This window comes from Serinicoccus sediminis, assembly GCF_004153545.1.
GTDB classification, from domain to species: domain Bacteria; phylum Actinomycetota; class Actinomycetes; order Actinomycetales; family Dermatophilaceae; genus Ornithinicoccus; species Ornithinicoccus sediminis_A.
In genome coordinates this window covers 56,128-112,005 of record NZ_SDVA01000009.1, presented here as the reverse complement: position 1 = coordinate 112,005, position 55,878 = coordinate 56,128, and the positions used below count along the sequence as shown (strand labels likewise).

Sequence of the window (55,878 nt, the reverse complement as noted above, 5' to 3'; positions counted from 1 at the left end):
TCCCGACGGGGCCGGGTGACCCGACGCTCGACCTGGGCCCGGGTCTGCTCCAGGATGCGGTCGTAGCGCACGCCGGAGGGGCAGCTCGTCACGCAGGCCATGCAACCCAGGCAGGCGTCCAGGTGCCCGACCGTCGCGGCGGTCAGGGGGGCGCCCGCGGCGGCGGACCGGATCTGGTCGATCCGGCCCCGCGGGCTGTCCATCTCCTCGCCCCACAGCTGGTAGGTCGGGCAGGTGGTGAGGCAGAAGCCGCAGTGCACGCAGTCGTCGAGCAGGTCCGGGTCGGGCGGGCGGAGGGCGTCGAAGGCCGGGTCGGCGAGGACGGGAGACCGCTCGCCGCGGACCCGGGGCATCCCGAGCAGCGTGCGGCGCGGTGTCGGTCCCGGCTGCGTGCTCATCACAGTCCTCCCACGAAGCGGCCCGGCGCGAGGGTCCGCCCGGGGTCGAACTGCGCCTTGACCCGGCGCATGAGCTCCAGCCCGGGCACCGGCCCCCAGGTGCCCTCCGCGTCGAGCGACGCCTTGACGGCGGGCGGGGCGTCGAGGGCCACGGTGGACCCGCCCAGCCGCGTCGTCGCCGCCCGCACGGCCATCACGGCACCGAGCACCGTCTCGACCTGCGCCTCCTCGGGGAGCGTGGCGCGCAGCACTCCGACCCCGGCGGAACCCGTGATCGTCAGCCCGTGGTCGTTCGCGACCTGCACCAGCTCGGCGGTGCCGCTCAGCCGCGTCGTGACCCGGAGCAGGGTCGGCCGCCTGGCCACCTCCTCCGCGGTGGACCAGGGCTCGGCGGCGCTCGGGACGACGTGGGTGATCTCCTCCACGGTGACGCGCTCCGGGTCGACGGCGACGACGGCCTCGGCAGAGCCCACCAGACCGGGCGAGGAGAGCTCGGCGGCGAGCCGCGCGGCCCGGCGTCGCGTGCTCCCGGGGCTCCCGCCCAGGCCGACCGACACCTGGGCGTCCGCCCCCGGAACGGCGTGCACGTCGAGGACGTGCGGTGCGGTCTGGGTCCTGACGAGGTGCGCCAGCACGGGTGCCAGGCGCTCACGGGGCACGAGGGCGTGCACCTGCCGGACCTCCTGCGGCTCGGGGTGCAGCCGCACGGTGACCTCGGTGACGACGGCCAGGGTGCCGAAGGAGCCGGTCATGAGCTTGCCCAGGTCGTAGCCGGCGACGTTCTTGACGACCTTGCCACCGGCCCGGGCGACCGTCCCGTCGGCGAGCACGAGGCGCACCCCGAGGACGAGGTCGCGCAGGGGGCCGGCCCGCAGCCGCCGGGGACCGGACAGGTTGGTCGCCACGGCACCACCCAGGGTGGACCCGGCCGCGTCCGCCCCACGACCGACCGCGAGGTCGTCGACCACCAGCTCGTGCCCCGCGTCGGCCAGCAGGTGGCGCAACCGGGTGAGCGGCATACCGGCTCCGGCCGTCGCGACCAGGTCGCCGCGCGCGTGCTCGACCAGCCCGGCCATGCCGCCCGTCTCGAGGACCACGTCGACGCGTTCCGGCGGGCGACCCCACTCCAGCTTGCTGCCGTGGCCGCGCACCACCACCGCGAGACCGTGGGCCGAGCAGGCGCGCATCAGCTCCGAGGTCTCCTGCGCGGACGCCGGTCGCGCCACCACGCCGGCGGGGACGCCGTCGACCTCGTCCTCCTCACCGGCCGGCCGCACCGCGCACGTCGCCCCCAGGACCTCCTCGAGCGACATCAGAAGACCTCGGCCCCGTCGACGGACGGCTCGTCCGCCGCATGCACCACCCGCGGGCGCTCGCCGCACATCCGCGGTGTCGGGTAGATCTTGCCCGGGTTGGCCAGCCCCGCGGGGTCGAAGGCGCAGCGCAGCAGCTGCATGGTGTCGAGGTCGGCGGGCTCGAACATCCGCGGCATGTAGCGCGCCTTGTCCGCGCCCACGCCGTGCTCCCCGGTGATGGACCCGCCGTGGGCGACGCACAGGTCGAGGATCATGCCCGACACCTCCTCGGCGCGCTCGGTCGCGCCCTCCTGGGCGGCGTCGAAGAGCACGAGCGGGTGCAGGTTGCCGTCACCGGCGTGGAAGACGTTGGCGACCCGGACCCCGCGCTCGGCGCTGATCCGACCCATCTCCCGCAGCACCTCCGGGAGGGAGGTCCGGGGCACCACGCCGTCCTGGACGATGTAGTCCGGCGAGATCCGCCCGACCGCGGCGAAGGCCGACTTGCGCCCCTTCCAGATCTCCGCGCGCTCCGCGGCGTCCGCCGCGGTCCGGAACTCGACCGCGCCGTGCTCCGCGCAGAGCCGCCGCACCCGGTCCAGCTCCTGCTCCACCTCGACGGCGGGGCCGTCCAGCTCCACGACGAGGACCGCTCCCGCACCCTCGGGATAGCCGCAGGAGACCGCCGCCTCGGCGGCCTCGACGGCCAGGGCGTCCATGATCTCGATCGCCGCGGGCACGATCCCGGCGGCGATGATCGCGCTGGTCACCGCGCCGGCCTCGTCGGTGCTGCCGAAGCCGGCGAGGCAGGTGCGGACGTCCTCGGGCAGCCGGGTGAGCCGGAGGGTGGCCCGGGTCGCGACGCCCAGGGTCCCCTCGCTGCCCACGAAGGCGCCGAGCAGGTCGTACCCCGGGGCGTCCGGGGCCTCGGTGCCGAGGGTGACCTGCGCGCCGTCGGGGGTGACGACCTCGAGGGACAGCACGTGCCCGGCGGTGAAGCCGTACTTCAGGCAGTGCGCGCCGCCGGAGTTCTCGGCGACGTTGCCGCCGACGGAGCAGATCTGCTGGCTGCTGGGGTCCGGGGCGAAGTAGTAGCCACCGGGCTCGGCCGCCCTGCTCACCGCGAGGTTGACCACGCCGGGGTCGACGACCGCGCGCTGGTCCTCCGGGCGCACCTCGTGCAGCGTGCGCAGCCGGCTGGTGACGACGAGGACCCCGTCGGCGTGGGGGAGCGCACCCCCGGACAGCCCAGTGCCCGAGCCGCGGGCGACGAAGGGCACGTCGTGGCGTGAGCAGGCCCGGACGACCTCGGCGACCTGGTCCGCGCTCTCGACGAGGACGACGAGTGCCGGCCGGACGCGGTATGCCGCGAGCCCGTCGCAGGCATACGTCTCGCGCTGCGCGGGATCGGTGACGAGCCCGTGCTCGGGCAGCCGCTCACGCAGGTCGCGCAGGACCGCGCCGACCCCCGCCCGTGGGTCCGTCTGCGTCATCGTCCGCCTCCTCGGTCCAGCCGCCGCCCACCCTGGTCGTGGTGGGGACCTGCTCAGGGCATCGTCTCGTAGGCGGGCACGGTGAGGAAGTCCACGAACTCCTCGCCGACCGCCACCTGCAGGAACAGCGCGGTGGCCGCGCGGTGGTCGGACTCCTCGCCCGGCAGCTCCCGCAGCACCTCGTCGGTCAGCCGGTGCACGAGCTCGCGGGTCACCTGCTCGCCGGTGTCGGCGAGGGTCACGCCCTGGTGCAGCCACTGCCACACCTGGCTGCGGCTGATCTCGGCGGTCGCGGCGTCCTCCATGAGGTGGTGGATGCCGACCGCCCCGCGGCCGGTGAGCCAGACCGAGAGGTAGGTGATGCCCACCTCGATGTTGGCGCGCAGCCCCCGCTCGGTGACCTCGCCCGGGGTGGCGGCGACGTCGAGCAGGTCGGCCGCCCGGACCTGCACGTCGTCGCGCAGGCGGCCCAGCTGGTGCGGGCGGTCGCCCAGGACCGCGTCGAAGACCTCCCGGCAGGTGGGGACCATGCCGGGGTGCGCCACCCACGAGCCGTCGAACCCGTCGTCGGCCTCCCGCTGCTTGTCGGCGGTGACCTTCTCGTAGGCCGCGGCGTTGACCGCCTCGTCCTTGGAGGGGATGAAGGCCGCCATCCCGCCGATGGCGTGCGCGCCGCGCCGGTGGCAGGTGCTCACCAGCAGCTCGGTGTAGGCCCGCATGAACGGCGCGGTCATCGTGACCGCCGCCCGGTCGGGGAGCACGTAGTCCGCACCGCGGGTGCGGTAGGTCTTGATGACGCTGAACAGGTAGTCCCAGCGCCCCGCGTTGAGCCCGGAGGAGTGCTCACGCAGCTCGTAGAGGATCTCCTCCATCTGGAAGGCCGCCGGGAAGGTCTCGATGAGGCAGGTGGCGCGGATCGTCCCTCGGGGGATGCCGAGCCGGTCCTGGGCCAGCACGAAGGCGTCGTTCCACAGCCGCGCCTCGAGGTGGTGCTCCATCTTGGGCAGGTAGAAGTAGGGGCCCTTGCCGGCGTCGAGCTGGGCGCGGGCGCTCGCGCAGAGGTAGAGCGCGACGTCGACCAGGCCCCCGGCGACCCGCTCCCCGTCCACGGTGACGTGCTTCTCGTCCAGGTGCCATCCGCGGGGCCGCATGACGATGGTCGGCAGCGCGGCCTGGTCGGTGGTCTCCAGGGAGTACTCCTTGCCCTCGGCCGAGGTGAAGGAGATGGTCCCGAGGACCGCGTCGCGCAGGTTGATCTGGCCCTCCACGACGTTCTCCCACAGCGGGGTGTTGGCGTCCTCCTGGTCGGCCAGCCAGACGCGGGCGCCCGAGTTCATCGCGTTGATGGTCATCTTGCGGTCGGTCGGCCCGGTCATCTCGACCCGCCGGTCCTCCAGGCCGGGCGCGGGCCGGGCCACCCTCCACGAGGGGTCGGAGCGCACCCCTTCGGTCTCCGGCAGGAAGTCGAGGTCCTGGCCTGCGGCGACCCGCGCGACGACCTCGGCGCGGGCGGCCAGCCGCTCCTGCCGCCGCGGCTCGAGCTCCCGGTGCAGCGCGGCGACGAGCTCCAGGGCGGGCCGGCTCAGGATCTGCTCGTACCCCGGGTGCACGGGACCGGTGACCTCGACGCCGTCCGGCAGGTCCAGTGCGGGGGTGGGTGGACTCGTCATGACGCCTCCGAGGTATTCCGCTGTGCGGAACGATGAGTTCGCTGGATGGAATGAGCCTAGCGTCACCGCGGGTGGCCGTCCACCCTCCCAGGGTCGATCCGCCCGGCGACGCGCGCGTCCTGACGGCACCGATGGCGGGGGGCGGACCGGCTGGCTAGGCTGTGGCCCGTGGGTGGCCACGAGATCCTCATCAGCGCTGATGACCGCCCCGGCCGCGAGGAGCTGCTCGGGCTCTACGACGCCGTCGGGTGGTCGTCCTACACGACCGACCCCGACACCCTCGAGGCCGCCGTGGCCGGGTCCACCCGGGTGGTCACCGCACGCTACGGCGACGACCTGCTCGGCCTCGCCAGGGTCATCTCGGACGGGGCCACGATCGCCTACCTCCAGGACGTCCTCGTCCGCCCCGAGCTGCAGCGCGAGGGCGTCGGCCGCGCCCTCGTGGTGGCGGCGCTCGAGCCCTTCGCCCGGTGCCGTCAGAAGGTGCTCCTCACCGAGGACGAGCCCGGCCAGCGGGCCTTCTACGAGTCGCTCGGGTGGACCGAGATCCGCGACCACGAGGACGGCCGGCTGCGGGCCTTCGTCCAGCTGCGATGAGCCGGGTGTGACCTAGGTCACACCATCCGTACCCGGGGTGGGCGCCGAATCCTGGGCATGACGACGACATCTCCTTCACGGGGCCAGCGGGTGGCCGGAGCCTTCTCCGGCCTGCTCGCCGGCGGTGCCGGGGTGCTCGCCGGAGAGGGTCTTGCGCAGCTCCTGGACGTCACCGGCCCGGTCGTGGCCGTCGGCAACCGAGCGGTCGACCTCACCCCCCGCCCGGTCAAGGAGTGGGCCATCGAGACCTTCGGACAGGCCGACAAGGCAGTCCTGCTGGGTGGCGTCGTGCTCACGCTCGTGGTCCTGCTCCTGGCGCTCGGCTGGGTCGGGGCCCGCCACCGTGCCGTCGCGCTGGGCGGTATCACCCTCCTGGTCGCGATCGCGGCCCTGGCCATGGTCCTCGACCCCGCCCAGGGCGGGGGAGCCCCGGCCGTCGCGGCATCCGTTGCGGGGATGCTGGTCGTCGGGATCGGCGGGCTGGCATGGCTCCTCTCGTCACTCCTCGTGCGCACGGGCGAGGGGGCGGGGCTGGACCGTCGCCGGTTCCTGCTCGCCACCTCCAGCGTGGCGGCGCTGGGCGCGGCGGGAGGGGCCACGCGCACCCTCGGGGGCTCGACGCCCGGGGACGGGCTGGACCTGCCCGCTCCCGCGATGCCGGCCGAGCCGGTGCCCGACGGGGTGAGCTTCGACGTCGACGGGCTGACCGCACACGTCACTCCCACCCAGGACTTCTACCGGGTCGACACCGCGCTGCAGGTGCCCGCGGTGGCCGCCGGCTCGCACGTGCTGCGGATCACCGGGATGGTCGACGAGCCGCTCGAGCTGACCATGGGCGACCTGCTGTCCCGCGAGCTGGTCGAGCGCCGCATCACCCTCACCTGCGTGAGCAACCAGGTCGGGGGGGACCTGCTGGGCACCGCGACCTGGATCGGCATCCCGGTCCGCGAGCTGCTCGCCGAGGCCGGGGTGCAGCCCGGCGCCGACGCCGTGCGCTCGGTGAGCACCGACGGCTACACCGCCGGGACCCCCCTGGACGTGCTCACCGACGACCGCGAGGCACTCCTCGCCGTCGGCATGAACGGCGGGCCCCTCCCGGCCGAGCACGGGTACCCCCTGCGCATGGTCACCCCCGGCCTCTACGGCTACGTGTCGGCGACGAAGTGGCTGACCGAGCTGGAGGTCACCCGGTTCGCCGACTTCACCGCCTACTGGACCGACCGCGGGTATGCCGCGAAGGCCCCCATCAAGCTGTCCTCCCGGATCGACGTACCCGGCTCGTTCGCCCAGCTGGAGGCCGGCGAGGTCACCGTCGCCGGTGTCGCCTGGGCGCAGACCGTGGGCATCGAGCGCGTGCAGGTGCGCGCCGACGAGGGGGAGTGGCAGGACGCCGAGCTCGGCGTCGAGGACTCCGACCAGACCTGGCGCGCCTGGCGCTGGACCTGGTCGGCGGAGCCCGGTTCGCACCGGCTCGAGGTCCGCGCGACCGACCGCGCGGGCCAGACCCAGACCTCCCGGCGGGAGCCCATCGCTCCTGACGGGTCCACCGGGTGGCACAGCGTGACGGTCACCGTCTCCTGAGCCGTCCGACCCCATCAGAAAGGAATGCATGATGCGTATCTCCAAGGGAATCCTGGCCGTCTCGATGGCCTCCGCGCTGGCGCTGTCCGCGTGCGGCGGCGAGGGCGACGACATGGCCGCCGAGGGCGGCTCCACCGAGCAGTCCAGCGAGGACATGGCCTCCGAGGACATGGAGTCCGAGGACGACATGGCCGACGACGACATGGAGTCCGAGGACGACATGGCCGACGACGACATGCAGACCGAGGAGGACATGGCCGGCGGCCAGATGGACCCCGCCGCCAACCTCGTCGGCCCGGGCTGCGCCGACTACGCGGAGCAGGTGCCGGACGGCGACGGCTCGGTCGAGGGCATGGCCCAGGACCCGGTCGCGGTGGCCGCCGGTAACAACCCGCTGCTCACCCAGCTGACCGCCGCCGTCTCCGGCGAGGTCAACCCGGACGTCGACCTGGTCGACACCCTGAACGGCGACGAGTTCACCGTCTTCGCGCCGGTCGACGAGGCCTTCGAGGCCATCGACCAGGAGACAATGGCCACGCTGCAGGAGGACGCCGACCTGCTGCAGTCGATCCTGACCTACCACGTCGTGCCCGGGCAGATGACCCCGGACGAGGTGATGGGCGAGCAGACCACCGTGCAGGGCGAGACCCTCGAGGTCACCGGCTCCGGTGACGAGCTCATGGTCAACGACGCCTCGGTGATCTGCGGCGGTGTGCAGACCGCCAACGCCACCGTCTACCTCATCGACGGCGTGCTGATGCCGCAGGGCTGACCCTGCGGACCGCCGCCGGGCCCGAGACACCGGGCGGCGGATCGACGGACCTGTCCGCACCCCACCTTCCGGGGGTGCGGGCAGGTCCGTGCCGGTGGTCGCCGTGCCGCCCGCGGCCGGGGGACGTGGGACACTGGCCGGAAGACCACCGTCCACCCCTGCCCGTCTCTGCGAGGTGCCCGCCCTGTCTCCGCTCGCCCGACCCGACTCGGTGCCCCAGCCGGCCTCGACCCCACCCGAGGTCATCCGCAACTTCTGCATCATCGCCCACATCGACCACGGCAAGTCGACCCTGGCCGACCGCATGCTGCAGGTCACCGGTGTGGTCGACCAACGCCAGATGCGGGCGCAGTACCTCGACCGCATGGACATCGAGCGCGAGCGTGGCATCACCATCAAGAGCCAGGCCGTGCGGATGCCGTGGGCGGTGGACACGACCTACATCCTCAACATGATCGACACCCCGGGGCACGTCGACTTCACCTACGAGGTGAGCCGCAGCCTCGCCGCCTGCGAGGGCGCGGTCCTGCTCGTGGACGCCGCGCAGGGGATCGAGGCGCAGACGCTGGCCAACCTCTACCTGGCGATGGAGAACGACCTCACGATCATCCCGGTGCTCAACAAGATCGACCTGCCCTCGGCCCAGCCGCAGAAGTACGCCGAGGAGATCGCCGGCCTCATCGGCTGCGACCCGACCGACGTGCTCCGGGTGTCCGGCAAGACGGGGGAGGGCGTGCCCGAGCTGCTGGACCGCATCGTGGCCGAGCTGCCTCCTCCCGTGGGTGACGCGGACGCCCCGGCCCGGGCGATGATCTTCGACTCGGTCTACGACACCTACCGCGGGGTGATCACCTACGTGCGGGTCGTCGACGGCAGCCTGTCGCCGCGCGAGCGCATCGCGATGATGTCCACGAAGGCCACCCACGAGCTGCTGGAGATCGGGGCGATCAGCCCGGAGCCCGCGCCCACGCAGGGCCTCGGGGTCGGCGAGGTGGGCTACCTCATCACCGGGGTCAAGGACGTGCGCCAGTCGAAGGTCGGCGACACCGTGACGGGGGAGCGCAGGCAGGCAGCCGAGCCCCTGGGGGGCTACCACGACCCGCGCCCCATGGTCTTCTCCGGGCTCTACCCCATCGACGGCTCGGACTACCCGATCCTGCGCGACGCGCTGGACAAGCTCAAGCTCAACGACGCGGCGCTGGTCTACGAGCCGGAGACGTCGGGTGCCCTGGGGTTCGGTTTCCGGGTCGGTTTCCTGGGGATGCTGCACCTGGAGATCGTCCGGGAGCGGCTGGAGCGCGAGTTCAACCTCGACCTCATCTCGACGCTGCCCAACGTCTCCTACGACGTGCGTCTCGACGACGGCTCGGAGTTCGAGGTGACCAACCCCAGCGAGTTCCCGGCCGGCAAGATCGCCTCCATCACCGAGCCGGTGGTGCGCGGCACCATCCTGGCCCCGAGCGAGTTCATCGGCGCCATCATGGAGCTGTGCCAGAACCGCCGCGGCACCCTGCTGGGCATGGACTACCTGTCCCCGGAGCGGGTCGAGCTGCGCTACACCCTGCCGCTCGCCGAGATCGTCTTCGACTTCTTCGACGCGCTGAAGTCCCGCACCCGCGGGTACGCCTCGCTGGACTACGAACCCTCCGGGGACCAGGAGGCCGACCTCGTCAAGGTCGACATCCTCCTGCAGGGCGACACCGTCGACGCGTTCAGCGCCATCGTGCACCGGGACAAGGCCTACGCCTACGGCGTCCAGATGGCGGGCAAGCTCAAGGAGCTCATCCCCCGGCAGCAGTTCGAGGTGCCGGTGCAGGCCGCCATCGGCTCCCGGGTCATCGCCCGGGAGACCATCCGCGCCATCCGCAAGGACGTGCTCGCCAAGTGCTACGGCGGTGACATCAGCCGCAAGCGCAAGCTGCTGGAGAAGCAGAAGGAGGGCAAGAAGCGGATGAAGATGGTCGGCTCGGTCGAGGTCCCCCAGGAGGCCTTCATCGCCGCCCTGTCCCAGGACGGGAGCGGCGCCGAGACCGCGAAGTCCAAGAAGTGAGCGACGCCACCGACGAGCGGCCGCCCGCCCGCACGCGCTCCTTCACCCGGCGGGGCGGCCGGATGCTCAAGCAGTCCCACCAGGACGCCTGGGACCGGTATGCCGACGTGCTGGTCCTCGACGTCCCGCGCCCTCCGGGCGGGTCGACCTCGGTGGACCCGGCATACCGCGTCGACCCGGCGCAGGTCTTCGGCCGGAGCGCACCGATGGTGGTCGAGATCGGCTGCGGCTCCGGCGACGCCCTCGTGCACGCGGCCACGCAGCGGCCGGACTGGGACTTCCTGGCGCTGGAGGTGTGGCGTCCGGGCATCGGCCACGCGATGGCCAAGATGGGTGAGGCGCTGCCCAACGTGCGCTTCGTGGAGGCGGACGCCGCGCTCGCCCTGCAGACCCTGCTGCCGCCGGCCAGCGCCCACGAGGTGTGGACCTTCTTCCCCGACCCCTGGCCCAAGAACAAGCACCACAAGCGGCGTCTGGTCTCCCCGGAGTTCGCCACGACCGTCGCCGACCTGGTGCCCCCCGGCGGGCTGTGGCGGCTCGCCACCGACTGGGGCGACTACGCGCGCGCCATGCGCCGGGTGCTGGACGCGCACCCCTCCTGGGAGCTGGACTCGCGGGAGCGGGCGCCGCTGCGGCCGCAGACCCGCTTTGAGCGTCGCGGCCGGGAGGCGGACCGGGAGATCGTCGACCTCGCCTACCGCCGCACCTGAGCGGCGTCAGTCGCCGGCGCTGTCCTTGGCCCGCTTCACCAGCCGTGGGTCCGGACGCAGCACCACGTCGTGGTCCTTGCCCTCGTACTCGAACTGCGAGAGGAAGTGGCGCATGGCGTTGATGCGGGCCCGCTTCTTGTCGTTGCTCTTGATCGTCACCCACGGCGCCCAGTCCGAGTCGGTCCGCCGGAACATCTCCTCCTTGGCGGCCGTGTAGTCCTCCCAGCGGTCCAGGCTCTCCAGGTCCATGGGGGACAGCTTCCACTGCCGCACCGGGTCCAGCTGGCGGATGGCGAAGCGGGTGCGCTGCTCGGTCTGGGTCACCGAGAACCAGAACTTGGTGATGGAGGTCCCCGCGTCGACGAGCATCTGCTCGAACTGCGGCGCCTGCAGCATGAACCGGTCGTACTCCGCCTCCGAGCAGAACCCCATGACCCGCTCCACGCCGGCCCGGTTGTACCACGAGCGGTCGAAGAGGACGAGCTCCCCGGAGCTCGGCAGGTGCTGGATGTAGCGCTGGAAGTACCACTGCCCGGCCTCGACCTCGGTCGGCTTGTTGAGCGCGACGACGCGGGCTCCACGCGGGTTGAGGTGCTCGGTGAAGCGCTTGATCGAGCCCCCCTTGCCGGCGGCGTCGCGCCCCTCGAAGACGAGGACGTGCCGGCTGCCGTTGTCCTTGGCCCAGTACTGGAACTTCAGCAGCTCGACCTGGAGCAGCCACTTCTCGACCTCGTAGTAGTCCCGGGTCATCCGCTCGCTGTAGGGGTAGTCCTCGCGCCAGGTGTCGACGGCGCTGCCGTCGGGCGTGATGAGGTCAGGGTCGGAGCCCTGGTCGTCCCGGACGGTGTAGCCCTGCTCCCGCAGGCTGTCGATGTACTCACGAAGCCGCTGCTGCACGCCACCGACCCTAGCGCGCCGACCCCGGTCGGGCAGGCCTGGCCGACGGTACGGCGCGGGGCGTCGCGGGTGGGACACTGGAGGGTATGCCGTCCAGCTTCCCCCCGGGTGACCCCGCCCCCGCGGACGGCTCCCTCCCCGCGTCCGCGCTGACCGGTATGCCGCAGCGCCCCTTCTCGGTCTACCTGCACGTCCCCTTCTGCCGGGTCCGGTGCGGCTACTGCGACTTCAACACCTACACGCTGCCCGAGCTGGCGGACGACGCCGCCCCGCAGGGATACCTGCGGTCCGCCCTCGCCGAGGTCGAGATGGCCGGCGGCGTGCTCGAGGGGGCCGGGACGCCGTCCGTCTCGACCGTCTTCGTGGGGGGCGGCACCCCGACCATGCTGCCGGCCACGTCCCTCGGGGCCCTCGTGGCGGCGGTGGGCGAGCGCTGGGGCCTGGCGCCGGGGGCAGAGGTCACCACCGAGGCCAACCCGGACACCATCACCCCGGCCGTCGCGGAGCAGCTGGCGGGGGCGGGCTTCACCCGGGTGAGCATCGGGATGCAGTCCGCGGTCCCGCACGTGCTGCGGACCCTGGACCGCACCCACGACCCGGCCCGCGTCGCCACCGCCGTGGACGCCGTCCGGGCCGCCGGCCTGCAGGTGAGCCTGGACCTCATCTACGGCACCCCCGGGGAGTCGCTGGAGGACTGGCGGGCGAGCCTGGACGCCGTGGTGGCCCTGGAGCCGGACCACGTGTCGGCCTACGCGCTGGTCGTCGAGCCGGGGACCCGGCTGCACGGGCAGGTGCGCCGCGGCGAGGTCCCCGCCCCCGAGGACGACGACGAGGCGGACAAGTACGAGCTGGCCGACGCGGTCCTGGGCGCGGCGGGGTACGGGTGGTACGAGATCTCCAACTGGGCCCGCAGCCCGGAGCGCCGGTGCCGCCACAACCTGGCCTACTGGCAGGGTGCGGACTGGTGGGGCGTCGGGCCAGGGGCGCACAGCCACGTCGGCGGGGTGCGGTGGTGGAACGTCAAGCACCCCCGCGCCTACGGCGACCGGCTGGCGCAGGGGCTCAGCCCGGCGCACGCGCGCGAGGTGCTCGACGACGAGGAGCGCCACGACGAGCGGGTGCTGCTCGGCGTCCGGCTCGCGGACGGGCTCCCGGTCGAGCACCTGCGCCCCACGGGCCGACAGGCGGTCGCGGGTCTGGTCGCCGACGGGCTGCTCGAGGGCCGCGCCGCGGTGCGGGGCAGGGCCGTGCTGACGCTGCGCGGCCGCCTCCTGGCGGACACGGTCGTGCACCGGCTGCTGCTCTGACCCGGGCCCCAGGTGGCGGTCGCTCCCGGTTCACCGACACGCCATACCGGGTCCGCCGGTCCGTCGTCCCGGCGAGCCACACTGACGGCAGACCCTGCGGGGTATGAGCCTGCAGGGCCGGACACCGGGGGGACGAGATGTGGCCCGGTCGGCGAAGTATGAGTTCGCCAACCGGGCCACGACCCGGGGCGATGTCACCGGGCGGTGCGCAAGGTGCCAGAGGCTCAGCTGCGCATCACCGCAGCTCCGTCCCTGCGGACGGTGTGAATCCTCGGCCAGTCTCGCGACCCGCGCTCCCCGAGGGGAGTGCGTGAGGTCATGTCTACGCCCGCTGTTCACCGGGCGCAAGGGGCTGGCGCCGCACGACGACGCCGGCCCCGGCGTGTCGCGAGGGACACGCCGGGGCCGGTGACGGGGGTGACGGGCGGGGTCAGCTGAGCAGGCGCAGCTGGAACGGGTAGTCGTAGACCCGACCGTCGGCCGCCCGCATCGCGCCCTTGATGTGGCACCACAGCTGGATGACGAACAGGGCGATCCAGGCCGGGATCGCCCACAGGAAACCGATGCCCAGGGTGAGGATCACCGAGATCCAGAGCCCGATGCTGATGATGGACAGCGTGAGGTTGAAGTTGAACGCGCCGGCCGACGCGGTGCGGACCGCCGCCGACCGGTCCTTGTAGAACAGCCAGATGAGCAGCGGGCCGAGGAAGGGGACCCAGCCGACGCTGAGCAGCATCGCCAGGGGCGCGGAGAGGTGGGCGAGCAACATCATGGTGCGCTCGTCGCCCTGCGGCGCCCCCGAGGGCGCGCCGGGACCGGGCGGTGGCGACGAGGGCTGGCCGTAGGCCTGAGGCCCCGAGGCAGGCTGGGAGCCGGAAGGCCCGCCGGCTCGCTGCGGGTCCTGCCAGGGCTGGTCGCTGGGGGACTGCGGTGTCTGGGTCATGCTGCTCACTCCTCGTGAGGTGGTGGAACGGTGACGAAGTCGATCAGCTCTTCGACGCTGGCGAGCAGCGTAGGTTCCAGGTCGCTGTAGGACCGCACGGTCGAGAGTATCCGTTTCCAGCCCAAGGCCACGTCGGTCTGCGTCCGGTGCGGCCAGCCGAGCTCGGCCAGCACCCCGTGCTTCCAGGACCGTCCGCGCTCGATGACCGGCCAGGCCTCCCGGCCGAGGCGGGCCGGCTTGACCGACTGCCAGACGTCCACGTAGGGGTGCCCGAGGATGCGGACCCAGGGGCTCACCCGTTCCGCCGCCTGCACGATCCTGGTCTCCTTCGTGCCCGGCACGAGGTGGTCCACCAGGACGCCGAGCCGCCGCTCGCGGGTCGGCGCGAACTGCCGGATGAGGGAGGCCAGGTCGTCGACGCCGTCCAGCATCTCCACCACGACGCCCTCGACCCGGAGGTCGTCGCCCCACACCTTCTCCACCAGCTCCGCGTCGTGGCGCCCCTCGACCCAGATGCGCGAGCCGCTGGCCACGCGGGCCGGCGCGTCGCCCACCCGCACCGAGCCGCTGGCGGTCCGGGAGGCCGCCTGACGGGCCTGGGCCAGCCGCTCGTCCGAGGCGCGGTCGCGGGGCCGGGTGAGGACCACCGGCCTGCCGTCGACGAGGAAGCCGGGGCCGAGCGGGAAGCCCTTGCGCCGCCCACGCCGGTCCTCCAGGTGCACGACCTGCATCCCGCCGGCCCGCTCCACCCCGACCACGGCGCCGCACCAGCCGGTGTCGACGTCCTCCACCACCAGACCGGGCTCGGCGGGCACCTCCTGCGCGCGTCCCCGACGGGGGGCGCGCCAGTCGGAGGCGAGGACGTCGGTGCCGTAGCCGTAGCGGTCGTTCACAACCGACGACGGTAACGCCTGTGGCTCATGTGACGGTCGAGGCGCGCCACCCATCCCACCGAGCGTCGCCAATGGTTGCTCTCGCACCCCACCGAGCGTCGCCAATGGTTGCTCTCGCATCCCACCGAGCGTCGTCAATGGTTGCTCTCGCCGGATCAGCCAACCATTCGCGGCGCTCGGTGGAAGGAGGGTCAGGCCTGGCGGGGGTGGGTCATGTCCAGCGGGACCACCCAGGCGTCGAACTCCTCGGCGGTGAGGTGGCCGCTCTCCAGGGCCGCCTCGCGCAGCGTCTGCCCGGACCGGTGCGCCGCCTTGGCGATGGCGGCGGCCTTGTCGTAGCCGATGTGCGGGTTCAGCGCGGTCACCTGCATGAGGTTGCTGGCGAGGTTGGCCTCGATCCGCTCGGTGTTCGGCTCGATGCCCCGCGCGCACCCCACGTCGAAGGCGAGGCAGGCGTCGCTGATGAGCCGGATGCTCTCCAGCACGGCGTGGACCATGACCGGCTTGAAGACGTTGAGCTGGAAGTTGCCCTGGCTGCCGGCGAACCCGACGGTCGCGTCGTTGCCGAAGACCCGGGTGGCGACCATGGTCATCGCCTCGGACTGGGTCGGGTTGACCTTGCCCGGCATGATCGAGCTGCCCGGCTCGTTCTCCGGGATGACCAGCTCGCCGATCCCGTTGCGCGGCCCCGAGGCCAGCCAGCGCACGTCGTTGGCCATCTTCATCAGGGCGCCGGCCAGGGTCCGCAGCGCGGCGGAGGTCTGCACCAGCGCGTCGTGCGCGGACAGCGCGGCGAACTTGTTGTCCGCGCTGCGCAGCTCCAGCCCCGCCTCCTCGCCCATCCGGCGCGCGGCCAGCGCCCCGAAGTCCGGGTGGGCGTTCAGCCCGGTGCCGACGGCGGTGCCGCCGATCGCGAGCTCCCGCAGGCCCTCACCGGCATGACGCACCTCGCCCAGGGCGTAGTCGAGCTGGGCCACCCAACCGCCGATCTCCTGCCCGAGGGTGATGGGGGTGGCGTCCTGCAGGTGGGTCCGACCGACCTTGACGACGTCGGCGTACTCGGCCGACTTCGCGGCGAGGGTGTCGCGCAGCTGGCCGACGGCGCCGTCCAGCCGGTCACGCAGCTCCAGCAGCACCGCGATGTGCATGGCGGTCGGGAAGGTGTCGTTGCTGCTCTGCCCGCGGTTGACGTGGTCGTTGGGGTGCACCGGGGTCTTGCTGCCGAGCTCGCCGCCGGCCAGCTCGATGGCGCGGTTGGAGATGACCTCGTTCGAGTTCATGTTGCTCTGCGTGCCGGACCCGGTCTGGAAGACCACGAGCGGGAAGTGGTCGTCGAGCTCGCCGGCGATGACCTCGTCGGCCGCCCGGACGATGAGGTCGGCGACGTCCTGCGGGAGCTCGCCCAGCTCGGCGTTGGCCTGGGCCGCACCCTTCTTGAGGATCCCGAGCGCGGTGATGACCGGCCGGCCCCACACGAAGGTGTCCTGGCCGATGGGGAAGTTGTGGATGCTGCGCTGCGTCTGCGCCCCCCAGTAGCGGTCGGCGGGGACCTCGACCTGGCCCATGCTGTCGGTCTCGATGCGCGGCTGGCTCATGGCGCACATGGTATGACGTGCCTCCGGCTCGCGTAGACTGGCACTCCGCCCCCGTGAGTGCCAGTGACAGGAAGGAGGCAGCCGACGTGAGCGAGGACCGTCGCCTGGAGGTCCTGCGCGCGATCGTGCAGGACTACGTCCGGACCTCCGAGCCGGTCGGCTCCAAGGCCCTGCTGGAGCGTCACCAGCTCGGGGTCTCCGCCGCGACCGTGCGCAACGACATGGCCGCGCTCGAGGACGAGGGCCTCATCACCGCCCCGCACACGAGCGCCGGGCGGATCCCCACCGACGCCGGCTACCGGCTGTTCGTCGACCGGCTGCAGCAGATCAAGCCCATGAGCCGCGCCGAGCGCGCCGCCATCGCCCGGTTCCTCGACGGGGCGCTGGACCTCGACGACGTGGTCTCCCGCACCACCCGGCTGCTGTCCAGCCTGACCCAGCAGGTCGCGGTCATGCAGTACCCCAGCCTGTCCCGGTCCACGCTGCGTCACGTGGAGCTGGTGCCGGTCGGCGGCACCCGCCTCATGATCGTCCTCATCACGAGCACCGGCCGGGTCGAGCAGCGCGTGGTCGACGTCGGCCGCGACCTCACCCTCGAGCCCGACGTGGTCGCCACCCTGCGCACGCTGGTCAACGAGCTGGCCGTCGGGGAGCTCCTCGTCCGCATCCCCGCCCGCCTCGCCGAGGTGGAGGAGCGGGTCACCCCCACCGACCGCCCCCTGGCGCAGGTCGTCGTGGACACCCTCGCCGAGGCGGCGCAGGAGCGCACCGAGGAGCGGATCGCCATGGCCGGCACCGCCAACCTGGCCCGGGTCGGCAGCGACTTCCCGACCTCGCTGTCCCAGGTGCTGGAGGCGCTCGAGGAGCACGTCGTGCTGCTGCGCCTCATGGGGAGCATGGCCTCGCTCGACGACGGCGAGACCGTGGCCGTCGCGATCGGCACGGAGAACCCCTACGAACCGCTGCGGACCACCTCTGTCGTCGCCACCACCTACGGCACCGCCGGTGGCCTGGGCGTCGTGGGGCCGACCCGTATGGACTACCCGCAGGCGATGGCCACGGTCCGGGCCGTCGCGCACTACGTCGCCGACATCCTGGACGGGTGAGCCACCTCACGGCATACCCGCGCCCGTCCGACCGTTGCACCATCCGGACCCGCACCAGACCGCACACGACACGACCGCAAGGACGTCCCACGCTGTGAACGACTACTACGCCGACCTCGGCGTCGCCCGCGAGGCCACCCCCGAGGACATCAAGAAGGCCTACCGCAAGAAGGCCCGCCAGCTGCACCCCGACGTCAACCCGGGGGCGGAGGCCGAGGCCGAGTTCAAGAGGGTCAGCCAGGCCTACGACGTGCTCGGCGACGCCGCCAAGCGCGCGTCCTACGACCGTGGCCAGGACCCCTACGGCGGCGCCACCGGCGGCTTCGGCCAGGGCTTCACCTTCAGCGACATCATGGACGCCTTCTTCGGTGGCACGGCCGCCGGCGCCCGCGGCCCGCGCTCGCGCACCCAGCGCGGTCACGACGCGCTCATCCGGCTCGACATCGACCTGCCCACCGCGGCCTTCGGCGGTGAGCAGACGCTGCAGATCGACACCGCGGTGGTCTGCAGCACCTGCTCGGGCGCCGGGGCGCAGCCGGGCAGCGGCACCCGCACCTGCGACGTGTGCAGCGGCCGCGGCGAGGTGCAGCAGGTGCAGCGCTCCTTCCTCGGCCAGGTGATGACCTCGCGTCCGTGCCAGGCGTGCCGCGGCTTCGGCGACGTCATCGAGCACCCGTGCTTCGATTGCTCCGGCGAGGGCCGGGTCCGCACCCGCCGCGACCTCACCCTCAAGGTGCCGGGCGGTGTCGACACCGGCACCCGGATCGCGCTCGCGGGCGAGGGCGAGGTGGGTCCCTACGGTGGTGAGCCGGGCGACCTCTACGTCGAGATCCAGGTGGAGCCGCACGACGTCTTCACCCGGAGGGGCGACGACCTCCACTGCACCCTCGAGGTGCCGATGACCGCTGCTGCGCTGGGGGCGACCCTGCCGGTCGAGACCCTGGACGGCCCGGTCGAGGTGGACCTGCGCCCCGGCACCCAGCCCGGGCAGACGCTGCCGCTGGCCGGCAAGGGCATCACCCACCTGCGCGGCGAGGGCCGCGGGGATCTCGTGGTGCACCTGGACGTCAAGGTGCCGACCCGGCTCAACGACAGCCAGCGCGAGCTGCTGGCGCAGCTCGCCGAGAGCCGGGGCGAGTCCAGCCCGACCGGGCGCATGGGCTCCCCGAGCGGCCACGCCCGTCGGCACAGCCTGTGGGACGCGCTGCGTGGCAGGTAGGCCGTGAGCGACCCGCTCTTCCTGCTGCCCCCCGGCGCGCTCTCCGGCGAGGAGGTCGTGCTGGACGGCCCCGAGGGACGCCACGCGGCGACCGTGCAGCGCATCGGAGCGGGGGAGAGCGTCATCGTCTCCGACGGGGTCGGGGACGGTGCCCGGTGCCTCGTGCTGGACGCCGCCGACGGGGCGCTGCGCCTGCGGGTGACCGAGCGACTGACCGACCCGCCGCCTGCGCTGCGGCTGGTCCTCGTCCAGGCGCTCGCGAAGGCGGACCGGGACCTGCAGGCCGTCGAGACGGCGACCGAGCTGGACGTCGACGAGGTCGTGCCCTGGCAGGCCGACCGCAGCATCGTGCGGTGGCGCGGTGAGCGGGCGACCAAGGCGCTGCGCAAGTGGGACCAGACCATCGTCGCGGCGACCAAGCAGTCCCGACGGCTGCGCCGCCCGCTCCTCGCGGACCCGGTGGCCCGGCGCGGCCTGCTCGACCGGGCGGCCCGGGCCGACCTGGTCCTCGTGCTGCACGAGGAGGCGCAGGAGCCGCTGAGCACGGTGCAGCTGCCCGACGCCGGCGAGGTCCTGCTCGTCGTCGGCCCCGAGGGCGGCATCTCGCCCGAGGAGCTGCGCGAGCTGGTCGACGTCGGTGGCCGGGCCGTGCGCCTCGGCCGCAGCGTGCTGCGCACCTCCACCGCCGGGCCGGCCGCGCTGGCGGTCCTCGGCGCCGCGTCCTCGCGGTCGTGGCGATGACCATCCGCGCGCGGGCGGACGGCCTGCGCGAGGAGCAGCTCACCGTCTTCTCGCCCGGGATCCGCAGCGCCTCGGTCGGCGCGACCGTCCTCATCGCCATCTTCGCGCTGGAGTACATCGCGGTCGGTGCGGCCATGCCCACCGTCGCGGCCGCCCTCGACGGCTACCACCTCTACAACATGGCCTTCGGCGCCACCGTCGCCGCGAGCGTGGTCGGCATGATCGTGGGCGGGTGGTGGTCCGACCGTTCCGGCCCGCGGCCGGTGGTGCTGGCCGGGGGAGGAGCCTTCGTCGCCGGCCTGCTCGTCGCCGGCCTCGCCACCTCGATGGAGATCTTCGTCGTCGGCCGCGGTCTGCAGGGCCTCGGCAGCGGGCTGGCCAGCGTGGCGCTCTACGTCGTCATCGCCCAACGGGTCCCGGACGTGCTACGGCCGCCCGTCTTCTCGTTGCTCGCCGCGGCGTGGGTGCTGCCGGGCCTGGCCGGCCCGCTGCTCACCGGCCTCGTGGTGGAGCACCTGTCGTGGCGCTGGGTGTTCCTCGGGGTCGCCCCGGGCATCGTGCTCGCGGCGCTCGTGCTGCGGCCGGCGCTGCGGTCCACCCGTCCCAGCAGCGACGCCGGGCACCTGCGGCCGGGCATCATCGGCTGGGCCGTCCTCGCCGCGGTGGGCGTGGGTCTGCTCAACCTCGCCGGCGAGCGGATCGAGGCCTACGAGTACGTCCTGGGGGCCGTCCTGCTGGTCCTGCTGGGGCTCTCCGCGCGGCACCTGCTGCCCCGCGGCGCTCTCGTCCTCGCCCGCGGTTTGCCCTCGGTCGTCGGCGTCCGGGCCGTCCTGGGGGCGTCCTTCGTGGCCGCCGAGGCCTACCTCCCGCTCATGCTGCGCGACGAGCACGGCTACAGCCCGGCACAGGCCGGCGGGGTCCTGGCCGCCGCGTCGGTCACCTGGGCCCTCGGCTCCTGGTGCCAGGGCCGGGCCGCCCCCGACCGCGACCGCTACCTGCTCATGCTCGCCGGCGTCTGCGGGTATGCCGCGGTCATGGCGGTCCTCGGGGTGGCCGTGTGGGCGTCCTGGCCGGGCTGGGCCGTCATCGCCCTCTACGGCCTCGCGACCTTCGGGGTAGGCATCGCCTACCCGAACACCTCGGTGCTGACCCTGCGGCTGTCCAGCGACCGCGAGGTGGGCCGCAACTCGTCTGCCCTGCAGGTGGGTGAGGCACTGGCCAGCGCCCTCGCCCTGGCCGTCACCGGGGTCGTCTTCGGCCTCACCTACGGCACGGCGCCGCATACCGCGTTCGTCGGGACCCTGGTCGTCGCGATCGTCGTCGGGGCGCTGTCCGTGCTCACCGCGGTGCGGGCGAGGCCTGCACGCACGGCGTCCGTCGGCGCCGGCGTCTAGAGTGGAGGCCCTGATGACGCAGACCGACACCAGCCCACGACCCCAGGCCACCCACACCGTCGTCATCCCCGACGAGGTGCCCATGGTCACCCTCCTCGGTCCGCGCGACGAGCTGCTGCGCACCGTCGAGCGCGCCTTCCCGAAGGTGGACGTCCACGTCCGCGGCAACGAGTTCCGGCTGACCGGCGACTCCGCGGAGCTGGCGCTGGTCGAGCGCCTCGTCGACGAGCTGCTCGCCATCGTCGGCCGAGGCCAGCCGCTCAACCGGGACGCCGTCGAGCGCAGCATCGGCATGCTGCGGACCGCGACCTCCGACCGGCCGGCCGACGTGCTGACGATGAACATCGTGTCCAGCCGGGGCAGGACGATCCGGCCCAAGACGCTGAACCAGAAGCACTACGTCGACGCGATCGACGAGCACACCATCGTCTTCGGGCTCGGGCCCGCCGGCACCGGCAAGACCTACCTGGCGATGGCCAAGGCGGTCGCCGCGCTGCAGGCCAAGCAGGTGAACCGGATCATCCTCACCCGTCCGGCGGTCGAGGCGGGGGAGCGGCTGGGCTTCCTGCCGGGCACCCTCACCGACAAGATCGACCCCTACCTGCGTCCGCTCTACGACGCGCTGCACGACATGGTCGACAGCGAGTCGATGTCCAAGCTCATGGCCGCGGGCACCATCGAGGTGGCGCCCCTGGCTTACATGCGCGGCCGCAGCCTCAACGACGCCTTCATCATCCTCGACGAGGCCCAGAACACCTCGCCCGAGCAGATGAAGATGTTCCTCACCCGGCTCGGGTTCGGCTCCAAGATGGTCGTCACCGGCGACACCACCCAGGTCGACCTGCCCGGCGGCACCCAGTCCGGCCTGCGGGTCGTGCAGGACATCCTCGCCGACGTCGAGGACATCCACTTCTCCCACCTGACCAGCCAGGACGTCGTGCGGCACCGGTTGGTGAGCGACATCGTCGACGCCTACGGCCGGTTCGACGAGCGTCGTCAGGGGCGCGGTCCGCGGCGGTCGGCACCGGGCGCGGCCGGCGGGGGGCCGGCCCCGCAGGAGGGCAGCTGATGATCGAGGTGCTCAACGAGTCGGGGGAGGTGCCGGCGCCCGTCCCCGAGCAGGAGCTGGCCGACCTCGGCCGGCACGTCCTCGACCAGCTGCAGGTCAACCCGCGGGCGGAGCTGACCATCACCCTCGTCGACGAGGAGACGATGGCCAACCTGCACCAGCGCTGGATGGACCTCCCCGGGCCGACGGACGTCATGAGCTTCCCCATGGACGAGCTGCGCCCCGGGGGCTACGCCGGGCGTGGCGAGGACGAGACCCCCGAGGAGGCCGGGGTGCTGGGCGACGTCGTGCTGTGCCCCGCGGTGGCGCGGTCGCAGGCCCAGCAGGCGGGCCACGCGGTCGGGGACGAGCTGCTGCTGCTCACCACGCACGGGATCCTGCACCTGCTCGGCTTCGACCACGCCGAGAAGGCCGAGGAGCGCGAGATGTTCGACCTGCAGCGGACGCTGCTGTTGACCTTCCTGGCCCACCGGGGCCGGACCACGCGTGCGGCCGACGACGACGTGGTGGGCCGCCCGTGACCACCCTCGTGCTCGTCGCGGTCGCGACGACCGTCATCGCCTTCCTCCTGGCCGCCGGGGAGACCGCGCTGCAGCGGGTCAGCGTCCGGCGGGCCGAGCAGCTCGTCGACGAGGGTCGGTCCGGCGCCCGGGCGCTGCTGCGCATCTCGGGCGACGCGGCTCCCTACCTCGCGGTCGCCACGTTCGTCCGGGTCGCCGCGGAGGCGGCCACGGCGGTCATGGTGACCGTGGCCGTCGACATCCTCACCGACTCGCACCTGCAGACCGCGCTCATCGCCATCGCCATCATGGTGGTCGTGACCTTCGTCGTGGTCGGCGTCTCGCCGCGGACCCTGGGTCGCCAGCACAGCGAGGCGGTCGCGCTCATGGCGGCACCCGTCGTGCGGCTGCTGCGCCTCTTCCTCGGCCCGGTCGCCAAGCTGCTCGTCCTGTTCGGCAACGCCGTCACGCCGGGTCGCGGGTATGCCGAGGGGCCGTTCGCCAACGAGACCGAGCTGCGCGAGCTGGTCGACCTCGCCGGGGAGTCCTCGGTCATCGAGGACGACGAGCGGGAGATGATCCACTCCATCTTCGAGCTGGGCGACACCGTGGCCCGCGAGGTCATGGTGCCGCGCCCGGACCTGGTGACGATCAAGGCCGAGAAGGTCCTCCGGCAGGCCATGTCGCTGCTGCTGCGATCCGGGTTCTCTCGGGTGCCGGTCGTCGGTGAGGACACCGACGACGTGCTGGGCATGCTCTACTTCAAGGACGTCGCGCGGGCGGTCAACAGCCGCGCCGAGGCGGCCGCGGTCGTCCCGGTCACCGACGTCATGCGGCCCGTGCAGCGCATCCCCGAGATGAAGCGGGTCGACGAGCTGCTCAAGGAGATGCAGCAGGGCCGGCAGCACGTGGCCATCGTCATCGACGAGTACGGCGGCACCGCCGGCCTCGTCACCATCGAGGACATCGTCGAGGAGATCGTGGGCGAGATCACCGACGAGTACGACCGGGACAGCGTCGACGTCGAGGAGGTCACGCTCGACGACGGCACCGTGCGCACCCGGGTGCCGGCGAACCTGCCGGTGGACGACCTGGCGGAGATGTTCGACGTCGAGATCGAGACCGAGGACGTCGACTCCGTCGGCGGACTGCTGTCCACGGCGATCGGCATGGTGCCCATCCAGGGAGCGGTCGGCGAGGTCGCCGGGCTGGAGCTCACGGCCGAGCGGATGGCCGGCCGTCGGCGACGGGTGGCCACCGTCCTCGTGCGCCGCGCTCCCGAGCCTGACGACACCGAGGACGAGGACCGCGCTGGTGCCCGTGGCGAGGACGGCGGCGCGGACCGCGGGCCCGACGAGCCGAGCCCCGTGGCGGACCGGCATACCGACACCCCCACGCGACGCGGCGAGCGGCGCGCCCCCCACGACGACGAGGTGAGCACGAGTGTCCGATGAGCAGGCCTACCGCGCCGGTTTCGTCAGCCTGGTCGGGCGGCCCAACGCGGGCAAGTCGACCCTGACCAACGCCCTCGTCGGCAGCAAGGTGGCGATCACGTCGTCCAAGCCGCAGACGACCCGCCACGCGATCCGGGGCATCCGCACCACGGAGCGCTCTCAGCTCATCCTCGTCGACACCCCCGGGCTGCACCGACCCCGTTCGCTGCTGGGCCAGCGGCTCAACGACCTCGTGCGCGAGACCCTGCTCTCGGTGGACGTCATCGGCTTCTGCCTGCCCAGCGACCAGCGGGTGGGGCCCGGGGACACCTTCATCGCCCGCGACCTGGGCGACCTGCACCGGGTCCGCAAGGTGCCGGTGGTGGCCATCGCGACCAAGTCGGACGCCGTGAGCCGCGACCGGCTGGCCGAGCACCTCGTCGCCATCGACCAGCTCGGCGACTGGGACGCGATCATCCCCTGCTCGGCCACCGGCGGTGAGCAGGTGGAGGAGGTCGCCGAGCTCTTGGCGTCCTACCTGCCGGAGAGCCCGCCGCTCTACCCCGCCGACCAGATCACCGACGAGTCGACGCTGGTGCAGATCGCCGAGCTGGTGCGCGAGGCGGCCCTGGAGGGGGTGCGCGACGAGCTGCCGCACAGCCTGGCCGTGCAGGTGGAGGAGATCGTCCCCCGGGAGGACCGCCCCGAGGACGCACCCCTGTCGGACGTGCGCGTCAACGTCTTCGTGGAGCGCTCCAGCCAGAAGGCCATCATCATCGGCCGCGGCGGCTCGCGGCTGCGCGAGGTGGGCACCGAGGCGCGGCGCGGCATCGAGGAGCTGCTCGGTCACCGGGTGCACCTCGACCTGCACGTCAAGGTGGCCAAGGACTGGCAGCGCGACCCCAAGGCCCTGGACCGCCTGGGCTTCTGAGCCGGCCGCCCTGCCCGACCCGGCACCCCCGCGCGCACCCGGGGCCGACGGGCCTAGCGCTCCTGCCCGGTGACAGACGCTCGCGCCGCCTGCACCTCGCCGAGCTGCTCGGTCTGGACCCCGGGCAACGGGTAGCGCCGACCGTCGTCGAGGTGCACGGTGACCACCGTCGCCCACCGCCCGCCCTCGGCCCTCAGGTCGGCCACCTCGGACCAGGGGACGACGAGTGGCCGCGTCAGACCTCTCCGTAGCTCCAGGCCGTCCTCGGTCCCCCGAGTCCGGGGAAGGACGACGACGAGCACGAGCATCAGGGGGGAGAGAGTCCCGAGGAGTCTCGCCAGCACCCACAGGCTCCATCCGTTCCTGGCCACCTCCAGGACGGGGACGAAGAGAAGGAGCGCGCTCACGAGCAGACAGATCGTCACCCAGAGGCGGGCACGGCGGCCGCCCGCGCGCCATTCGGTCGGGCCGGCCCTCTCCTGGGGTCCCTGCCCGGTGGGTTCGGCTGTCTCTGCGTGCCGCTGCCCCCTGCTCGCGGCCATCCCCGGTGGCTGCGCCTCGTCCCCGCTCATGGCGGCATCCTGCCCCAGGCCACGGACGGGCGCCCGCCGAGGACGGCTTGGCTGCTCCCCAGCAGCCCGGACGTGGCCATCCCGGCGACAGGCCCGGCCCGGACGGCTCAGCCGCGCACGTGAGCGGCTTGAGCCGTCCTCGACCCTCGCGTCGCGAGGACGCGACGTCCCTGACCGGCAGGACGGAGGCATTCCCGAGCGGGCCCATCCGTGGCAGAGTGGGCACCATGAAGAAGCTGCTCAACGACCCCGCTGACGTGGTCGTCGAGGCGCTGGCGGGGATGGCTGCGGCCCACCCCGACCACCTGCGCGTCGACCTGGACCACAAGCTCGTGCTCCGGGCCGGTGCGCCGGTCTCCGGCAAGGTCGCCCTCGTCTCCGGCGGGGGTTCGGGCCACGAACCGCTGCACGGCGGCTTCGTCGGCCGCGGCATGCTCGACGCGGCCTGTGCCGGCGAGGTGTTCACCTCGCCGGTGCCGGACCAGATCCTCGCGGCGACCACCGCCGTCGACGGGGGCGCGGGCGTGCTGCACATCGTCAAGAACTACACCGGCGACGTCATGAACTTCGAGATGGCGGCCGAGATGGCGGCGGAGTCCGGCGTCCAGGTCGAGGCCGTCGTCACCGACGACGACGTCGCCGTCCAGGACAGCCTCTACACCGCCGGACGCCGCGGGGTCGGCGTCACCGTGCTGCTCGAGAAGATCGTCGGCGCCGCCGCCGAGGAGGGCCAGGACCTCGCCGCGTGCGCCGACCTCGCGCGCCGCGTCAACGCCGAGGGCCGGTCCATGGGCATCGCGCTCACCTCGTGCACGGTGCCCGCCGCCGGCAAGCCGACCTTCGAGCTCGCGGACGACGAGATGGAGATCGGCATCGGCATCCACGGCGAGCCCGGGCGCTCCACCGAGAAGCTCGCGCCGGCGCGCGAGGTCGCGGCCCGCCTCGTCGAGCCGGTCGTCTCCGACCTGTCCCTGGAACGCGGAGAGTCGGTCATCGCCTTCGTCAACGGCATGGGCGGGACCCCCTTGCTGGAGCTCTACCTCATGTACGGCGAGGTGGCGAAGCTGCTCGACGACGCGGGCATCACCGTCGCCCGGTCGCTGGTGGGCAACTACATCACCTCCCTCGAGATGGCAGGGTGCTCGGTCACGCTGCTGCGCGCGGACGAGGAGATGGTGCGGCTCTGGGACGCCCCCGTGGACACGCCCGGCCTGCGATGGGGAGGATGAGCGCATGGCTGACCTCACCGCATTCCAGTCCTGGATCGCCGCGTGCTCCGAGAGCATCACGACCCACGCCGACGACCTGACCGAGCTCGACCGCGCGATCGGCGACGCCGACCACGGCAGCAACATGAGGCGTGGCCTCAGCGCGTGCGCGGCCCTCGCCGACCAGGAGGACTTCTCCAGCATCGACGCCTACCTGAAGAAGGTCGGTATGACGCTGGTCAGCACGGTGGGCGGGGCGTCGGGCCCGCTCTACGGCACCTTCTTCCTGCGCCTCGCCGGGCCGCTGGCCGCGAGCGAGGACGTCGGGTCGCGCGAGTTCGGGCAGGCGCTGCGGGCCGGTGTCGAGGGCATCGTCGCGCGCGGCAAGGCCGAGGCCGGGGACAAGACGATGTATGACGCGTTCTCACCCGCGCTGGAGGCCTTCGAGTCGGCCGCGGGCTCGGGGGCCGGTCTCGCCGAGGCGCTGCAGGCCGCCGCCGACGCTGCTGCCCAGGGCCGGGACGCGACCGAGCCGATGGTCGCCCGGAAGGGCCGCGCGTCATACCTGGGGGAGCGTAGCGCCGGGCACCAGGACCCCGGGGCCACCAGCGCCACCCTGCTCATCGAGGCCGCCGCGAAGACCCTCGCGTGAGCCGGGCGTGATGATCGGGCTGGTCGTCGTCTCGCACAGCCGCGCCCTGGCGGAGGCCGCCGTCGCCCTCGCGGCGGAGATGAGCCCGGACGACGGACCGGCCCTGGAGGTCGCCGCCGGGCTCGACGAGCAGACGACCGGGACCGACGCCGTCGCCATCGCCGAGGCGCTCGGCCGGGCGGACGACGCGTCCGGGGGCGCCGGTGTGCTGGTCCTGGTGGACCTCGGCAGTGCCGTGCTGTCCGCCGAGATGGCGCTGGAGATGGTCGATCCCGACGTCGCCGCCCGGGTCGTCATCAGCCCGGCACCGCTCGTCGAAGGACTCATCGCCGCCACCGTGGCCGCCGGCACCGGGGCCGACCTGCCCACGTGCGCCACCGAGGCCGGGCGTGGGCTGGACGCCAAGGCCTCCCACCTGGGCGATGCTCCTGGTGCGACGGCGCCCCCGACGGAGGAGGTCGACGAGCCCGGCGACTGGGACGCCGTGGAGGTCTCGGTCACCGGGGAGCACGGCCTGCACGCCCGGCCCGCCTCCCGGCTCGTGTCGACGGCGGCCACCGCTGCCCCCGACACCCGGGTCCGTGTCCGCAACGTGACCACCGGGACCGGCCCGGTGGACGCGCTGAGCCTGTCCGGTGTCGCGACGCTCGGCGCCCGGCAGGGCCACGTGCTGCGGGTCGAGGCGTCGGGCGAGCGCGCCGAGGAGGTGCTGGGGCAGATCGAGCGGCTCGCGGCCACCGCCTTCGGCGACGAGCCCGGCCCCGCCCAGCCCCTGGCCGACGCCGCCGCGCCCGCCCCCTCGGTGAGCGAGGAGCCCGGTGTCGCCGGGTCGGGGCTCGAGGCCGCCATGGGCCCGGCCGTGCTCGACCAGACGGTCCCGGAGCCCGACGACCTGGTGGCCGGCACCGAGCAGGAGGAGCAGGACCGGCTGGACCGGGCGGTCGGCCAGGCGCTGGAAGCCCTCGACCAGCTGTGCGCACGGGCGCGCCGGCACCTGGGCGACGGGCAGGCGGAGGTGTTCGAGGCGCACGCTGCCCTGCTGCGCGACCCGGAGCTGCTCGGCGACGTCGGCCGGCGGATCTCCGCGGGGGAGGCTGCGCCGCTCGCCTGGCAGCAGGCCGTGCACGAGATCGCCGCCCGTTTCGAGGCGTTGCCCGACGCCTACCTGCAGGAGCGGGCGCAGGACGTGCGCTCGGTCGGCGAACGGGTCATGCGGGTGCTGCTGGAGGTCGCCGAGCCGGAGGCGCTGGGGGAGGGGGTGCTCGTCGTCGACGAGCTGGACCCGGCCCTGGCGATCTCCCTCGACGCGGGTGCCATCCAGGGGGTCGTCACCCGGCACGGGGGCGCGCTCGGGCACGGGGTGCTCATCGCCCGGGCCCGCGGGGTGCCGGTGCTGACCGGCGCCGGGGCCCGGGCCGACGTCGAGGCCGGCACGCTCATCGCCTTCGACGCCCGCGCCGGCCGGCTGGAGATCGACCCGGCACCGGAGGTGCAGACCGCCTTCTCCCAGATGCTGGAGCGGCGCGCCGCCGAGCGACAGCAGGCCCTGGCCGACACCCACCTGCCGGTCGTGACCCGCGACGGCGTGCGGGTCACGGTGAAGGCCAACGTCTCCTCCGTGGCCGTCGCCCGGCTCGGCGCCGGGCTGGGTGCCGAGGGCTCCGGGCTGGTGCGCACGGAGGCGGTCTTCGCCCAGTGGCACCGCGCCCCGACCGTCGACCAGCAGGTGGAGGTCTACTCCGCCATCGCGGACGCCTTCGATCCGCACGCCGTGACCATCCGTACCTGGGACGTCGGCGGCGACAAGCCGCTGGACTTCATCCCCATCGAGGAGGAGGCCAACCCCTTCCTCGGCGTACGCGGGATCCGCGCCTTCCGGCAGGACCCGGCCCTGCTGCTCGACCAGCTGGAGGCGCTGTGCCGGGTGGCCCGCAGCCACCGGATCAACGTGCTCTTCCCCATGGTCACCTCACTGGACGACGTCGACTGGGCGCGCGCGAGGCTGCAGGAGGCGGCCCGGCGCATCGGGTTGTCGGCGCCGCCGCACCAGCTGGGGGTCGGCATCATGGTCGAGGTGCCCGCCGTCGCGGTGCGGCTGGCCCGGCTGGCGCAGGGTCTCGACGTCATCTCCATCGGCAGCAACGACCTCAGCCAGTACACCCTCGCCGCCGAGCGCGGCAACCCGAACGTGGCGACGTGGTCCGACGGGCTCGACCCCTCCGTGCTGCAGCTCATCCGCCTGATCTGCGACCGTGCCCCGGAGGGGGTCGTCGTCAGCCTCTGCGGCGAGCTGGCCAGCGACCCCGAGGTCGCCGGGCTGCTCGTCGGGCTGGGCGTGCGCGAGCTGAGCGCCTCGCCGAGCGCCGTCCCGACGATCAAGGCCCGGCTGCGGGCGGTCTCGTTGCGCGAGCTGCAGGACCTCGCGGCCAGCGCCGTCACCGCCCGGGACGCCGCCGCCGTGCGTGACCTCCTCACCCTGCACATCCAGGGCTGACCGCGCACCGGACGCGCGTCCAGCCCGCACCGGACGCGCGCTCAGCACTCACCGGACGCGTGCTCGGCCCGCACCGGACGTGCGCTCAGGACCTCGGGCGGGAGCTCAGCGCACCCCGCGCGGCCGGAACTGGATGCTGATCCGCGGGCCGACCGGTGCGGACGTCTTGGGGACGCAGTGGTCCCATGTGCGCTGGCACGACCCGCCCATGACGAGCAGGTCACCGTGGCCGAGCACGTGCCGGATGCTCTCGCCGCCGCCCCGGGGCCGCAGCAGCAGTGCCCGGGGCGCGCCCAGCGAGACGATGGCCACCATCGTGTCGTGCTCCTTGCTCCGGCCGATCCGGTCCCCGTGCCACGCCACGCTGTCACGCCCGTCGCGGTAGAGGCACATCCCGGCGGTCGCGAACGGCTCGCCCAGCTCGGCGGCATACCAGCGGCTCAGCTCCTCCCTGGCGCTGCTCAGCACCGGGTCCGGGAGCGGTTCGCGCTCGCCGTAGAAGCGCAGCAGCCGCGGCGTGGTGACCTGCCGGTCCCACATCTGCCGCTCCTCGCCGTGCCACTCGACCCCGGCCGGGCCGCCCAGCGCGAGCCGCGAGAAGAGCTCGTCGGACCCGGTGACCCAGCCCGGCCGCACGTCGACCCAGGCGCCGTGGTCGAGAGTGGTGCGGCGCACACCGCCGGCCAGGGGGCGCAGGCCGACCTCGTCGACCTGGTCCAGCAGCGATCCCTGCAGCATCATGGCGCCACTCTAGAACACCTGTGCGATTCGCGCACGCCTCCCGCCCGTCGGAGCGGTATGCCGGCCCGCAGCCGTCGGCGGTGGGACACTGGTCGTATGCCCACCTACCGTGACGCCGCCATCGTGCTGCGGACGTACAAGCTCGGTGAGGCCGACCGCATCGTCATCCTGCTGGGGCGCACGCGTGGCCGGATCCGCGCCGTGGCCAAGGGCATCCGGCGCACCTCCAGCAAGTTCGGCGCCCGGCTCGAGCCCGGCATGGTCGTCGACGTCCAGTGCTACGAGGGCCGCAGCCTCGACACCATCACCCAGGCGGACGGCCTGGCGCCCTACGGCGACGCGATCGCCCGGGACTACCCGGCCTGGACCGCGGCCAGCGTCATGCTGGAGACCTGCGAACAGCTCACCGAGGAGGGCACGCCCGCGCTGCAGCACTTCCGGCTGCTCGCCGGCGGGCTCGCCGCCCTCGCGGCCGGCGACCACGACGCCCGGCTCGTGCTCGACTCCTACCTGCTGCGGGCGCTGGCGATCGCCGGCTGGCGGGCGAGCTTCGTCGACTGCGCGCGCTGCGGCATGACCGGGCCGCACCGCGCGTTCCACGTGCCCTCCGGAGGCTCGGTCTGCCCGGTATGCCGTCCGCCCGGCTCGACCGCACCGGCACCGGAGACCATGGCGCTGCTGGCGGCGCTGTTCACCAGCGACTGGGGGGTCGCCGACGGCAGCCAGAGCCGGCACCGCGGCGAGGCGAGCGGGCTGGTCGCGGCATACCTGCAGTGGCACCTGGAGCGTGGCGTGCGCTCACTGCGACACCTGGAGAGGACCCCCTGAGTGACCACCCCACCCCGGCAGCCCTTCGCCCACCCCTCGGGTGCGACGCCGCCGCCGGTGCCGCGCGACCTCGTCCCGCGGCACGTCGCCATCGTCATGGACGGCAACGGCCGGTGGGCCAACCAGCGGGGCCTCACGCGCACGCAGGGGCACGAGGCGGGGGAGGCCTCGCTGCTGGACGTCATCGCCGGCGGCATCGAGATCGGGGTGCAGTGCATCAGCGCCTACGCCTTCTCGACCGAGAACTGGCGGCGCAGCCCCGACGAGGTGCGCTTCCTCATGGGCTTCAACCGCGCCGTCATCCACCGGCGCCGCGAGGAGCTGGACTCCTGGGGGGTGCGGGTCGTCTGGTCCGGGCGCCGACCCCGGCTGTGGAGGTCGGTCATCTCCGAGCTCGAGTCGGCGCAGCGGCAGACGCAGGGCAACGACGTCATCACCCTCAACTTCTGCGTCAACTACGGCGGGCGGGCCGAGATCGGCGACGCGGTCCGGCGCATCGCCGACGACGTCCAGGCCGGTCGCCTGTCGCCCCGCGGCGTCGACGAACGCACCATCGGGCGCTACCTCTACCACCCCGAGGTGCCCGACGTGGACCTCTTCGTCCGCAGCTCGGGGGAACAGCGCACGTCCAACTTCCTGCTGTGGCAGAGCGCCTACGCCGAGATGGTCTTCCAGGACGTGCTGTGGCCCGACTACGACCGGCGCGACCTGTGGCGCGCGGTCGAGCAGTATGCCGCGCGCGACCGCCGCTACGGCGGCGCCGTGGACACCCCGACGGCCTGACCGCCGGTCCGCCGCCTCAGGGCTGTCCTCAGTGGCAGGAGCCGCAGGTGCCGAAGATCTCCAGCGTGTGCGCCACGTCGCTGAAGCCGTGCTCGGCGGCGACGGCGTCGGTCCAGCGCTCGACGGTGGGGCCCTCGACCTCCACGGTGCGCCCGCAGGCGCGGCAGACGAGGTGGTGGTGGTGCCCGGTGGAGCACTTGCGGTAGACCGCCTCCCCCTCGCCGGTGCGCAGCACGTCGACGTCACCGGCGTCGGCCAGGCTCGACAGGGTGCGGTAGACGGTCGCCAGGCCCACCTTCTCGCCCGACTCCCGCAGCTGGGCGTGCAGGTCCTGGGCGCTGGTGAAGTCCCGCGTCGAGCCGAGGGCGTCCATCACCGCCGACTGCTGGCGGGTGGGGCGTCGGGTCGTGGTCATCGGGTCACCTCCTCGCGGTCCTCCAGGGTATGCCGTCCGGCCCGGTCGCCCCGCCCACGGCCCGGGCGCGTCCCGGCGGCGTCGTACTCGGGCGGGGCGTGCTCGTCGTAGTGCCCCTCGTGCGCGGCGTGCCGGTGCCCGTCGTGCAGGTAGTCGACGTGGTCGCCGTGCTCGACGGCCTCGTGACCGCACTCGAGGCCGTGCTCGTGCGGGTGCCGCTCAGCGCGCCGGTGACGTGCGGTGGCGACGGCCTTGCGCAGGACCCCGCCGAGGACGGCGACCGCGAAGAGGGCGATGGCGAGCAGGACGATCGTGCCGCCGGAGGCCGTGTCGGCGTAGTAGCTCGTCGCGACCCCGCCCACCGAGGAGACCACGCCGATGCCGACCGCCCACCACGTGGCGGAGCGGAAGCTGGCCGACAGCTGCTGCGCCGCGGCGTTGGGGATGATCATGAGCGCACTGATGAGCAGCAGCCCGATGACCCGCATCGCGACGACCACGGTCACCGCGGTGAGCACGGCCAGGACGATGTTGAGCGCCAGGACGGGCAGTCCCGAGGCGCGGGCGAACTCCTCGTCACCGGCCACGGCGAAGAGGCGCTGCCGCAGCACCACGGTGACGACGACGATGACCGCCGACAGGGCCGCGAAGACCACGACGTCGGCGCGGGTGGTCGTGGTGATCGAGCCGAAGAGGTAGCCGGTGAGGTTGGCGGTCTGGGCCCCCTGGACCTTGTTGATGATGACGACTCCGGCCGCCAGACCGCCGTAGAACATCAGGGCGAGCGCGACGTCCCCGGAGGTGCGGCCGCGGGCCCGGATGAGCTCGATCACCACGCCGGCCAGGGTGGCTGCGACCAGCGCCGTCCATACCGGGCTGCTGTCGGTGACGACCCCGATCGCCACGCCGGCCAGCGCCACGTGGCCCAGGCCGTCGCCGACGAGGGAGAGGCGGCGCTGCACGAGGAAGATGCCGACCATGGGCGCGGCCAGCCCGACGACGAGCGCGGCCAGCAGCGCGTTGCGCATGAAGTCCAGCGCGAGCATGTCGCTCATGCGCCCTCCCGTCCGGCGGCGCGAGCGCGCTCGGCCTGGTGTGCGGCATACTCCTGCGGCGTGCCGTCGAAGCCGAGGTGCCCGGCGTCGACCGTGACGACCCGGTCCACGGTACCCCGGAGGGCGCCGAGCTCGTGGGTGACGACGAGCATGGTGGTGCCGCTGGTGGCGAGGCGTCGCAGCACCCCGGCGAGGACCACCTGGCTGGCCTCGTCGACGCCTGCCGTGGGCTCGTCCATGACGAGCACCTCGGGCTGCGCGACGAGGGCGCGGGCGATGAGCACGCGGCGCTGCTGCCCGCCGGAGAGGGTGTCGACGTCGAAGCGCGCACGGTCGCCCAGGCCGACCGTCTCGAGCGCCCGACGGACCGCCTCCCGGTCGGGCGGCCCCGTCGGCCGCCACCAGGGGCGGGTCGCGAGGAGTCCGGTGGCGACGATCTCCTGGACGGTGGCCCGGACGCCCCCGCTGAGGGTGTGCCGCTGCGGCACGTAGCCGATGCGCGTCCGGTCCTTGAGCCGGGCCAGCGGGGTGCCCAGCACCTCGACCGTCCCGCCCAGGTGGTCGGACAGGCCCAGCAGACCCGTGACCAGCGTGGTCTTGCCCGAACCGTTCGGCCCCAGCACGGCGACGACCTGCCCCGGGGCGATCGTCAGGTCCACGTCGCTGACGACCGGGCGGCCCTGGTGCCCGAAGCTCGCGTGCCGCAGGTCGACGACGGGGGGTGGTGCGGCGGCGCTCACGAGCAGCCTAGTCCTGCGGTCAGGGCCTCCAGGTTGGCGCGCATGATCTCGAGGTAGTCCAGGTCCGCCGTCTGCTCCGTGAGGCTCTCGACCGGATCCAGGGTGAGCACCTCGACCCCGGTCTCCTGGGCGACGGTGCGGGCGATCTGGTCGCCGACGAGCGGCTCGGCGAAGACCGTGTCGACCCCGAGCTGCTCGACCTGGGCGCTGACCTCGGCCAGCCGGGCGGGGGAGGGCTCGGACTCGGGCGAGATGCCCGTGATGCCGTGCTGGTGCAGGTCGTAGCGAGCCGCGATGTAGCCGAACGCCTCGTGCGAGGTGACCAGGTCGCGGCTCTCGCACCGGGCGAGACCCGCGGCGTACTCCTCGTCCAGCGCCTCCAGGTCGGCGACGACGTCGGCGGCGTTGGCCTCGTAGCCGTCCGCGCCCTCGGGGTCGATCTGCGCGAGCCGCTCGGCGATCGCCTCGGCGACGTCGCCGTAGCGCTGGGTGTCCAGCCAGAAGTGGGGGTCCTCGCCCCCGTGGTCGTGGGCCTCGCCCTCCTCGTCGGCGTGCTCCTCGTGCTCCTCGGCGCTCTCGTCGGCGTCCATGAGGTCGGCCACCGGGGTGACGTCGAGGGAGCTGTCGGGGGCCTGCCCGGCGACCGCGTCGTCGACGGGAGGCTGGAGGCCGGAGGAGTAGACGACCAGGTCGGCGCTGCCCACCGACCCGACCGCCCGCGGGCTCAGCTCGGCGTCGTGCGGGTCCGCGCCCGGACCGGTGAGGACGCTCAGCTCGGCGCGGTCCCCGGCGATCCGCTCGACGAGGTACTCCAGCGGGTAGAAGCTGGCGACCACCTCGACGGCGGCGTCCCCGCCCGACCCGCCGGTCCCGTCACCCCCGCTGCTCTCCGACGTCGAGCCGCACGCCCCGAGGACCAGGGCGAGGGAGGAGGCGAGGACGACGGGGGTGCGCAGTGCGGGCATACCACCAGTGTCAGCAGAATGAGAATGATTGTCAAAACGCTGCTCACGAGCCGCCGGGGCCGACGCGCGGCCCCGGCGCCGGTCAGCCGCGGGGGACGAGCTGGACGACGGTGATGGCGAGGAAGAGCAGCAGGACCGCCACCCGCATGAGGCGCTCGACGCCGGTGAGCCGGGGCCAGGAGAGGTAGAGCAGCCAGCCGACGAAGGCCAGGGCCACGGCCACGAGGACCCAGCCCACCACCCCGCCGAGGAGGCCACCACCGAGGATGAGCAGCAGGAGGGCCAGGAAGGGCAGCCACACCGGGAGCTTCGCCAGCTGCAGGAGGGCCGGCTGGCTGGCCCGTTCCACGGCGCTGCGCACCGGTCCGGGACCCGGTGCGGCGGACGGTGACCCGCGGTCGGGGGAGGGCTCGCTGGTGCTCACCGGGCCAGCCTAATCCTCGTCCGGAGGCCCTCCGCACGCCGCTTAGACTGGGCGCATGGCTCCCTCCACCGTCGATACCGTCGTGTCCCTGTGCAAGCGTCGAGGCTTCGTGTTCCCGTCGGGAGACATCTACGGAGGCACCCGCTCGGCCTGGGACTACGGCCCCCTGGGCGTGGCCCTCAAGGAGAACATCAAGCGGCAGTGGTGGCGCTCCATGGTGCAGACCCGCGACGACGTCGTCGGCCTGGACTCCTCGATCATCCTGCCCCGGCAGACCTGGGTCGCCTCCGGCCACGTCGGGGAGTTCTCCGACCCGCTCACCGAGTGCCAGTCGTGCCACAAGCGCTTCCGGGTCGACCACATGCAGGAGGCGGTGGCGGAGAAGGCGGCGCGCAAGGGCAAGGAGATCGACCCCGACGACGTGCCGCTGGAGGACATCACCTGCCCCAACTGCGGCAACAAGGCGTGGACGGCCCCGCGCGAGTTCAACATGATGCTCAAGACCTACCTCGGGGTCATCGAGGACGAGTCCGGTCTGCACTACCTGCGCCCGGAGACCGCGCAGGGCATCTTCGTCAACTTCGCCAACGTCCTCGGCACGTCGCGCAAGAAGCCGCCGTTCGGCATCGCGCAGACCGGCAAGTCGTTCCGCAACGAGATCACGCCGGGCAACTTCATCTTCCGCACCCGTGAGTTCGAGCAGATGGAGATGGAGTTCTTCGTCAAGCCGGGGGAGGACGAGGACTGGCACCAGTACTGGATCGACGAGCGCACCCGCTGGTACACCGACCTGGGCATCGACCCCGACAACCTGCGCCACTTCGAGCACCCGGCCGAGAAGCTGTCGCACTACTCCAAGCGCACCGTCGACATCGAGTACCGCTTCAACTTCGCCGGCAGCGAGTGGGGCGAGCTCGAGGGCATCGCGAACCGGACCGACTTCGACCTGTCCACCCACAGCGAGCACTCGGGCCAGGAGCTGTCCTACTTCGACCAGGCCAGCGGGGAGCGCTACGTGCCCTACGTCATCGAGCCGGCGGCCGGCCTGTCCCGCTCGCTCATGACCTTCCTCGTCGACGCCTACGCCGAGGACGAGGCGCCCAACACCAAGGGCGGCGTGGACAAGCGCGTCGTCCTGCGCCTCGACCCGCGCCTGGCGCCCGTCAAGGTGGCCGTGCTGCCGCTGTCGCGCAACGCCGACCTCACCCCGAAGGCGAAGGACCTCGCCGCCCGGCTGCGCCAGCACTGGATGGTGGACGTCGACGACGCCGGGGCGATCGGCAAGCGCTACCGCCGCCAGGACGAGATCGGTACCCCCTACTGCGTCACGGTGGACTTCGACACCCTCGAGGACCACGCGGTGACCATCCGCGACCGCGACTCGATGGGCCAGGAGCGGGTCTCGCTGGACCAGGTGGAGTCCTACCTCGCGCAGCGTCTCGTCGGCTGCTGACCGGAGCGCGGTCGGGCCGACAGCCGCCGCGCCGGTCCCCTGCGCCGGGAGCCGGGGCAGGCCTCAGCCGCCGGCGAGCAGGGCGACGCCCAGGCCCAGCATGACCAGGGCGATGAGCGCGTCCAGGACCTGCCAGGCCCGCGGCCGGGCCAGCAGGGGCGCCAGGCTGCGGGAGCCGAAGCCGAGCGCGCTGAACCACAGCACGCTCGCCGCCACGAGCCCGGCGTAGTACCACCACCGGTCCTGCGGGCCGTGGGTGTTGGCGATGGACCCGAGCACGATGATGTCGAGGTAGAGGTGCGGGTTCAGCCAGGTCAGGGCGGCCATGGTGGTCAGCGCGCGGCGTAGCGACACCCGCCCGCCCCCTCCGGCCACCAGGCTCTCGCCGGGGCGCAGCGCCCGCCAGCCCACGTGCAGGCCGTAGCCGATGACGAACAGCCCGCCGCCCCACCGCGCGACGGTGAGGAACGCCGGCCACTGCTCGACCGCTGCTCCCACCCCCAGGACGGCGAGCCCGATGAGCACCACGTCGGAGGCGGCGCACAGCGTCACGAGCGCCCCGACGTGCTGGCGGCGCAGGCCCTGGCGCAGCAGGTAGGCGTTCTGCGCACCGACGGCGGCGATGAGGGCGAGGCCGGTGAGCAGGCCGGTGGCGACGAGGGGGAGGGGCACGCCCACCACGGTATGTCGACGCCGCGCCAGCCGCGTCGTCGTCACCCGCACCAAGCTGGTCCGCGCGACCCCGGCGGGCGAGGTGCTGCTCCGGCTGGCCGGGCAGTGGGAGGTCCTCGTCGGGGACGCGCTGGCCGAGCTGGTGCCCGACACCCGCGGCATCCTGCAGCCCGGCACCGGGTGCGCTACGTCGCGGCCTGCACCCCCGCCTTCCACCGCAGGTGGTTCGCCGACGGGCTGCGCGCCGACGCCCTCGACACGGCTCCGGTCGTCCGCTTCGACGAGCGCGACCGGATGCAGCACCGTGTCTCCCGACGGTGGGCCCGCCGCGAGGTCGACCCCCCGGCCTGGACGTTCTCACCCGCTGCGTCACCGAGCAGGCGGCGACGTCGCCGGCACCGGCGTCCCGCGGGCCGTCGAGGGGCGCCGGCGGTGGGACAATGGGTGCGCCATGACGACCACCGCCCCAGTCCCGACCACCGCCCCCGTCCTGCCGCCCCTGCAGATCGGCCCGCACACCATCGACTCCCCGGTGGTGCTCGCGCCGATGGCCGGCATCACCAACCGCGCGTTCCGGCGGCTGTGCCGGGAGTACGGCCAGGAGGGGCTGGCGGCGGCCGGGTCGGCGAAGGGCGCGGACTGCCTCTACGTCAGCGAGATGATCACCTCGCGGGCGCTCGTCGAGCGCACCCCGGTCTCGATGAAGCTCATCGAGCACGACCCGGGGGAGTCCCCGCGCTCCATCCAGCTCTACGGCGTCGACCCGGCCACGGTCGGGGCGGCCGTCCGGATGGTCGTCGAGGAGGACCGGGCCGACCACGTCGACCTCAACTTCGGCTGCCCGGTGCCCAAGGTCACCCGCAAGGGCGGTGGTGCGGCGCTGCCGTGGAAGAGCGAGCTGTTCCGCGGGATCGTCCGCGCGGCGGTCCGCGAGGCGAGCCCGGCCGGGATCCCGGTGACGGTGAAGATGCGGGTGGGCATCGACGAGGACCACGAGACCTTCCTGGACGCCGGCCGCACCGCGGAGCAGGAGGGGGCGGCCGCGGTGGCGCTGCACGCCCGCACGGCCGCCCAGGCCTACTCGGGGCAGGCGGACTGGGCCCGGATCGCCGAGCTCAAGGCCGCGGTGACCTCCATCCCGGTGCTCGGCAACGGCGACATCTGGTCGGCCGAGGACGCGCTGGCCATGGTCGAGCGCACCGGCTGCGACGGGGTGGTCGTCGGGCGCGGCTGCCTCGGGCGACCGTGGCTGTTCACCGACCTCGCGGCGGCCTTCGCGGGCTCCTCGGTGCGCGTCGAGCCGACCCTGCGCGAGGTGTGCCGGGTGCTGCGGCGCCACGCCGAGCTGCTCGCCGAGTTCCACGGGGACGAGGGGCACGGCTGCCGCGACATCCGCAAGCACATCGCCTGGTACACCAAGGGCTTCCGGGTCGGAGGCGAGCTGCGGCACCAGCTCGGGCTCGTGCACACCCTCGCCGACCTCGACCGTCTCATCGGGACCCTCGACCTCGACCAGCCGTGGCCCGGGGAGGCCGCCGAGGGGCAGCGGGGGCGGGCCGGCTCACCGCGGGTCGTGGCACTGCCGGACCGCTGGCTCGAGGGCCGGCACCTGGACGGCGAGCAGCAGGCGGCCGTGGCCCAGGCCGAGCTGTCGGTCAGCGGCGGCTGACGGCTCGCCGTGCATCCGCCGTCCGTGGCTCCTACCGTGGAGCACATGGCATCTCTTGATGGAAAGACCGTAGCCTTCCTGCTCACCGACGACTTCGAGGACAGCGAGCTCACGAGCCCGTGGGACGCCGTCGTCGAGGCCGGTGGCACCGCCCACCTCATCTCCCTCGAGGCCGGCTCCGTGACCGGCAAGAACGGACACACCCAGGACGTCGACCTCGTCGTCACGGACGCCGACCCCGCCTCCTACGACGCGCTCGTGCTGCCCGGGGGTGTCGGCAACGCGGACAACCTCCGGATGAACGACGACGCCGTGGCCTTCGCCCGCCACTTCGGCGAGCAGGACAAGCCGGTGTCGGTCATCTGCCACGGGGCGTGGATCCTCACCGACGCGGGCGTCCTCCAGGGCCGCACGATGACGTCCTTCCCGTCGCTGCAGACCGACCTGCGCAACGCGGGTGTCACCTGGAAGGACGAGGAGGTCGTCGTCGACGGGCGGCTGGTCTCCAGCCGCACGCCGGACGACCTGCCCGCGTTCAACCGCGAGATGGTCAGCGCGATCGGGGGCTGATCACCGGTCCACCGCCCGGCGGGGGTCGCTGACCCAGTCGCTCCACGAGCCGACGTAGACCGCCGGGCGGGGGCCCACCCCCCGGGCCTCCAGCGCCAGCGCGAGGTGCGCGGCCTGCACCCCGGACCCGCAGTAGACGGCGGTGGCCAGGTCCGTGCGCCCGCCGGCGGCGGTCAGCGCCTGGACGACGTGCTCGGCGTCGACGAACCGGGAATCCGGTCCGACCAGCGACAGGGCCGGCAGGCTCAGCGCCCCGGGCACGTGCCCGGCGACCGGGTCGATCGTCTCGTTCTCGCCCCGGTAGCGGTCCGCGGGACGTGCGTCGAGCACCTGTCCGCCGGCGTCCAGGTGCTGGGTCAGCGCCTCGGCGTCGAGAAGCTCGCGCCCGGCTCCCTCGTCCTGCAGCACCACGTCGCCCGGCTCGGTGTCCACCGGGCCCGCCGGCGTGGGCAGCCCGGCAGTCGCCCAGGCGGCGAGGCCGCCGTCGAGGACACGGCCGCCGTCGAGGCCGTAGTAGGCCGACACCCACCACGCCCGGGCGGCCGCCAGGCCCGGCCCTGCGTCGTAGAACACCACCGGTCGCGCCGCCTCCACCCCCACGTCACGCAGGCCCTGCTCGACGGTCTCCCGCGACGGCATGGGGTGCCGTCCGCCCTCGCCCCCGGGGCTCACCGGACCGGACAGCGCCGACTCCAGGTCCAGGAACACCGCGCCGGGCAGGTGCCCCTCCCGGTATGCCGCCCGGTTGGCCTCGGCGTCGGACCCCAGGGCCCAGCGCACGTCGACCAGGACGGGTCGCGCCCCCGGCGGGCCGACGAGCGCCGCCTGCACCTCGTCGACGGTGACCAGCGGACCGGCAGGGGGAAAGGTCTGGGTGCCCATGCCGGGCACCCTAGCGCCGACGCCGGACAGGCTCGCCCCGGACGTGGCACAGTGAGTCCCATGTGCCGCAACATCCGCCAGCTCCACAACTTCGAGCCCCCGGCCACCCGCTCGGAGGTTCAGGCCGCCGCGCTGCAGTACGTCCGCAAGGTGGGCGGTGCCAGCAAGCCGTCCAAGGCCAACGAGCAGGCCTACGCCGTGGCCGTCGCCGAGATCACCCGGGCCACGCAGGACCTGCTCGACGCGCTGGTGACGACCGCGCCGCCCAAGGACCGGGAGACCGAGGCGGCCAAGGCCCGGGCCCGCGCGGCCCAGCGCTACGCCACCACCTGATGGCCACCCGGGCGGACCGTCGACGGCACCTGCTCAACTGGGTGAACCTGTCGACACCGCTGGGGCTGACCGTCGCCGCCCTGGGCGGGGCCAGGGTCCGGCGCGGCCCCTCCCGCTGCTACCTCGCCGACCACTACCGCTGGTCCTTCCCGGTCGCGGGCGCGTTCACCATCGGTGACGTGGTCATCTCCCGGCACGACCTCGACCGGCTGGCGGCGCTGCGGCCCGGGCTGCTGGACCACGAGCTCACCCACTCCCGGCAGTGGGCGGCCTGCCTGGGGCTGCCGTTCCTGCCGCTCTACCTCGCCTCCATGGGCTGGTCCTGGCTGCGGACCGGCGACCGGGCGGCCCGCAGCGTCTTCGAGCGGCACGCCGGGCTCGAGCGCGGGGGCTACCGCGACGTCCCGACGCGACCGGTCGGTCCGGTGCTCGCGCAGGGCGCGCGGCAGGTGCGCGACGTCGTGCGCCGGCGCCACCGCATACCCTCGGCGGTGTGACCGTCCAGCCGACCGGTGAGTATGCCGCCTCCGCGCGCGAACGATGGGTGGCCGAGGACCCGGCGCAGAAGCGGTCAGACCGGCAGGACTTCGCCCGGGACCGGGCGCGCGTGGTGCACTCCGCGGCGCTGCGGCGGCTGGCGGCGACCACCCAGGTGCTGGCGCCCACGACCGACGACTTCGTCCGCAACCGGCTGACCCACTCCCTGGAGGTCGCCCAGATCGGCCGCGAGTTCGGCGCTGCCCTCGGGTGCGACGCCGACGTCGTCGACACCGCCTGCCTGGCGCACGACATCGGCCACCCGCCGTTCGGGCACAACGGGGAGGCGGTGCTGGACGAGCTGGCGGCGCCCGCCGGCGGCTTCGAGGGCAACGCGCAGACCCTGCGGGTGCTGACCCGCCTGGAGGCCAAGCGCAGCCACGACGACGGGCGGCCGGCCGGGCTCAACCTCACCCGGGCCAGCCTGGACGCGGCGACGAAGTACCCCTGGGCGCGCGGCGACGGGCCGGCGGAGGCGGGCGCCGGCAAGTTCGGCGTCTACGACGACGACCGTGACGTCTTCGCCTGGGTCCGCGCGGACGCCCCGGCCGACGCGCCGCGCCGGCGCTGCCTGGAGGCGCAGGTCATGGACTGGTCGGACGACGTCGCCTACTGCGTGCACGACGTGGAGGACGCCATCGCCTCGGGTCGGGTGGACCCGCGGGCACTGCGCGACGACGACGTCCAGGTGACCGTCGCGACGCTCGCCCGCGACTGGTACGCCTCCGACCTCACCGAGGACGCGCTGGGCGGTGCCCTGGCCGACCTCCTGGCCACCGGGTGGGTCCCCACCGCCCATACCGGCACCCGGGCCGACCTCGCCGCCCTCAAGGACATGACCTCGCGGCTCATCGGGCACTTCGTGCACACCGTCGAGCTGGCGACCAGGGAGCGGCACGGGCCGGGGCCGTTGACCCGCTACGCGGCGGACCTCGTGGTCCCGGACCGGGTGCGGGCGCAGGCCGCCGTCCTCAAGGCGGTCGCCGCGCACTTCGTCATGCTCAGCGAGGAGCGGCGCGCCACCATGGAGCGCGAGCAGCGCATCCTCACCCGGCTCGTCGAGCACTACGCGGGCGACGTCGCACGGCTCGACCCGATCCACGCCGAGGCCGCGGTCCGCGCGCAGCGGGCCGGGGACGACGTGGAGCTCCTGCGGGCGGTCGTCGACCAGGTGGCCAGCCTCTCCGACGCCCGCGCCCTCGCCGTCCACGCCCGCCTGGAGGGCGGGTGACGACGCCCGGGGCGGCGGGTCGCTGCGTCGCCCTGCCACCGGTCGGCGGGCCAGCACGGTGAGGGACCACGGGGCGTGGCTGCCGGACGGCGTCGCCCTGGGGGAGCGGGTGCCGCTGGGCGGCTCGGCCCGCTCGGAGGTGCACCGCCGCGCGGTCCTCGACGGACCGGACGGCTGGGGTGGCTCGGTGGTCGTCAAGCGGTTCCTGCCCCGTCCCGAGGGCCGGGGTGCGGCCATGGGCTGGCGGCGCGAGGTCGCCGGGCTCCGCCACCTGCGCGGCTCCCCGTGCCTGCTCGCGCTGGACGAGACCTCGCAGACGGTCGTCATGGAGGACCTCGGCCACCACCCGACCCTGGCCGACGCCCTCCTCGGCGCGGACCCCGGGGCGGCGTGGCGGCATACCGTGGCCTGGGCGGGAGCCCACGGGGGCGCCGTCGCGGGCGGGGCGGGCGTGGAGGCGGCCCGCCGCGACCTGGGGAGCGAACTGGTCGTGGAGGAGCGCCGCTGGCAGGTGGAGTACCCGCGCCGCGGGCTGGAGCGGCTCGCCGGGACCGCCGGCGTCCGGGCCGGGAGGGCGGCCGCCGCCCAGGCCCGTGACCTGGTCGACGAGCTGCAGCACGACGCGACCAAGCACGTCCTCGGGCCCGGCGACGCGTGCCCGGACAACGCGCTGCTCACCCCGGCCGGCGTCCGGCTGCTCGACCTCGAGGGCACCGGTGTGCGCCACCTGGCCTACGAGGCGGCCTACGCGGCCGAGCCGTTCAGCACCTGCTGGTGCGTCTTCACCCCGCCTCAGGGTCTGACCGACGCGACGCTGGCAGCCTTCACCCGCGCCGCGTCCCGCGCCGTCCCCGGCCTCGAGCACGACCCGGACTGGCGGCGGCAGGTGCGGGGCGCGGTGGCGCTCTGGGTGCTCGCAGGGACCCTGTGGTTGCTCGACGGTGCCGTGGCCGACCGGACGATGGCGCCCGAGGGTCGCACCGGCCCGGCCTTCAGGGGCCTGCTCGTCGCCCGCTGGCGATGGGTGGTGCGGGAGTGCGCCGACGAGCTGCCGGACGTCGCGGCCGCGTGCGAGGAGGCGCTGGGGTGGGCCGGTCGGGCCTGGCGGGGGAACGACCTGGTGCTGCCGCCCTACCCGGCCTTCGGCTGACGCTCACGTGGTGCTGCCGGGCTCCAGCCGGGCGCCGGGCTCCACCGTGGTCCCGCCGCGCACCCGGCAGTCCTGCCCCACGAGGGTCACGGCCTCGTCGGTGAGCCGGGTGCCGGGCGGGCAGGCGCCGACGGTGGCGTCCCGGCCGACCCGCGTCCCCCGGTCGACGACGCTCGTCCGCACCCGCGCGCCGGCCTCGACGAGCACGTCGTCGAGCAGCACGCTGTCCTCGACCAGGGCACCGGCCTGGACCTGGACGCCTCGACCCAGCACCGACCGGACGACCCGGCCGCGGACGCGGGAGCCCGGCCCGACCATGGCGTCCACGAGCTCGCCCTCCTCGCCCACCCAGCCGGGCGGGCCGGGCAGCGTCTGACCGAGGACCGGCCGGTCGGCGTGCCCGAAGACGTCCACCGTGCCGGTGAGCAGGTCACGGTGGGCCTGCAGGTATGCCTGGGGCCGGCCCACGTCCTTCCAGTACCCGGTGATGGGGACGGCCCGGACGCGGCCCCGCTGCACCAGGGCGGGCAGCAGGTGCTCACCGAAGTCGCCGAGCCCGGTGTCGCGGTCGTCGTCCGCGGCGGCCTGCAGCTCGGCGTGCAGCCGCTCCAGCTCGGCCAGCAGGGTCTGCGGCCGGTAGAGGAAGATCTCCGTCGCCACGGTGCCCGAGTCGGTGGACCGCGGCTTGGCGCGGACGGCGGTGACCTGTCCGTCGGCGTCGTGCTCGACCACGACCTTCTGGGTGGCCTCCAGGACGCCGATCTCGGCGGTGACGAGGGTGCACTCGGCCTCGCGGGCCAGGTGCTCGGCCACCACCGGTCGCAGGTCGAGGTTGAAGACGTGGTCGGCGGACATGACGATGAGGACGTGCGGGTCGGCGACCCGGATCGCCTCGCGCATCCGGAAGAGGCCGTCGGCGTTGCCGTGGCTGAAGCCCTCCTCGTGGGCCGACCCGGTGCCCTCCTCGGGGGTCAGCCGGCGGAAGCCGCCACGGTTGCGGTCCAGGTCCCACGGCCGGCCCCCCGCGAGGTAGCCGTCCAGCGAGCTGGACTGGAACTGCACCGAGACCCACACGTCGCTGACACCGGCGGCGGCCAGCACCGACAGCGGGAAGTCGATGAGCGCGTTGGTCGCGGCGAAGGGGAGGGCGGGCTTGGCCCGCTCGCGGGTGAGCACGTCCATGCGGCTGCCCTGCCCGCCGGCCTGCACGACGGCGAGGGTGCGCAGGTCGACAGGGATCGAGGTCACGGCAGACACCGTAGTGCCGATGACCACGGGGCGCCGACCGGACGGGGGCCCGGCCTCAGTCGGGGTCGTCCGGGGTGGCGGCGCCCTCCGCCTCGTCCCGGGCGGCCCACTCCAGCAGGGGTGCGAGGTCGAAGGGCTGGTCGTCGATGCCGGCGTGGAGGTCGCCGAGCTCGGCATACCGGGCCGGCATGGTGCGCACGGTGAAGTCGGCCGGCTCGCAGTCAGGGACCTCCTCCCAGCGCAGCGGCGCGGAGACGCGCGCGTCCTGGGTCGCCCGGACGGAGTAGGCCGCCGCGATGGTGTGGTCGCGGGCGTTCTGGTTGAAGTCGACGAAGACCCGCCGCGGGTCCCGGTCCTTGCGCCACCACACGGTCGTCGCCTCGTCGGTGCGCCGCTCGACCTCGCGCGCGAAGGCGAGCGCCGCCCGCCGGACGTCGGTGAAGCCGTGCTCGGGCGGGACGCGGACGTAGACGTGGATGCCGTGCGAGCCGGTCGTCTTGGGCCATCCCACCGCGCCGAGCTCGGCCAGCACCTCCTGCACGACGCCGCAGACCCGCCGCACGGTCGCGAAGTCGCAGTCCTCGCCAGGGTCCAGGTCGATGCGCCACTCGTCCGGCTGCTCCACATGGCCGCGCCGGCTGTTCCACGGGTGGAACTCCACGCAGCTCATCTGGACCGACCAGATCACCTGGGCCAGCTCGGTGACGCACAGCTCGTCGGCCGTGCGGTTCCACCGCGGGAAGGTGACGTGCACCGTCTCCATCCAGTCCGGCGCCCCGCGCGGCAGCCGCTTCTGGTGCACCCGCTCGCCGGTGATCCCCTCGGGGAAGCGGTGCATCATGCAGGGGCGCTCCCGCAGCGCGGTGACGATGCCGTCGCCGACCGACAGGTAGTAGTGCGCCAGGTCGAGCTTGGTCAGCCCGATCTCGGGGAAGTAGACCCGGTCCGGGTTGGAGATGCGCACCGTGCGCCCACCCACCTCGAGCTCGGTGGACGGGCTGGTCGGCGGCATGGGGTCAGGCTACGGGCTCGGGGTATGCCGTGCCCGTCGCCGCGGCCTCGCGCTCGTGCGGGGCCGCCGGCTCCCGGTCGTGGTCCACGTCCTGGGGAGCGCGGCGGACGAAGAGGCTCAGGACGAGGACGCAGACCGCGATCCCGGTCGAGACGAGCAGGGCGGTGCCGATGCCACCCTCCAGGGCCTCCCGCTCGCCGAGCCCCGAGGCGCCGAGCTGGAAGGCCCGGGTCTCCATGACGGTGACGACCAGTGCGGTGCCGGCGGCAGCCGCGACCTGCTGGCCGGTGCCGACCATGGCGCTGCCGTGGGAGTAGAGCCGCCCAGGCAGCGAGCTGAGGCCGGTGGTGAAGCACGGCGTGAAGAGGCAGGCCAGCGACAGGCTCACGACGACGTGCAGGCCGACGAGGCCCCACCAGGGCACCTGGTCCGCGAGCAGCGCCATCCCGGCCATGCCGGCCACCAGGCCGACGCCGCCGGGGATGACGAGCGGCCGGGGCCCGACGCGGTCGTAGACCCGGCCGACGGTCGGGCCGAGCAGGCCCATGGCGAGTCCGCCGGGCATGAGCATGAGGCCGGAGGCCAGGGTGCCGAAGCCGCGCACCTGCTGCAGCAGGATGGGCAGCAGCAGCATCGCCCCGATGAGCGCCATGAAGCCCAGGCAGAGCAGGGCGAGGGGCACGACATACCGGGTGATGCGCAGGGCGCGCAGGTCGAGGAAGACGAGGGACTCGTCCTTGCGGGCCAGCGAGAGCTGGCGCCAGACGAAGACGGCGAGCGCGCCGACGCCCACGCCGAGCGACCAGGCCGGGCCGACCGGGCCGGCGGCACCCTCGCCGAGGGCGGACAGGCCGTAGACGAGACCGCCGAAGCCGAGGGCGGTGAGCAGTGCGCTCAGCACGTCGAGGCGTGCGGGACGGCCGGGCTCGTCACCCCGCAGCAGCCGCCCCCCGGCGAGGGCCATGAGGACGGCGATCGGCAGGACCAGGCCGAACAGCCAGCGCCACGAGGCGAACTGCAGGATCAGGCCGGACACCGGCGGCCCCATCGCGGGGGCCACGGAGATGGCCAGCGTGAGGTTGCCCATCACGCCGCCGCGCCGCTCCGGCGGCACCAGGGTCATGATCGTCGTCATGAGGAGCGGCATCATCACCGCGGTGCCGCTGGCCTGCACGACACGTGCCAGCAGCAGGACCTCGAAGGTCGGTGCTGCGGCGGCCAGGGCCGTGCCCGCGACGAAGACCCCCATGGCCAGCAGGTAGGCGGTGCGAAGGCTCAGCCGCTGCAGCAGCCAGCCGGTCATGGGGATGACCACGGCCATGGTGAGCATGAACCCGGTGGTGAGCCACTGACCGGTCCCCGCGTCCACGCCGAAGGCGTCCATGAGCGGCGGGAGCGCGTTGAGCATGAGCGTCTCGTTGAGGATGACGACGAACGCCGACGCCGTGAGCACCCGCAGCACGAGCCGGACGCGGGCGTCGTCCGGTGGTGCGGCGGTGGTGGTGCGCTCGGGCGCTGTCGACACAGGGGTCTCCTCGCGGGTCATGGGGGTGGGACGGCGGTGGCCGGGACAACTCATCGGTGGGCCGTCGCATTCCATCCTAGACACGGGCATACCTGGTCGTCCCCAGGTCTCCGGCCGGTCCGGGAGGCGTCGGCGTCGCGACCTAGACTCGGGGGAGGCGGCGTGGAGCGGAGGAGGTGTCGGTGCCCAGGATCAAGGACGAGGACGTCAAGGCGGTCAAGGAGCGCGCCTCCATCGAGGAGGTCGTGCGCGAGCACGTCACCCTGCGCACCGCCGGGGTGGGGGCGATGAAGGGTCTGTGCCCGTTCCACGACGAGAAGACGCCGTCCTTCCAGATCCGCACGGCGGTCGGCAGCTACCACTGCTTCGGGTGCGGGGTCGGCGGTGACGTCATCTCCTTCCTCATGGAGATCGACCACCTCACCTTCTCCGAGGCGGTGGAGCGGCTGGCGGACAAGCTGGGGATCACGCTGCGCTACGAGGAGAGCGGGCCGGGCGGGCGCGGCCGCGGGGAGCAGGCGCCGGTCGGGCAGCGGACCCGCCTGATGGAGGCGCACCGGGTGGCCGAGGAGTTCTACCACGAGGCGCTGCTGCGCTCGGGCGAGGGGCGCAAGGGCCGGGACTTCTTGCGCGACAAGGGGTTCACCGGCGAGCACGCGACGCAGTTCATGGTGGGGTATGCCCCGCGCGAGGGCACCGCGCTGGTGTCGCACCTGCGGCTCAAGGGGTTCACCGAGGAGGAGCTGGTGCTCGGGGGGCTGGCGAACCGGCGCGGCCGCGGGCTCTCGGACCGCTTCCAGGGCCGGGTGCTGTGGCCGATCCGGGCGATCACGGGCGACACGGTGGGCTTCGGGGCGCGGCGGCTCTACGACGACGACTGGAGCCCGGCGAAGTACCTCAACACCTCCGAGACGCCGATCTACAAGAAGACCGGCGTGCTGTACGGCCTCGACCTGGCCAAGAAGGCGATCTCGACCGAGCGCACGGCGGTGGTCGTCGAGGGCTACACCGACGTGATGGCGGCCCACCTGGCCGGGGTCGGCACGGCCGTGGCCACCTGCGGCACCGCCTTCGGCAGCGACCACATCTCCATCCTGCGGCGGATCCTGCGCGACGAGGCGGGCCGGGCCCCGGCCAAGGTCATCTTCACCTTCGACGGGGACGCCGCCGGGCAGAAGGCGGCGATGAAGGCCTTCGAGCAGGACCAGCGCTGGGCGGCGCAGTCCTACGTCGCCGTCGCCGCCGACGGGCAGGACCCGAACGACCTGTGGATCGTGACGAAGGACGACGAGGGGGAGGAGCGGGGCCGGGCGGTGCGCGAGCTGGTGGCGTCCGCGACCCCGCTGTTCGAGTTCGCGGTCCGCACGACCCTGGCGCCCTACGACCTGTCCGAGGCGGCGCAGCGGGTGCAGGCCATGCGGGCCGTGGCACCGATCCTGGCGCAGATCAAGGACCGCACCCTGCGGCCCGAGGTCATCCGGGACGTCTCCGGGTGGATGGGCATCGACCCGGACGCCCTGACCACCGAGGTGGGACGCGCCGCCAGCAGGCCGGCCCCCGCCGCACCGACGGCTCGCCCCTCCTCACCGCAGGAGGAGGGCCCAGCGGCGCCGACGCTGCCGCAGCCCGACCTGCGCGACCCGGTGCAGGTCGCCGAGCGCCAGCTGGTGCAGGTGGCACTGCAGTACCCCCTGGCCGTCGTGCCCGAGGACATGGACGAGCTGGAGCCCGAGGCGCTGCGCGCCCCGATGCACCGGGCGGTCTGGCACGCCATGCGCCAGGCCGGGGGCATCCAGGGGGCGGCGCAGCGCAGCGTGCGGGGTTGGGTGGAGGCGGTGCTCGCCGGCACGCCGCCGCCGGTCCACCCGCTGGTGCACGAGCTGTCGGTGGCGATGCTGCCGGACCGCCTCGACACCGAGACCGGTCTGCCCCGGGAGGCCTTCGTCGACTGGCTGGTCCTGCGGGTGCGGCTGGCCGGCGTCGAGCAGGAGGTGGCCGACCTGCTGGGTCAGCAGTCCCGGGCGCCGGAGGGCAGCCCGGACAAGCGTCGGCTGGACGAGCGGCTCATGGAGCTGCACCGCGAACGGGCCCGGCTGCGGTCCAGGATGGAGTGAGACGGATGCGTTTCTGGCGCACGCGCACGGGCGGCAAGCCCCCCAAGCCGGAGGAGGACCCGACTGACCTGCCCCAGGCGGCCCGGCCCGGGCTGGGCGCTGGCGAGCGGGTGCTCGCCAGCGCGCGGGAGGACGGCACCGGCCACTGGGTGGTGCTGACGACCTTCCGGCTGCTCGAGGTCTCCGAGGGCGGGGAGACGATCGTCGAGCGCCCCTGGCACGAGGTCGACACCGGTGCGTGGGACCCGGACCTGTGGGCGCTCGCGGTGTCCTTCGTCGACCAGCTGGGCGGCCGCCAGTGGGTCCTGCAGCGCCGGACCGGCCCCGGCCTGGTGCCCCAGGTCTTCCGGGAGCGCACGTCGGCGAGCGTGGTCCTGCTGCGGGCCGTCGACCTCGGGCCTCGCCGCAGCGCGCGAGTGACGATCCGCAAGGTGTTGCCGACCCGGGAGCTGGTCGAGCAGGTGCTCTGGGGCCGTGGCGCGGGGGAGGCGGACGCCGAGCTCGTCGCCGCCGTCCGTGCCGCGCGCACGGACCTGCGCGACCAGGTGGGCCTGCCGCCGCAGCCGCGCGAGGACCGCATGGGCTGAGGCAGCAGAGGATTTCGGCGGACGGGCCAGCTCTTGCTAGAGTGCCTGCTGCACGATCCCCTGTAGCTCAATTGGCAGAGCAGCCGGCTGTTAACCGGCAGGTTACTGGTTCGAGTCCAGTCGGGGGAGCGCATCCACCCCCTCTGACCAGTACGAACGGGTCAGAGGGGGTTCTCCGTGGGGGCTACGCGCCAGATGGCAGCGCTCCGTAACAGGATCAGGACGATCCTGCCGGTCCAGAGAAGTCGTCTCCCCTGGGGGCGGGCTGTCCTTCCGTGTCACGCCGTCCCTGACCAGGTCCGGGGGAGAGCGGATCAGGGTCTGCTCGTCGACGACGTCCCGTGCTCGAGCAGAGGCTCCTGACCCCGACCGGGTGCTGCATCTGACCCGTACCGGTCTGGTCACCCAGGTCTGCCTCGGGAGGGTCGGTGCCCTGCACGTCGGAGATCAGGCGGATGCATCACGAGGTATGGAGGACCGTCTTCGCGATGGGCTATCCGGCACGGGTCAGGTCGGGGTGGGACGCGGGGTCGGTGACCACCTCTGAGGCCACGTCGCCCAGGCGCCGACCGGTGTCGCGGCAGTAGGAGCGCAGCAGCCGGAACGCCTCGTCCACGGTGACCCCGCGTAGCTGGGCCAGGGTCCCCTTGGCCTGCTCGATGGTGATCCGGCTGTTGAGGGCGCCCTGCAGCTGCTCGGCGAGCACCAGCCCGCGCCGGATGGTGCGCTCCTGGAGCAGACCGATGGTGGCGACATCCGCGAGGGCCTGCACGATGCGGACGTCGCTGGGGGAGAGGCGACCGCTGGTGGCCCCGAAGAGGCCGAGCGCGCCGATCACCGCGGAGTGGTGGCGCAGCGGGAAGGCGTGGACCGAGCGGTACCCGAGGGCTACCGCGCGGGGCGCGAAGAGCGGCCAGGAGTCCTGGGCGTGGTCCAGGTCGGTGTTGACGACGGGTGTCCGGGTCCGGAAGCAGTCCTGGCACGGCCCCTCGGCGTTCTCGACCTGGAAGAGCTCGAGCAGCCTGACCGACTCGTCCGAGGCCGCCATGAAGACCAGGTCCCCCCGGGGGTCGGCGAGCAGCAGGCCGGTCGCCGAGACGCTGGTGAGCTCGGTGGTCCGGGTGGTGACCATCTGCAGGAACTCGATGAGGTCGAACTCGTCGACCAGCGTGTCAGCGATCTCGACGAAGACTTCGGCGAGGCGGTGCTCGGCGAGCGTGTTCATGGGGGTCTCCTCAGGCATCTGGCGCGGCACCGTCGACGGGGTCGGCTTCCAGGGTGGTCCGGTGGGCCACGATATCGCCGGCCAGCTCGGACAGGGAGATGTTCAGGCAGTAGGCCTCGGCGCGCATCCTGACCATGGCGTCGGCCAGCGAGACGCCCAGCTGGGCCATCACCATGCCCTGGGCCTGGTACACCTCGGAGTAGTTCCCGAGCACGTTCACCACACCGGTGCCGGGCTCCCCGTCCAGGGGTCCGGCGAGCAGGGTCTCCACGCCGAGCGTGGCGAAGTCCAGGGCGTGGAGCAACGACTGGGCCGAGAACGGTGTCCCGTCGCTCAGGTAGATCGCCTGGACGGCCAGGCGTGCTGCTCCCACCTGCAGCGGGAAGGCGAAGACGGCGCGCACCCCGCGCTCGAGCATGACGTCGGAGTAGGCGGGCCAGATCGCCCTACCGTGACCCGCCAGGTCCGGCTCGAGCGCGGGGCGGCGTGAGTCGTGGGCATCCAGCGAGGGTCCCTCGCCGAGGGTGAACTGCATCTCCTCCAGCTCGGCGACCTGGGGCCCGGACGTGGCCAGGGGGACGCCCAGCCGCTCGGCGTCGACCACGCTGACGGCGACGCCACGGGCCGCCACCGCTCGGCTCAGGGCTCGACACTGCCTCGACAGCACACCCGCGGCCGACTCCCCGTCGGTGTCCTGGCGGGGCTCCTCAGCGAGCAGCCGGCGGACCCGGGCCAACCGTGCGTCGCTCATGAGGCTCCTGTGATGTGCTCGCGATCCGCAGGGCCGGGTGTGGCCTCGACCCTCGAGGTGGGTGCCCGAGGACCGTCGCATGATCCGGCGCACGCCGATGATGGTGCAGGTCACGACTCGAATCCGTACCTCACCGGCATGTAGATGAGATTCCCGCGCTGGTCCCGGGCAGGGAGATGGGTGAGCGGGTGGTGCACCAGACGGTAGCGCACGCTGACCTCGACCGGGGGGTCCTCCCAGAGGATGGGGGGTGTCGCGGTCCCGCTGATGCTCCAGGAGTAGCCGTGCGCCGGACCGCAGTAGGCCCGCGCCCGCCACTGCGCTGGCGCCTCCGGCCCCGGTCCTGCACCAGGGCGCGGTGGGACATCGCTGACCGGCTCGGTCGGGGCGCCCTGACCGGCATCCCGAGCACGGGCAGGCTGGCTGTCAGCGGCCACGGCCGACCTCATCGACCTTGCGGTGGAGTCGCATCCCCGCCAGCCCACCCAGGACCGCACCGAGCAGACTGACGGCCGCGGCAGCGACGCCACCGTAGCGTTCCTTCTCACGCTTCCTGGCGAGGTCAGGGTCCTGGCGGCGCCCAGCCTCCGTCTGGCGGCTCGAGTCCTGGGCCCTGTCGTCCCGGGTCCTGGCGCGGGGGAGTCCCTCGGACCCCATGCTGATGCTCATGGCCTCTGCCTCAACGGTGGGGGGCGCAGGTGGACAGCACACCGCGCGCGGCGTGGCCGGCTCGCTGTTCACCCTGCCACGCGCCGAGCCCGGCGCCCGTGACGCCGGTCGTGACAACCCCGCTGGCCTGGTTCAGGCCGACGGCTCCGATGAGGGAGCCGCCGGACCACGCCGCCGCGCCCGGGTCGTGCAGGACACGGGACACCGTGTCAGGCCTGCTCATCGGTCTGCTCCTTCGTCGCCTGCTCGGAAGCTTCCGCTTCGCGACGGCGGCGGAGCCCGCGGGACAGGAATGGCCACGGCCACAGCTGCCGGGCTCCCCCGTCGTCGTCGTCCAGACCGTCGGTGTCGTAGGGATACGTGATCACGCGACCCGCCCCTCAGCGCCGGCCACCGAGTCCACGGAGCGAGCTTCAGGCGCTGTGTCGGACCGAAGCTGCTCGTTGCCGACCGGATCGACGACCTTCGGCGCGTCGGTGGCGGTGTCTGGACTCGCCCCCTTCGCCGGGGCGGTGTCCTTCAGCAGCCCGGTGCCCTGACGGGCTACCGGGTGCTGGATTTGAGTGATGCTGGTCATCCGGGTCTCCCTGGTACTCGGTCGGCGCCCGCACGCGGGGAGGATGCAGATGCTACGAAGAGGTCCTCCGCAGCACAAAGCCCCGTCCCTGACGGCGCCATCAGACGTTTCATGATGTGCTGCCAGGGTCCGGGGCAACGGCCGACACCGCGGGTGCCGACACCTCGACGCTACAAGACGGCATGGCGCTGGGCAACCCACGAGGGGGCCGCATCGGGGCGGCAGGGGCGATGTGCGCCGCTCAGACCTGCGCGAAGTGTGTGAGCGCATCGCGTCCGCTGGGGTGGGGTGACCGAGCCGGCCACCAGTTCTGCCGTGGTGGAGCGGCTCTCGTCGTTCTCCGCACGGGGCACGCGTCCGGTGTGACACGAGGGCGCGTCCTGTGCGGGGCGGCTAGCGCTGGGTGCCGCCGGCTCTGGCCTGGGCTCCGAGGGCGGCACCGGCGGCGCGCTGGCCGGCCTGCTCCTCGTCCTCGGTCGGCGCGCCACCGCCGGGGGTGCCGCGGCGCGTGCGGCGCTGCCGGCCCTCGATCCACTCGGCGAGCTTGGTGATCGCGTAGTTGATGAGGATGAAGATGACGGCGGCGACGAGGTAGGCGGCCAGCGTGTTGGCGTTGGCCGAGCCCAGCTGGCGCGTCCGGCTCAGCAGCTCCGGGTAGGTGATGATGTAGCCGAGCGCCGAGTCCTTGGTGATGACGACGATCTGGCTGATCAGCGCGGGGAGCATCGAGGTGAGGGCCTGCGGCACGAGGATCGCGCGGCGCACCTGGGCCGAGCTCAGCCCGATGGACAGTCCCGCCTCGCGCTGGCCGCCCGGGAGCGAGCCCACGCCGTTGCGGACGATCTCGCAGATGACCGAGGCGTTGTAGAGGACGAGGCCGACCACGACGGCGATGAACGTGGCATTCGCACCGGTGAGCCCGAGGGAGTCCATGAGGCCGACCATCGTGGGGTTCTTCACCAGCATCTGCCACGTGAAGATCATCATGATGAGCACGGGGACGGCCCGGAAGAACTCGACGAAGACGCCGCTGGCCCACCGCACGGGTGCGATGTCCGACATGCGCAGCATGGCCAGGGCGATGCCGAACACCATGGACAGCACGACGGCCACCGCGGCCGCCTGCAGGGTGGCCAGCAGCCCGGGGAGCAGGTAGAAGGTCCAGGTGTTGCTCTCCAGGAACGGCGTCCACTTCGCGGCCTCGAACTGGCCCCGGTTCGCCATCCGGATGAGGACGAGCACCAGCAGGCCCAGCAGCACGAGGGTGCCCAGCACGCCGTAGAGGAGGTGGCGGGCCCGTGCCTTGGGCCCGGGGATGTCGAAGAGGACCTGCTGCGCGCTCATCGCTTCACCGCCAGCTTGGCGGAGAGCCAGCTCGTGCCGAGCCCGACCGGCAGGGTGAGGATGACGAAGCCGATGGCGACGATGAGGAAGATGAGGATGCCGGCGTCCGGGCGGAACTCCATCATGTTGCGCATCTGGTAGGCGATCTCCCGGTTGCCGATGGCCACCGCCACGGTGGTGTTCTTGATGAGGGCGATGAGCACGTTGCCGATGGGGGTGATGCCACCCCGGAAGGCCTGGGGCAGGATCACCTCGCGCAGGCTCTGGCCGAAGCCCAGGCCGATGGAGCGGGCCGCCTCGCTCTGGCCCACCGGGATGGTGTTGACGCCGGAGCGGATCGCCTCGCAGATGAACGCCGCGTGGTAGACGGTCAGCCCCAGGACGGCGAGCCAGAAGTTGTTCTCGAGGATGAAGTTGGGGTTGTCCTCCCGGGGCACGAACTCGATCCCCAGCTGCAGCCACAGCCCCAGGTTGGCGAAGACGATGATGAGGGTCAGCGGGGTGTTGCGCAGGAGCGTGACGTAGGTGGCGCCGAACCAGTTGAGGACCGACACGGGCGCCAGCCGGAGGATCGCCACGACGGTCCCCAGGACCATGGCCAGCACGAAGGACACGGCCGCGAGCCGGATGTTGAGCCAGAACGCCCCGATGACGTCGAACTGCTCGATGAGCTCCAGCACGGGCTGCTCCCTCCAGGGTGGTGGCTGCGCCGGGGCCGCGAGGGCCCCGGCGCAGCGAGACGGGTCAGTCAGTCAGGCACTCAGGCGCAGTGACCGCCGGCCTCCGGCGGGTTGAGGTCGGCGTTGGGGGTGTAGTCAGCCGCGCCCAGGTTGTCCTCGATGATCTGCTCCATGGTGC

The 55,878-nt window shown here is 73.3% G+C and carries 57 protein-coding genes and 1 tRNA gene (2 of these 58 cut by a window edge); 29 read left to right on the top strand and 29 right to left on the bottom strand.

Annotated features, from left to right (window positions below):
• The 4 genes in view from EUS26_RS10195 to aceB are tightly spaced (at most 53 nt apart) and all read right to left on the bottom strand, a layout consistent with a single transcriptional unit that may run on beyond the window.
• Window positions 1-398, bottom strand: partial view of a (Fe-S)-binding protein gene (locus EUS26_RS10195; protein WP_130013726.1) — the 5' portion only. 1,018 nt of this gene lie to the left of the window's left edge; 398 of the gene's 1,416 nt are visible here — the first part of the coding sequence; its start codon is at window positions 396-398; its stop codon lies beyond the left edge, outside the window.
• Window positions 398-1,711, bottom strand: a complete 1,314-nt coding sequence (locus EUS26_RS10190) for an FAD-binding oxidoreductase (protein ID WP_130013725.1) — start codon at window positions 1,709-1,711, stop codon at window positions 398-400. The genes EUS26_RS10195 and EUS26_RS10190 overlap by 1 nt, the downstream gene beginning before the upstream one ends.
• Window positions 1,711-3,186: an FAD-linked oxidase C-terminal domain-containing protein gene (locus EUS26_RS10185; RefSeq protein WP_130013724.1), complete on the bottom strand. Its 1,476-nt coding sequence runs from the start codon at window positions 3,184-3,186 to the stop codon at window positions 1,711-1,713. The genes EUS26_RS10190 and EUS26_RS10185 overlap by 1 nt, the downstream gene beginning before the upstream one ends.
• A gap of 53 nt (window positions 3,187-3,239) precedes the next feature.
• Window positions 3,240-4,856: a malate synthase A gene (gene aceB, locus EUS26_RS10180; protein ID WP_130013723.1), complete on the bottom strand. Its 1,617-nt coding sequence runs from the start codon at window positions 4,854-4,856 to the stop codon at window positions 3,240-3,242.
• Window positions 4,857-5,024: 168 nt separating this feature from the next.
• Here aceB and EUS26_RS10175 point away from each other — a divergent pair, with 168 nt between their 5' ends.
• The 5 genes from EUS26_RS10175 (at window position 5,025) to trmB (ending at window position 10,566) form a co-directional block, all read left to right on the top strand.
• Complete coding sequence (locus EUS26_RS10175; protein WP_130013722.1) at window positions 5,025-5,453, top strand: GNAT family N-acetyltransferase; 429 nt, start codon at window positions 5,025-5,027, stop codon at window positions 5,451-5,453.
• A 57-nt stretch (window positions 5,454-5,510) separates the two neighbouring features.
• The gene (locus EUS26_RS10170; RefSeq protein ID WP_130013721.1) at window positions 5,511-7,034 is read left to right on the top strand and encodes a molybdopterin-dependent oxidoreductase; all 1,524 of its coding nucleotides are present in this window, start codon (window positions 5,511-5,513) and stop codon (window positions 7,032-7,034) included.
• Window positions 7,035-7,065: 31 nt separating this feature from the next.
• Entirely contained in the window at window positions 7,066-7,806 is a 741-nt protein-coding gene (locus tag EUS26_RS10165; protein WP_238148907.1) for a fasciclin domain-containing protein, read from the top strand.
• 184 nt (window positions 7,807-7,990) lie between these two features.
• Complete coding sequence (lepA, locus tag EUS26_RS10160; RefSeq protein WP_130013784.1) at window positions 7,991-9,856, top strand: translation elongation factor 4; 1,866 nt, start codon at window positions 7,991-7,993, stop codon at window positions 9,854-9,856.
• The gene (gene trmB, locus EUS26_RS10155; protein WP_202865110.1) at window positions 9,853-10,566 is read left to right on the top strand and encodes a tRNA (guanosine(46)-N7)-methyltransferase TrmB; all 714 of its coding nucleotides are present in this window, start codon (window positions 9,853-9,855) and stop codon (window positions 10,564-10,566) included. Before lepA ends, trmB begins: the two co-directional genes overlap by 4 nt.
• A gap of 6 nt (window positions 10,567-10,572) precedes the next feature.
• Here trmB and ppk2 read toward each other — a convergent pair whose 3' ends face one another.
• Window positions 10,573-11,463 carry a polyphosphate kinase 2 gene (ppk2, locus tag EUS26_RS10150; protein WP_130013720.1) on the bottom strand — a complete coding sequence of 297 codons (891 nt, stop codon included), beginning with the start codon at window positions 11,461-11,463 and terminating at the stop codon, window positions 10,573-10,575.
• A gap of 86 nt (window positions 11,464-11,549) precedes the next feature.
• Here ppk2 and hemW point away from each other — a divergent pair, with 86 nt between their 5' ends.
• On the top strand, window positions 11,550-12,770 hold the full coding sequence (gene hemW, locus EUS26_RS10145) for a radical SAM family heme chaperone HemW (RefSeq protein ID WP_130013719.1): 1,221 nt from the start codon (window positions 11,550-11,552) through the stop codon (window positions 12,768-12,770).
• 430 nt (window positions 12,771-13,200) lie between these two features.
• On the opposite strand, the gene EUS26_RS10140 is transcribed toward hemW, so the two are convergent.
• From EUS26_RS10140 to fumC, 3 genes are all read right to left on the bottom strand, one after another.
• Window positions 13,201-13,713, bottom strand: a complete 513-nt coding sequence (locus EUS26_RS10140) for a DUF4870 domain-containing protein (RefSeq protein WP_238148906.1) — start codon at window positions 13,711-13,713, stop codon at window positions 13,201-13,203.
• Window positions 13,714-13,718: 5 nt separating this feature from the next.
• Window positions 13,719-14,606, bottom strand: coding sequence for a DUF3097 domain-containing protein (locus EUS26_RS10135; RefSeq protein ID WP_202865109.1), 888 nt, complete (start codon window positions 14,604-14,606; stop codon window positions 13,719-13,721).
• 191 nt (window positions 14,607-14,797) lie between these two features.
• Window positions 14,798-16,201, bottom strand: coding sequence for a class II fumarate hydratase (gene fumC / locus EUS26_RS10130; RefSeq protein ID WP_130013717.1), 1,404 nt, complete (start codon window positions 16,199-16,201; stop codon window positions 14,798-14,800).
• An 86-nt stretch (window positions 16,202-16,287) separates the two neighbouring features.
• On the opposite strand from fumC, the gene hrcA reads away from it, so the two are divergent.
• From hrcA to era, 8 genes are all read left to right on the top strand, one after another.
• Window positions 16,288-17,307 carry a heat-inducible transcriptional repressor HrcA gene (hrcA, locus tag EUS26_RS10125; protein WP_130013716.1) on the top strand — a complete coding sequence of 340 codons (1,020 nt, stop codon included), beginning with the start codon at window positions 16,288-16,290 and terminating at the stop codon, window positions 17,305-17,307.
• A gap of 94 nt (window positions 17,308-17,401) precedes the next feature.
• Window positions 17,402-18,526: a molecular chaperone DnaJ gene (gene dnaJ, locus EUS26_RS10120; protein WP_130013715.1), complete on the top strand. Its 1,125-nt coding sequence runs from the start codon at window positions 17,402-17,404 to the stop codon at window positions 18,524-18,526.
• A 3-nt stretch (window positions 18,527-18,529) separates the two neighbouring features.
• On the top strand, window positions 18,530-19,267 hold the full coding sequence (locus EUS26_RS10115) for a 16S rRNA (uracil(1498)-N(3))-methyltransferase (protein ID WP_130013714.1): 738 nt from the start codon (window positions 18,530-18,532) through the stop codon (window positions 19,265-19,267).
• On the top strand, window positions 19,264-20,661 hold the full coding sequence (locus EUS26_RS10110; RefSeq protein ID WP_130013781.1) for an MFS transporter: 1,398 nt from the start codon (window positions 19,264-19,266) through the stop codon (window positions 20,659-20,661). Before EUS26_RS10115 ends, EUS26_RS10110 begins: the two co-directional genes overlap by 4 nt.
• 13 nt (window positions 20,662-20,674) lie before the next feature.
• On the top strand, window positions 20,675-21,730 hold the full coding sequence (locus EUS26_RS10105) for a PhoH family protein (RefSeq protein WP_130013713.1): 1,056 nt from the start codon (window positions 20,675-20,677) through the stop codon (window positions 21,728-21,730).
• Complete coding sequence (gene ybeY, locus EUS26_RS10100; RefSeq protein ID WP_238148913.1) at window positions 21,727-22,251, top strand: rRNA maturation RNase YbeY; 525 nt, start codon at window positions 21,727-21,729, stop codon at window positions 22,249-22,251. The genes EUS26_RS10105 and ybeY overlap by 4 nt, the downstream gene beginning before the upstream one ends.
• Window positions 22,248-23,684: a hemolysin family protein gene (locus EUS26_RS10095; RefSeq protein WP_130013711.1), complete on the top strand. Its 1,437-nt coding sequence runs from the start codon at window positions 22,248-22,250 to the stop codon at window positions 23,682-23,684. Before ybeY ends, EUS26_RS10095 begins: the two co-directional genes overlap by 4 nt.
• On the top strand, window positions 23,674-24,594 hold the full coding sequence (era, locus tag EUS26_RS10090) for a GTPase Era (protein WP_130013710.1): 921 nt from the start codon (window positions 23,674-23,676) through the stop codon (window positions 24,592-24,594). The genes EUS26_RS10095 and era overlap by 11 nt, the downstream gene beginning before the upstream one ends.
• A 53-nt stretch (window positions 24,595-24,647) precedes the next feature.
• Here the strand turns inward: era and EUS26_RS16960 are convergent, their stop codons facing one another.
• Complete coding sequence (locus tag EUS26_RS16960; protein WP_165368577.1) at window positions 24,648-25,001, bottom strand: PH domain-containing protein; 354 nt, start codon at window positions 24,999-25,001, stop codon at window positions 24,648-24,650.
• A 392-nt stretch (window positions 25,002-25,393) separates the two neighbouring features.
• On the opposite strand from EUS26_RS16960, the gene dhaK reads away from it, so the two are divergent.
• The 3 genes from dhaK to ptsP are packed head-to-tail and all read left to right on the top strand — an operon-like array spanning window position 25,394 to window position 29,520.
• On the top strand, window positions 25,394-26,395 hold the full coding sequence (gene dhaK, locus EUS26_RS10080) for a dihydroxyacetone kinase subunit DhaK (protein ID WP_130013708.1): 1,002 nt from the start codon (window positions 25,394-25,396) through the stop codon (window positions 26,393-26,395).
• 4 nt (window positions 26,396-26,399) lie between these two features.
• On the top strand, window positions 26,400-27,026 hold the full coding sequence (dhaL, locus tag EUS26_RS10075; protein WP_130013707.1) for a dihydroxyacetone kinase subunit DhaL: 627 nt from the start codon (window positions 26,400-26,402) through the stop codon (window positions 27,024-27,026).
• Window positions 27,027-27,036: 10 nt separating this feature from the next.
• Entirely contained in the window at window positions 27,037-29,520 is a 2,484-nt protein-coding gene (gene ptsP / locus EUS26_RS10070; protein WP_130013706.1) for a phosphoenolpyruvate--protein phosphotransferase, read from the top strand.
• 105 nt (window positions 29,521-29,625) lie between these two features.
• Here the strand turns inward: ptsP and EUS26_RS10065 are convergent, their stop codons facing one another.
• Window positions 29,626-30,261, bottom strand: coding sequence for an alpha-ketoglutarate-dependent dioxygenase AlkB (locus EUS26_RS10065; protein WP_130013705.1), 636 nt, complete (start codon window positions 30,259-30,261; stop codon window positions 29,626-29,628).
• A 96-nt stretch (window positions 30,262-30,357) separates the two neighbouring features.
• Between EUS26_RS10065 and recO the strand changes: the two genes are divergently transcribed.
• Entirely contained in the window at window positions 30,358-31,089 is a 732-nt protein-coding gene (gene recO / locus EUS26_RS10060; RefSeq protein ID WP_130013704.1) for a DNA repair protein RecO, read from the top strand.
• A complete protein-coding gene (locus EUS26_RS10055; RefSeq protein ID WP_130013703.1) occupies window positions 31,090-31,872 on the top strand; it encodes an isoprenyl transferase in 783 nt (260 codons plus the stop codon).
• 28 nt (window positions 31,873-31,900) lie between these two features.
• Here the strand turns inward: EUS26_RS10055 and EUS26_RS10050 are convergent, their stop codons facing one another.
• The 5 genes from EUS26_RS10050 to EUS26_RS10030 form a co-directional block, all read right to left on the bottom strand.
• The gene (locus EUS26_RS10050; protein WP_130013702.1) at window positions 31,901-32,287 is read right to left on the bottom strand and encodes a Fur family transcriptional regulator; all 387 of its coding nucleotides are present in this window, start codon (window positions 32,285-32,287) and stop codon (window positions 31,901-31,903) included.
• A complete protein-coding gene (locus tag EUS26_RS10045) occupies window positions 32,284-33,342 on the bottom strand; it encodes a metal ABC transporter permease (RefSeq protein ID WP_130013700.1) in 1,059 nt (352 codons plus the stop codon). The genes EUS26_RS10050 and EUS26_RS10045 overlap by 4 nt, the downstream gene beginning before the upstream one ends.
• Window positions 33,339-34,082, bottom strand: coding sequence for a metal ABC transporter ATP-binding protein (locus EUS26_RS10040; protein ID WP_130013698.1), 744 nt, complete (start codon window positions 34,080-34,082; stop codon window positions 33,339-33,341). The genes EUS26_RS10045 and EUS26_RS10040 overlap by 4 nt, the downstream gene beginning before the upstream one ends.
• A complete protein-coding gene (locus tag EUS26_RS10035; RefSeq protein WP_130013696.1) occupies window positions 34,079-35,047 on the bottom strand; it encodes a metal ABC transporter substrate-binding protein in 969 nt (322 codons plus the stop codon). The genes EUS26_RS10040 and EUS26_RS10035 overlap by 4 nt, the downstream gene beginning before the upstream one ends.
• A gap of 82 nt (window positions 35,048-35,129) precedes the next feature.
• Complete coding sequence (locus EUS26_RS10030) at window positions 35,130-35,471, bottom strand: DUF6703 family protein (RefSeq protein WP_238148905.1); 342 nt, start codon at window positions 35,469-35,471, stop codon at window positions 35,130-35,132.
• Between the two features lie 55 nt (window positions 35,472-35,526).
• On the opposite strand from EUS26_RS10030, the gene EUS26_RS10025 reads away from it, so the two are divergent.
• A complete protein-coding gene (locus tag EUS26_RS10025) occupies window positions 35,527-36,924 on the top strand; it encodes a glycine--tRNA ligase (RefSeq protein WP_130013694.1) in 1,398 nt (465 codons plus the stop codon).
• A gap of 63 nt (window positions 36,925-36,987) precedes the next feature.
• On the opposite strand, the gene EUS26_RS10020 is transcribed toward EUS26_RS10025, so the two are convergent.
• Window positions 36,988-37,596 (bottom strand): LysE/ArgO family amino acid transporter, encoded by a 609-nt coding sequence (locus tag EUS26_RS10020; protein ID WP_130013692.1) that lies wholly within the window; start codon window positions 37,594-37,596, stop codon window positions 36,988-36,990.
• 451 nt (window positions 37,597-38,047) lie between these two features.
• Here EUS26_RS10020 and dusB point away from each other — a divergent pair, with 451 nt between their 5' ends.
• Window positions 38,048-39,265 carry a tRNA dihydrouridine synthase DusB gene (gene dusB / locus EUS26_RS10015; protein WP_130013690.1) on the top strand — a complete coding sequence of 406 codons (1,218 nt, stop codon included), beginning with the start codon at window positions 38,048-38,050 and terminating at the stop codon, window positions 39,263-39,265.
• 45 nt (window positions 39,266-39,310) lie between these two features.
• Window positions 39,311-39,835: a type 1 glutamine amidotransferase domain-containing protein gene (locus EUS26_RS10010; RefSeq protein ID WP_130013688.1), complete on the top strand. Its 525-nt coding sequence runs from the start codon at window positions 39,311-39,313 to the stop codon at window positions 39,833-39,835.
• Here EUS26_RS10010 and EUS26_RS10005 read toward each other — a convergent pair whose 3' ends face one another.
• Window positions 39,836-40,717 carry a sulfurtransferase gene (locus EUS26_RS10005; RefSeq protein WP_130013686.1) on the bottom strand — a complete coding sequence of 294 codons (882 nt, stop codon included), beginning with the start codon at window positions 40,715-40,717 and terminating at the stop codon, window positions 39,836-39,838.
• A gap of 60 nt (window positions 40,718-40,777) precedes the next feature.
• Here EUS26_RS10005 and EUS26_RS10000 point away from each other — a divergent pair, with 60 nt between their 5' ends.
• Genes EUS26_RS10000 through EUS26_RS09985 form a run of 4 tightly spaced genes read left to right on the top strand, consistent with a single transcriptional unit; the run spans window position 40,778 to window position 43,968 of the window.
• Window positions 40,778-41,050, top strand: coding sequence for a DUF2277 domain-containing protein (locus tag EUS26_RS10000; RefSeq protein WP_130013684.1), 273 nt, complete (start codon window positions 40,778-40,780; stop codon window positions 41,048-41,050).
• Window positions 41,050-41,547: a hypothetical protein gene (locus tag EUS26_RS09995; RefSeq protein WP_238148904.1), complete on the top strand. Its 498-nt coding sequence runs from the start codon at window positions 41,050-41,052 to the stop codon at window positions 41,545-41,547. The genes EUS26_RS10000 and EUS26_RS09995 overlap by 1 nt, the downstream gene beginning before the upstream one ends.
• Window positions 41,544-42,818, top strand: coding sequence for a deoxyguanosinetriphosphate triphosphohydrolase (locus EUS26_RS09990; protein ID WP_130013682.1), 1,275 nt, complete (start codon window positions 41,544-41,546; stop codon window positions 42,816-42,818). The genes EUS26_RS09995 and EUS26_RS09990 overlap by 4 nt, the downstream gene beginning before the upstream one ends.
• A 58-nt stretch (window positions 42,819-42,876) precedes the next feature.
• Complete coding sequence (locus EUS26_RS09985; protein WP_130013680.1) at window positions 42,877-43,968, top strand: hypothetical protein; 1,092 nt, start codon at window positions 42,877-42,879, stop codon at window positions 43,966-43,968.
• A gap of 3 nt (window positions 43,969-43,971) precedes the next feature.
• Here EUS26_RS09985 and EUS26_RS09980 read toward each other — a convergent pair whose 3' ends face one another.
• Genes EUS26_RS09980 through EUS26_RS09970 form a run of 3 tightly spaced genes read right to left on the bottom strand, consistent with a single transcriptional unit; the run spans window position 43,972 to window position 47,753 of the window.
• The gene (locus EUS26_RS09980) at window positions 43,972-45,216 is read right to left on the bottom strand and encodes a glucose-1-phosphate adenylyltransferase family protein (protein WP_130013678.1); all 1,245 of its coding nucleotides are present in this window, start codon (window positions 45,214-45,216) and stop codon (window positions 43,972-43,974) included.
• 55 nt (window positions 45,217-45,271) lie between these two features.
• On the bottom strand, window positions 45,272-46,228 hold the full coding sequence (ligD, locus tag EUS26_RS09975) for a non-homologous end-joining DNA ligase (RefSeq protein WP_130013676.1): 957 nt from the start codon (window positions 46,226-46,228) through the stop codon (window positions 45,272-45,274).
• Between the two features lie 4 nt (window positions 46,229-46,232).
• Window positions 46,233-47,753: an MDR family MFS transporter gene (locus tag EUS26_RS09970; RefSeq protein ID WP_238148903.1), complete on the bottom strand. Its 1,521-nt coding sequence runs from the start codon at window positions 47,751-47,753 to the stop codon at window positions 46,233-46,235.
• Window positions 47,754-47,935: 182 nt separating this feature from the next.
• Between EUS26_RS09970 and dnaG the strand changes: the two genes are divergently transcribed.
• From dnaG to EUS26_RS09955, 3 genes are all read left to right on the top strand, one after another.
• Entirely contained in the window at window positions 47,936-49,867 is a 1,932-nt protein-coding gene (gene dnaG, locus EUS26_RS09965; protein WP_130013674.1) for a DNA primase, read from the top strand.
• A 5-nt stretch (window positions 49,868-49,872) separates the two neighbouring features.
• A complete protein-coding gene (locus EUS26_RS09960; RefSeq protein ID WP_130013672.1) occupies window positions 49,873-50,454 on the top strand; it encodes a hypothetical protein in 582 nt (193 codons plus the stop codon).
• A 56-nt stretch (window positions 50,455-50,510) separates the two neighbouring features.
• Window positions 50,511-50,583, top strand: a tRNA-Asn gene (locus EUS26_RS09955).
• Between the two features lie 364 nt (window positions 50,584-50,947).
• On the opposite strand, the gene EUS26_RS09950 is transcribed toward EUS26_RS09955, so the two are convergent.
• The 9 genes from EUS26_RS09950 to EUS26_RS09915 form a co-directional block, all read right to left on the bottom strand.
• Window positions 50,948-51,679: a GAF and ANTAR domain-containing protein gene (locus tag EUS26_RS09950; RefSeq protein ID WP_130013670.1), complete on the bottom strand. Its 732-nt coding sequence runs from the start codon at window positions 51,677-51,679 to the stop codon at window positions 50,948-50,950.
• A gap of 10 nt (window positions 51,680-51,689) precedes the next feature.
• The gene (locus EUS26_RS09945) at window positions 51,690-52,430 is read right to left on the bottom strand and encodes an ANTAR domain-containing protein (RefSeq protein WP_130013668.1); all 741 of its coding nucleotides are present in this window, start codon (window positions 52,428-52,430) and stop codon (window positions 51,690-51,692) included.
• A gap of 426 nt (window positions 52,431-52,856) precedes the next feature.
• Entirely contained in the window at window positions 52,857-53,099 is a 243-nt protein-coding gene (locus EUS26_RS09940; protein WP_130013666.1) for a hypothetical protein, read from the bottom strand.
• Between the two features lie 10 nt (window positions 53,100-53,109).
• The gene (locus EUS26_RS09935) at window positions 53,110-53,322 is read right to left on the bottom strand and encodes a hypothetical protein (protein WP_130013664.1); all 213 of its coding nucleotides are present in this window, start codon (window positions 53,320-53,322) and stop codon (window positions 53,110-53,112) included.
• A complete protein-coding gene (locus tag EUS26_RS16955) occupies window positions 53,309-53,467 on the bottom strand; it encodes a hypothetical protein (protein ID WP_165368576.1) in 159 nt (52 codons plus the stop codon). The genes EUS26_RS09935 and EUS26_RS16955 overlap by 14 nt, the downstream gene beginning before the upstream one ends.
• Window positions 53,464-53,676, bottom strand: a complete 213-nt coding sequence (locus EUS26_RS09930; RefSeq protein WP_130013662.1) for a hypothetical protein — start codon at window positions 53,674-53,676, stop codon at window positions 53,464-53,466. Before EUS26_RS09930 ends, EUS26_RS16955 begins: the two co-directional genes overlap by 4 nt.
• 393 nt (window positions 53,677-54,069) lie before the next feature.
• Window positions 54,070-55,020, bottom strand: coding sequence for an amino acid ABC transporter permease (locus EUS26_RS09925; protein ID WP_130013660.1), 951 nt, complete (start codon window positions 55,018-55,020; stop codon window positions 54,070-54,072).
• Window positions 55,017-55,700 carry an amino acid ABC transporter permease gene (locus EUS26_RS09920; protein ID WP_130013658.1) on the bottom strand — a complete coding sequence of 228 codons (684 nt, stop codon included), beginning with the start codon at window positions 55,698-55,700 and terminating at the stop codon, window positions 55,017-55,019. The genes EUS26_RS09925 and EUS26_RS09920 overlap by 4 nt, the downstream gene beginning before the upstream one ends.
• A gap of 80 nt (window positions 55,701-55,780) precedes the next feature.
• Window positions 55,781-55,878 carry the 3' portion of a glutamate ABC transporter substrate-binding protein gene (locus EUS26_RS09915; protein WP_130013656.1) on the bottom strand. 778 nt of this gene lie beyond the right edge of the window, so the window shows 98 of its 876 coding nt (coding positions 779-876); its start codon lies beyond the right edge, outside the window; its stop codon occupies window positions 55,781-55,783.

Bases quoted from the DNA above. Each gene is read 5' to 3' on its own strand.
- EUS26_RS10045 (WP_130013700.1), bottom strand. From the start codon at position 33,342: ATGAGCGACATGCTCGCGCTGGACTTCATGCGCAACGCGCTGCTGGCC.
- EUS26_RS10170 (WP_130013721.1), top strand. From the start codon at position 5,511: ATGACGACGACATCTCCTTCACGGGGCCAGCGGGTGGCCGGAGCCTTC.
- EUS26_RS10110 (WP_130013781.1), top strand. From the start codon at position 19,264: ATGACCATCCGCGCGCGGGCGGACGGCCTGCGCGAGGAGCAGCTCACC.
- EUS26_RS10025 (WP_130013694.1), top strand. From the start codon at position 35,527: ATGGCTCCCTCCACCGTCGATACCGTCGTGTCCCTGTGCAAGCGTCGA.
- EUS26_RS10035 (WP_130013696.1), bottom strand. From the start codon at position 35,047: ATGCCCGCACTGCGCACCCCCGTCGTCCTCGCCTCCTCCCTCGCCCTG.
- hemW (WP_130013719.1), top strand. From the start codon at position 11,550: ATGCCGTCCAGCTTCCCCCCGGGTGACCCCGCCCCCGCGGACGGCTCC.
- EUS26_RS10005 (WP_130013686.1), bottom strand. From the start codon at position 40,717: ATGGGCACCCAGACCTTTCCCCCTGCCGGTCCGCTGGTCACCGTCGAC.
- dhaL (WP_130013707.1), top strand. From the start codon at position 26,400: ATGGCTGACCTCACCGCATTCCAGTCCTGGATCGCCGCGTGCTCCGAG.
- dusB (WP_130013690.1), top strand. From the start codon at position 38,048: ATGACGACCACCGCCCCAGTCCCGACCACCGCCCCCGTCCTGCCGCCC.
- EUS26_RS09925 (WP_130013660.1), bottom strand. From the start codon at position 55,020: ATGAGCGCGCAGCAGGTCCTCTTCGACATCCCCGGGCCCAAGGCACGG.
- EUS26_RS10065 (WP_130013705.1), bottom strand. From the start codon at position 30,261: ATGATGCTGCAGGGATCGCTGCTGGACCAGGTCGACGAGGTCGGCCTG.
- EUS26_RS09930 (WP_130013662.1), bottom strand. From the start codon at position 53,676: ATGACCAGCATCACTCAAATCCAGCACCCGGTAGCCCGTCAGGGCACC.
- EUS26_RS10000 (WP_130013684.1), top strand. From the start codon at position 40,778: ATGTGCCGCAACATCCGCCAGCTCCACAACTTCGAGCCCCCGGCCACC.
- EUS26_RS10010 (WP_130013688.1), top strand. From the start codon at position 39,311: ATGGCATCTCTTGATGGAAAGACCGTAGCCTTCCTGCTCACCGACGAC.
- aceB (WP_130013723.1), bottom strand. From the start codon at position 4,856: ATGACGAGTCCACCCACCCCCGCACTGGACCTGCCGGACGGCGTCGAG.
- EUS26_RS10190 (WP_130013725.1), bottom strand. From the start codon at position 1,711: ATGTCGCTCGAGGAGGTCCTGGGGGCGACGTGCGCGGTGCGGCCGGCC.
- EUS26_RS09945 (WP_130013668.1), bottom strand. From the start codon at position 52,430: ATGAGCGACGCACGGTTGGCCCGGGTCCGCCGGCTGCTCGCTGAGGAG.
- EUS26_RS09935 (WP_130013664.1), bottom strand. From the start codon at position 53,322: ATGAGCAGGCCTGACACGGTGTCCCGTGTCCTGCACGACCCGGGCGCG.
- ptsP (WP_130013706.1), top strand. From the start codon at position 27,037: ATGATCGGGCTGGTCGTCGTCTCGCACAGCCGCGCCCTGGCGGAGGCC.
- ligD (WP_130013676.1), bottom strand. From the start codon at position 46,228: ATGCCGCCGACCAGCCCGTCCACCGAGCTCGAGGTGGGTGGGCGCACG.
- EUS26_RS10185 (WP_130013724.1), bottom strand. From the start codon at position 3,186: ATGACGCAGACGGACCCACGGGCGGGGGTCGGCGCGGTCCTGCGCGAC.
- dhaK (WP_130013708.1), top strand. From the start codon at position 25,394: ATGAAGAAGCTGCTCAACGACCCCGCTGACGTGGTCGTCGAGGCGCTG.
- EUS26_RS09995 (WP_238148904.1), top strand. From the start codon at position 41,050: ATGGCCACCCGGGCGGACCGTCGACGGCACCTGCTCAACTGGGTGAAC.
- EUS26_RS10140 (WP_238148906.1), bottom strand. From the start codon at position 13,713: ATGACCCAGACACCGCAGTCCCCCAGCGACCAGCCCTGGCAGGACCCG.
- EUS26_RS10050 (WP_130013702.1), bottom strand. From the start codon at position 32,287: ATGACCACGACCCGACGCCCCACCCGCCAGCAGTCGGCGGTGATGGAC.
- EUS26_RS09960 (WP_130013672.1), top strand. From the start codon at position 49,873: ATGCGTTTCTGGCGCACGCGCACGGGCGGCAAGCCCCCCAAGCCGGAG.
- EUS26_RS10105 (WP_130013713.1), top strand. From the start codon at position 20,675: ATGACGCAGACCGACACCAGCCCACGACCCCAGGCCACCCACACCGTC.
- EUS26_RS09950 (WP_130013670.1), bottom strand. From the start codon at position 51,679: ATGAACACGCTCGCCGAGCACCGCCTCGCCGAAGTCTTCGTCGAGATC.
- fumC (WP_130013717.1), bottom strand. From the start codon at position 16,201: ATGAGCCAGCCGCGCATCGAGACCGACAGCATGGGCCAGGTCGAGGTC.
- EUS26_RS10165 (WP_238148907.1), top strand. From the start codon at position 7,066: ATGCGTATCTCCAAGGGAATCCTGGCCGTCTCGATGGCCTCCGCGCTG.
- EUS26_RS09940 (WP_130013666.1), bottom strand. From the start codon at position 53,099: ATGAGCATCAGCATGGGGTCCGAGGGACTCCCCCGCGCCAGGACCCGG.
- recO (WP_130013704.1), top strand. From the start codon at position 30,358: ATGCCCACCTACCGTGACGCCGCCATCGTGCTGCGGACGTACAAGCTC.